This is a genomic window from Thermophagus xiamenensis, assembly GCF_900112795.1.
In the GTDB taxonomy this organism is placed as follows: Bacteria; Bacteroidota; Bacteroidia; order Bacteroidales; family Marinilabiliaceae; genus Thermophagus; species Thermophagus xiamenensis.
The window spans coordinates 57,672-115,342 of sequence record NZ_FONA01000006.1 but is presented as its reverse complement, the minus strand read 5'-3'; the positions used below and the strand labels follow the sequence as shown (position 1 = coordinate 115,342).

Annotated in this window: 40 protein-coding genes (2 of these 40 cut by a window edge); 35 read left to right on the top strand and 5 right to left on the bottom strand. The window is 38.7% G+C overall.

Annotated features, from left to right (window positions below; genetic code table 11):
- The 6 genes from BM130_RS04975 to BM130_RS04950 all read left to right on the top strand — a co-directional run.
- Window positions 1-218: the 3' portion of a 4Fe-4S dicluster domain-containing protein gene (locus BM130_RS04975; RefSeq protein ID WP_010528517.1), read on the top strand. Its footprint begins 16 nt before the window's first position; only the last 218 of its 234 coding nucleotides appear in the window; its start codon lies beyond the left edge, outside the window; the stop codon is at window positions 216-218.
- Between the two features lie 164 nt (window positions 219-382).
- Window positions 383-1,468 carry a 3-methyl-2-oxobutanoate dehydrogenase subunit VorB gene (locus BM130_RS04970; RefSeq protein WP_044138822.1) on the top strand — a complete coding sequence of 362 codons (1,086 nt, stop codon included), beginning with the start codon at window positions 383-385 and terminating at the stop codon, window positions 1,466-1,468.
- A gap of 1 nt (window position 1,469) precedes the next feature.
- Window positions 1,470-2,237 carry a thiamine pyrophosphate-dependent enzyme gene (locus BM130_RS04965; RefSeq protein ID WP_010528515.1) on the top strand — a complete coding sequence of 256 codons (768 nt, stop codon included), beginning with the start codon at window positions 1,470-1,472 and terminating at the stop codon, window positions 2,235-2,237.
- Window positions 2,238-2,252: 15 nt separating this feature from the next.
- Window positions 2,253-2,804, top strand: a complete 552-nt coding sequence (locus BM130_RS04960) for a 2-oxoacid:ferredoxin oxidoreductase subunit gamma family protein (protein WP_010528514.1) — start codon at window positions 2,253-2,255, stop codon at window positions 2,802-2,804.
- A 515-nt stretch (window positions 2,805-3,319) separates the two neighbouring features.
- A complete protein-coding gene (locus tag BM130_RS04955; protein ID WP_010528513.1) occupies window positions 3,320-3,691 on the top strand; it encodes a hypothetical protein in 372 nt (123 codons plus the stop codon).
- 74 nt (window positions 3,692-3,765) lie between these two features.
- Window positions 3,766-5,868, top strand: coding sequence for an amino acid permease (locus BM130_RS04950; protein WP_010528512.1), 2,103 nt, complete (start codon window positions 3,766-3,768; stop codon window positions 5,866-5,868).
- Window positions 5,869-5,874: 6 nt separating this feature from the next.
- On the opposite strand, the gene BM130_RS04945 is transcribed toward BM130_RS04950, so the two are convergent.
- Together BM130_RS04945 and BM130_RS04940 are read right to left on the bottom strand one after the other, a co-directional pair.
- On the bottom strand, window positions 5,875-6,369 hold the full coding sequence (locus BM130_RS04945) for a GNAT family N-acetyltransferase (RefSeq protein WP_010528511.1): 495 nt from the start codon (window positions 6,367-6,369) through the stop codon (window positions 5,875-5,877).
- A 6-nt stretch (window positions 6,370-6,375) separates the two neighbouring features.
- Window positions 6,376-6,606 (bottom strand): hypothetical protein, encoded by a 231-nt coding sequence (locus tag BM130_RS04940; RefSeq protein ID WP_010528510.1) that lies wholly within the window; start codon window positions 6,604-6,606, stop codon window positions 6,376-6,378.
- A gap of 416 nt (window positions 6,607-7,022) precedes the next feature.
- Here BM130_RS04940 and BM130_RS04935 point away from each other — a divergent pair, with 416 nt between their 5' ends.
- The 17 genes from BM130_RS04935 to BM130_RS04855 all read left to right on the top strand — a co-directional run bounded on the left by BM130_RS04935 (window position 7,023) and on the right by BM130_RS04855 (window position 28,336).
- The gene (locus BM130_RS04935; RefSeq protein WP_029626708.1) at window positions 7,023-7,715 is read left to right on the top strand and encodes a potassium channel family protein; all 693 of its coding nucleotides are present in this window, start codon (window positions 7,023-7,025) and stop codon (window positions 7,713-7,715) included.
- A complete protein-coding gene (locus BM130_RS04930; protein ID WP_010528507.1) occupies window positions 7,716-9,518 on the top strand; it encodes a TrkH family potassium uptake protein in 1,803 nt (600 codons plus the stop codon).
- Window positions 9,519-9,647: 129 nt separating this feature from the next.
- Complete coding sequence (gene tsaD, locus BM130_RS04925) at window positions 9,648-10,667, top strand: tRNA (adenosine(37)-N6)-threonylcarbamoyltransferase complex transferase subunit TsaD (protein ID WP_010528506.1); 1,020 nt, start codon at window positions 9,648-9,650, stop codon at window positions 10,665-10,667.
- Window positions 10,668-10,704: 37 nt separating this feature from the next.
- Window positions 10,705-11,001, top strand: coding sequence for a PqqD family protein (locus BM130_RS04920; RefSeq protein WP_010528505.1), 297 nt, complete (start codon window positions 10,705-10,707; stop codon window positions 10,999-11,001).
- Between the two features lie 156 nt (window positions 11,002-11,157).
- Window positions 11,158-12,051: a hypothetical protein gene (locus BM130_RS04915; protein WP_010528504.1), complete on the top strand. Its 894-nt coding sequence runs from the start codon at window positions 11,158-11,160 to the stop codon at window positions 12,049-12,051.
- A gap of 251 nt (window positions 12,052-12,302) precedes the next feature.
- Window positions 12,303-14,003: a carboxylesterase family protein gene (locus BM130_RS04910; RefSeq protein WP_010528503.1), complete on the top strand. Its 1,701-nt coding sequence runs from the start codon at window positions 12,303-12,305 to the stop codon at window positions 14,001-14,003.
- Window positions 14,004-14,397: 394 nt separating this feature from the next.
- Window positions 14,398-15,516, top strand: coding sequence for a formylglycine-generating enzyme family protein (locus tag BM130_RS04905; protein ID WP_010528502.1), 1,119 nt, complete (start codon window positions 14,398-14,400; stop codon window positions 15,514-15,516).
- Between the two features lie 61 nt (window positions 15,517-15,577).
- On the top strand, window positions 15,578-16,144 hold the full coding sequence (locus tag BM130_RS04900) for an RNA polymerase sigma factor (RefSeq protein ID WP_010528501.1): 567 nt from the start codon (window positions 15,578-15,580) through the stop codon (window positions 16,142-16,144).
- Between the two features lie 1,063 nt (window positions 16,145-17,207).
- Window positions 17,208-18,044 carry a FecR family protein gene (locus BM130_RS04895; protein ID WP_254771976.1) on the top strand — a complete coding sequence of 279 codons (837 nt, stop codon included), beginning with the start codon at window positions 17,208-17,210 and terminating at the stop codon, window positions 18,042-18,044.
- Between the two features lie 6 nt (window positions 18,045-18,050).
- Window positions 18,051-18,239, top strand: coding sequence for a DUF4974 domain-containing protein (locus tag BM130_RS15630; protein ID WP_237706165.1), 189 nt, complete (start codon window positions 18,051-18,053; stop codon window positions 18,237-18,239).
- A 140-nt stretch (window positions 18,240-18,379) separates the two neighbouring features.
- On the top strand, window positions 18,380-21,757 hold the full coding sequence (locus tag BM130_RS04890; RefSeq protein ID WP_074964287.1) for a TonB-dependent receptor: 3,378 nt from the start codon (window positions 18,380-18,382) through the stop codon (window positions 21,755-21,757).
- A 21-nt stretch (window positions 21,758-21,778) separates the two neighbouring features.
- Window positions 21,779-23,263: a RagB/SusD family nutrient uptake outer membrane protein gene (locus tag BM130_RS04885; RefSeq protein WP_010528497.1), complete on the top strand. Its 1,485-nt coding sequence runs from the start codon at window positions 21,779-21,781 to the stop codon at window positions 23,261-23,263.
- Window positions 23,264-23,507: 244 nt separating this feature from the next.
- Window positions 23,508-24,656 carry a glycoside hydrolase family 130 protein gene (locus tag BM130_RS04880; RefSeq protein ID WP_010528496.1) on the top strand — a complete coding sequence of 383 codons (1,149 nt, stop codon included), beginning with the start codon at window positions 23,508-23,510 and terminating at the stop codon, window positions 24,654-24,656.
- Window positions 24,657-24,737: 81 nt separating this feature from the next.
- Window positions 24,738-25,895, top strand: coding sequence for an MFS transporter (locus tag BM130_RS04875; RefSeq protein WP_010528495.1), 1,158 nt, complete (start codon window positions 24,738-24,740; stop codon window positions 25,893-25,895).
- A 364-nt stretch (window positions 25,896-26,259) separates the two neighbouring features.
- Complete coding sequence (locus BM130_RS15820) at window positions 26,260-26,541, top strand: LysO family transporter (protein WP_010528493.1); 282 nt, start codon at window positions 26,260-26,262, stop codon at window positions 26,539-26,541.
- A 188-nt stretch (window positions 26,542-26,729) separates the two neighbouring features.
- Window positions 26,730-27,296 carry a LysO family transporter gene (locus tag BM130_RS04860; RefSeq protein ID WP_202796539.1) on the top strand — a complete coding sequence of 189 codons (567 nt, stop codon included), beginning with the start codon at window positions 26,730-26,732 and terminating at the stop codon, window positions 27,294-27,296.
- Between the two features lie 65 nt (window positions 27,297-27,361).
- Window positions 27,362-28,336 (top strand): glycoside hydrolase family 130 protein, encoded by a 975-nt coding sequence (locus BM130_RS04855; RefSeq protein ID WP_010528491.1) that lies wholly within the window; start codon window positions 27,362-27,364, stop codon window positions 28,334-28,336.
- 286 nt (window positions 28,337-28,622) lie between these two features.
- Here the strand turns inward: BM130_RS04855 and BM130_RS04850 are convergent, their stop codons facing one another.
- From BM130_RS04850 to BM130_RS04840, 3 genes are all read right to left on the bottom strand, one after another.
- A complete protein-coding gene (locus tag BM130_RS04850) occupies window positions 28,623-30,197 on the bottom strand; it encodes a glycoside hydrolase family 43 protein (RefSeq protein ID WP_029626706.1) in 1,575 nt (524 codons plus the stop codon).
- Window positions 30,198-30,404: 207 nt separating this feature from the next.
- Window positions 30,405-32,957, bottom strand: coding sequence for a glycosyl hydrolase 115 family protein (locus tag BM130_RS04845; RefSeq protein WP_010528489.1), 2,553 nt, complete (start codon window positions 32,955-32,957; stop codon window positions 30,405-30,407).
- 13 nt (window positions 32,958-32,970) lie between these two features.
- On the bottom strand, window positions 32,971-34,383 hold the full coding sequence (locus BM130_RS04840) for a DUF1593 domain-containing protein (RefSeq protein WP_044138818.1): 1,413 nt from the start codon (window positions 34,381-34,383) through the stop codon (window positions 32,971-32,973).
- Window positions 34,384-34,789: 406 nt separating this feature from the next.
- Between BM130_RS04840 and BM130_RS04835 the strand changes: the two genes are divergently transcribed.
- The 12 genes from BM130_RS04835 to BM130_RS04785 form a co-directional block, all read left to right on the top strand.
- Complete coding sequence (locus tag BM130_RS04835) at window positions 34,790-35,476, top strand: hypothetical protein (RefSeq protein WP_010528487.1); 687 nt, start codon at window positions 34,790-34,792, stop codon at window positions 35,474-35,476.
- 17 nt (window positions 35,477-35,493) lie between these two features.
- Window positions 35,494-39,507 carry a hybrid sensor histidine kinase/response regulator transcription factor gene (locus tag BM130_RS04830; protein ID WP_010528486.1) on the top strand — a complete coding sequence of 1,338 codons (4,014 nt, stop codon included), beginning with the start codon at window positions 35,494-35,496 and terminating at the stop codon, window positions 39,505-39,507.
- Between the two features lie 298 nt (window positions 39,508-39,805).
- The gene (locus tag BM130_RS04825) at window positions 39,806-41,560 is read left to right on the top strand and encodes a glycoside hydrolase family 43 protein (RefSeq protein ID WP_010528485.1); all 1,755 of its coding nucleotides are present in this window, start codon (window positions 39,806-39,808) and stop codon (window positions 41,558-41,560) included.
- A gap of 218 nt (window positions 41,561-41,778) precedes the next feature.
- Window positions 41,779-44,943: a SusC/RagA family TonB-linked outer membrane protein gene (locus BM130_RS04820; protein WP_010528484.1), complete on the top strand. Its 3,165-nt coding sequence runs from the start codon at window positions 41,779-41,781 to the stop codon at window positions 44,941-44,943.
- Window positions 44,944-44,955: 12 nt separating this feature from the next.
- Window positions 44,956-46,899 (top strand): RagB/SusD family nutrient uptake outer membrane protein, encoded by a 1,944-nt coding sequence (locus tag BM130_RS04815; protein ID WP_010528483.1) that lies wholly within the window; start codon window positions 44,956-44,958, stop codon window positions 46,897-46,899.
- Window positions 46,900-47,055: 156 nt separating this feature from the next.
- Window positions 47,056-49,923: a SusC/RagA family TonB-linked outer membrane protein gene (locus BM130_RS04810; protein ID WP_010528482.1), complete on the top strand. Its 2,868-nt coding sequence runs from the start codon at window positions 47,056-47,058 to the stop codon at window positions 49,921-49,923.
- Window positions 49,924-49,990: 67 nt separating this feature from the next.
- On the top strand, window positions 49,991-51,775 hold the full coding sequence (locus tag BM130_RS04805) for a RagB/SusD family nutrient uptake outer membrane protein (RefSeq protein WP_010528481.1): 1,785 nt from the start codon (window positions 49,991-49,993) through the stop codon (window positions 51,773-51,775).
- A gap of 33 nt (window positions 51,776-51,808) precedes the next feature.
- The gene (locus tag BM130_RS04800; RefSeq protein ID WP_029626704.1) at window positions 51,809-52,846 is read left to right on the top strand and encodes a DUF5627 domain-containing protein; all 1,038 of its coding nucleotides are present in this window, start codon (window positions 51,809-51,811) and stop codon (window positions 52,844-52,846) included.
- A 117-nt stretch (window positions 52,847-52,963) separates the two neighbouring features.
- Entirely contained in the window at window positions 52,964-54,955 is a 1,992-nt protein-coding gene (locus BM130_RS04795; protein WP_081474953.1) for an endo-1,4-beta-xylanase, read from the top strand.
- Window positions 54,919-55,131 (top strand): carbohydrate-binding CenC domain protein, encoded by a 213-nt coding sequence (locus BM130_RS15170; RefSeq protein ID WP_010528478.1) that lies wholly within the window; start codon window positions 54,919-54,921, stop codon window positions 55,129-55,131. The genes BM130_RS04795 and BM130_RS15170 overlap by 37 nt, the downstream gene beginning before the upstream one ends.
- A gap of 159 nt (window positions 55,132-55,290) precedes the next feature.
- Window positions 55,291-56,154, top strand: coding sequence for a VIT1/CCC1 transporter family protein (locus tag BM130_RS04790; protein ID WP_010528477.1), 864 nt, complete (start codon window positions 55,291-55,293; stop codon window positions 56,152-56,154).
- Window positions 56,155-56,366: 212 nt separating this feature from the next.
- On the top strand, window positions 56,367-57,671 hold the start of the coding sequence (locus tag BM130_RS04785; protein ID WP_010528476.1) for an SNF2-related protein. The gene runs 1,947 nt beyond the window's last position; 1,305 of the gene's 3,252 nt are visible here — the first part of the coding sequence; it begins with the start codon at window positions 56,367-56,369; the stop codon falls past the right edge of the window.

Below are 57,671 nucleotides of genomic sequence, written 5' to 3'. Positions count from 1 at the left end.
GAAGTATCGAGGTGGATACTGAAAAATGTAAGGGCTGCTCTCTATGTGTGGTGGCCTGTCCTACCGATGTAATTGCCTTATCCGACAAAGTAAATGGGAAAGGTTATAATTATGCGTATATGTCTAATCCGGAAGCGTGTACCGGTTGTACCAATTGTGCATTGGTTTGCCCTGACAGCTGTATAACTGTTTATCGCCAAAAGGTTGAAGTTGTATAACTCTACATGACAATTATTTCCGGCCTAAAAGCGCATAAAGTGACAAATAGCGAGAACCTCGGCGGAGATATTTTTGACGGTTGTGGATTGGATGGTTCCCCTTTTGGGTCAGCAATTCAATAAATTGTGTGGATAAAAATCGAAAATACGAAATTATAAATAAAATGAGTGAACTAAGGTTGATGAAAGGCAATGAAGCAATTGCCGAAGCAGCTATCCGATGTGGAGCCGACGGGTATTTTGGTTACCCGATAACGCCACAGTCGGAAGTGATGGAAACCCTTATGGCCTTAAAGCCATGGGAAACAACCGGAATGGTGGTTTTACAAGCTGAGAGCGAAGTGGCCGCTATAAATATGTTATACGGAGGTGCCGGATGCGGAAAACGCGTGATGACCTCTTCGTCAAGTCCCGGTATCAGTTTGATGCAGGAAGGAATTAGTTATTTGGCGGGTGCCGAGCTGCCCTGTTTGGTGGTAAATGTTGTGAGAGGAGGACCGGGACTGGGGACCATCCAGCCATCACAATCAGACTATTTTCAATCGGTTAAAGGCGGTGGTCATGGCGATTACAAATTGATAGTACTGGCACCATCGTCTGTGCAAGAGATGGCCGACTTTGTTGAATTGGCCTTCGATCTGGCTTTTAAATACCGAAATCCTGCCATGATTTTGGCTGACGGGATGATTGGCCAGATGATGGAAAAAGTGGAACTAAAACCACAGAAAAAACGGTGGACCAACGAAGAGATAGAAAAAATGCATCCCTGGGCCACTACGGGAAAGAAAAATAGCAGAGAGCGCAATATCATTACCTCTGTAGAATTGGATTCGGAAAAACATGAGCAGGCCAATATCAGAATACAGAAAAAGTATAAAGAACTTCAGGAAAAAGAAGTGCGGTATGAGGCAATAGATACCGAAGATGCCGAATATCTGTTGGTGGCTTATGGCAGCAGTGCTCGGATATCTCTGGCTGCAAAAGAGCTGTTAAGGAAAAAGGGGCATAAGGTAGGGCTTCTTCGTCCCATTACACTTTTCCCTTTTCCGACTAAACAAATCAGAGAACTTGCCGAAGGCCTTAAAGGGATTCTTTCGGTTGAGATGAGTGCCGGCCAGATGGTTGAAGATGTGCGACTGGCTGTTGAAGGAAAAATTAAAGTAGAACATTTTGGGCGTATGGGGGGAGTGGTACCAACCCCGGAAGAAGTAGCCGATGCGCTGGAACAAAAACTGATAGGAGGACAATAATATGGCTGAAGTGATTAATGATATTAAAAGATCTGAAAATTTGGTCTATGCCAAGACAAAGGTTTTGACCGATAATGTTATGCACTATTGTCCGGGGTGCAGCCACGGCGTAGTTCATAAAGTTTTGGCCGAGGTAATAGATGAAATGGGCATTCAGGAAGTTACATTGGGTGTAGCCCCCGTTGGATGCGCTGTGTTAATTTACAATTATATCGATATAGATTGGCAGGAAGCCGCCCATGGACGTGCCCCCGCCCTGGCAACAGCCATGAAACGATTGCGTCCCGACCGTTATGTCTTTACTTATCAGGGTGACGGCGATTTGGCGGCTATAGGAACAGCCGAAACCATTCATGCTTGCAACAGAGGGGAAAATATTGTTATTATATTTATCAATAACGGTATATATGGTATGACCGGAGGACAAATGGCACCAACTACGCTTGAAGGAATGAAGACTGCCACATGTCCATACGGACGGGAACCTTCGCACGATGGAAATCCGTTGAAAATTACCGAATTGCTGGCTCAACTTCCGGGAACTGCCTATGTTACCAGACAATCGGTACATACTGCTGCAGCCGTACGTAAAACTAAAAAAGCCATTCGAAAAGCCTTTGAAAAACAGAAGGAAAATAAAGGAACTTCGGTGGTGGAAATCGTTTCTACTTGCAATTCCGGGTGGAAGTTGACCCCTGTTGAAGCTAATAAATGGATGGAGGAAAATATGTTTCCGTTTTATCCTTTGGGGGATATGAAAGATGAATAATTAAAATCTTAGATTATGAAGGAAGAAATTATAATTGCCGGATTTGGTGGCCAGGGGGTTTTGTCTATGGGTAAAATTCTGGCTTATTCCGGTGTCATGCAAAATATGGAGGTGAGTTGGATGCCTTCTTACGGCCCCGAAATGAGGGGCGGTACCGCCAATGTAACGGTAGTACTTAGCGACCAACGAATCAGCTCACCCATGCTTCAGGTGTTCGATACCGCTATTTTGCTGAATCAGCAATCGCTCGACAAATTTGAGCCTAAAGTGAAAGCAGGAGGGGTCCTGTTATATGATTCTAACGGGATTACGCGCCACCCGGAACGGGATGATATCAATATATATCGTATTGATGCAACGGAAGAAGCCTCGCGTTTGAAGAATTCCAAGATAATGAATATGATAGTTTTGGGGGCCTATCTTAAAATAAAACCGTTGGTTGAATTAGAGAATGTTTTAAAAGGCTTGAAGAAATCACTTCCCGAACGTCACCATCATATGCTGCCGATAAATGAAAAGGCTGTTTTGAGAGGAATGGAATTGGTCAGGGAAGTTTCGCCAGTATAATTAAAAGTATTTGTTAAATGCTTTTGTGCCATTACTTTTAAACCAGAGGGGTTAATATTTAACGTCTTGACGAAAACCGCAAAAGCAAGTAGCTTAAGGGAATCAAAAGTTGGTTCCCTTTTTTTGTTCAGTATCACCAATCTAAATTAAGTGTTATTAGGTTTCCTATTCAAGCAATATTAAATCTGATAAAAAGATGATTGATGGCTGGATGTAAGTTGAATATATTTTGCGATGTTGCCCGGGAATATAATTGGCGATAAGTAAGTTATGATTTTGTGGTTTTGAGCATGTTTGCAATTCAAAAAAAAATATTATCTTAACAAGGCATAAAAAGTGATGTTGGCAAAAAGAATTAGACTGACAGACCGTTAGGCTTTTTGATAGCTATATACAACAAGGTTGTCAGAGTAATAATTAACCTTTATCACTGAAGTCTGTGAACTAATCGCCGGGACCTGAAAACTAAAATCCCGGGTGTCATTCGGTTAATAACATAAGTAAATTTTATACGAATGAAGGAAGGAGAAATTACCTTAATGGACCTTGAATTTGAATATAAAATGTGGAAAAACCACATTGATTGGTTTTTGCAAGATTTAAAAATTGTCCGGGAACGGAATGATGAATTGAAAAGAGGCCTTTCCCGGGAGGGATTAAATGAAGTTGAAGAGATGATTCTTGAAGAATATGAGAGTCAATTGGAAAGAATGCAGAAACGAATTCAGACTCAAGAGAGAGAAATGCAGTATTATAATAAAGATTTTCCGGTTACGCCTAATCATCAATATGTTGTCGAACATTTGGATTTAAGGCGTCAGATGGAAAAATTATCCGGGGAAGTGATAGATAAAATATCTGATTTGATAAAGGAGTTGAGTTTTTAGAATTTTTTCTTCCGGTAATTAACATAGCCCGGGGTGATATTGACTTTGTGGAAAAGAAATGCTAAAATTAGCCAATGGAAAAATCGAAATTAAAAAAGGAGCTGGGGTTATTTGATGTTTTTGCTATCAGCACCGGTGCTATGTTTAGTTCCGGTTTTTTTCTTTTACCGGGCCTGGCTTCGCAATATACAGGTCCATCCGTATTTTTAGCCTACCTTGTTTCCGGATTATTTATTTTGCCGGCAATGTTTAGTATTGCTGAGATAGCTACTGCCCTTCCGCGGGCCGGAGGCGCCTATTATTTTTTAGACCGCAGTCTGGGGCCGCTGGTGGGAACCATAGGTGGTTTGGGTACTTATTTTTCTCTGGTATTTAAAACGGCTTTTGCCATAATAGGGATTGGAGCTTATGCTGCACTTTTTTGGGATGTTCCGGTAAAGAGTGTTGCTGTAGCTGCAACAATGGTTTTTATGGGTTTTAACCTGATAGGCGCTAAGAAAACCTCCGGACTTCAAACTTTCTTTATCATTTTTCTTTTGGTGGTAATGGGGCTCTTTATTTTTGATGGCTTATACACGATATTCTTTACTGAAGAGATAGAAGATTCGCATAATTTTACTCCTTTTTTCACTAATGGCGTTGAAGGTTTAATCGTTACTGCTGGTTTTGTTTTTGTGTCTTATCTTGGATTGACCAAAGTTGCCAGCGTGGCTGAGGAGATTAAAAATCCTGAAAAAAATATTCCTTTAGGGATGCTTTTATCACTGGTTGTTACCAGTATTGTTTATTTCCTTGGTGTTTTTGTGATGGTTGTATTAATAGAACCGTCAGCGTTTGCGCAGGAATTGGCCCCTGCTGCTACTGCAGCAAAGCGTTTGTTCAAATGGCTGCCGGGACAAACAGGTGCTTATATTATGGTAGGAGCTGCTATGGCGGCTTTCGCATCAACAGGTAATGCGGGCTTATTGTCCTCTTCAAGATATCCGTTTGCAATGGGAAGAGATAAGTTATTTCCTCCCCAGTTTGCTAAAGTTGGAAAGTCAGGAACGCCTTATTTAGCCATTTTTTTGACAACCGGGTTTGTTTTGTTGTTAATATTAACGCTCTCGGAAGAAGGTATTGCCAAGATTGCCAGTGCTTTTCAGCTCTTTATCTTTATGCTTATCAATTTTTCGGTAATTGTTTTTCGTAAAAGTAATATCGAATCGTATGACCCCGGCTTTAAATCCCCTTTTTATCCATGGATGCAAATTGCAGGTATATTCATTTCTTTGATGCTTATAGTTTACATGGGATGGATGGCTATACTGTTTACGCTGATTATAACCATGGCTTCTGTTTTTTGGTATTATTATTATGCTCGGGAAAAAGTAGTTCGAGAGGGTGCTATATTTCATTGGTTTGCCCTTTTGGGGAAATATCAATATTCCGAATTGGAACATGAATTTATGAGTATATTGAAAGAGAAGGGTTTACGCGAGGGTGATCCGTTTGATGAAACGATTATTCGGGCACGAATAAGTAGAATCAATAAAGATTTGGGCTTTGAGACATTGGTGGAAAACATTTCAGAAACTTTTGCTACGGAAATGCATGTAAGCAAGGAACTGTTGGTAAAAGAATTTCTTACTACATCTGCTATTGAGCCAGCACTTATTATCCCCGAAGTATCTATATTGTACGCCCGTAGTGAGGGTATTGACCATCCATCCCTTCATATCGTTTTATCCAACAGGGGGATTAAAAAACCCATTGAAAAGGGAGGTATATCTTCTGAAGATTATATTCGAATATTTTTCTTTCTGGTCAATCCGCTTTCAGAATCTCGTCAGCAATTACGCATGTTGTCGAGATTGATAGATATAATTGAGCGGGAAGATTTTGTGGAAGAGATTTTAGATCATAAAAGCGATCGAAAAATTAAAGAATATCTGCTTCATAATGAAAGATATTTCACTCTTCGGCTTATTCCTGGCAGCAAACAAGCCGAACTAATTGGTAGTAAACTTAAAGAAATACCTCTTCCTTCAGGCGTTTTGGTGGCACTAATAGAAAGAGATAACGAAACCTTTGCACCCCATGGTGATACCCAACTTAAGGAACATGATGTATTAACCTTAATTGGGGATCCAAAATCGGTCTCCCAACTATACGAAACCTATTTGATGACCGATTAAATGGAGTTATTCAAGGATTTTCTGGTAAACTACTACATCGAGAATTTCATCAAACTTTTGTCCTACTTGCTTAAAATGGGCACATTTTTCAAACCCGCATTTGGCAAATAGACGGATGCTGTTTTCATTCGTCCCGGTAATTGTCCCTAACAAAACTTTAAAACCAATTTTTTTGGCTGTTTCTTCCAAAAAGGTTACGGTTTTAAATCCAATTCCCTTTCCACAAAAGTCCGGTTTTAAATAAACCGTTGCTTCGGCCGAGCGATTATATGCTTGCCGTTTTTTAAAGGGTGCCAGGTAACAATACCCGGCGGTGTACTCATCGGCTTTTACCATAAATGACGGATATTTTTTGTCGTAAAAAGGGATCATTTCCCTTAATTCTTCAAAGCTAATGGGATGAGTATGAAACGTTGCCGTGGTTTTGGTAATGTAGTAGTCGTAGATTTCTTTGATGGCAACAAGATCGTTTAATGTTGCTTTTTCAAATGTTATTTTCATAAGCTATTAACTCTCAGTATTACACATTTTTTGAATGTTTCTTTGTCGAAAACGTATCTTGTTGGATTCGTATCTGGCTGCCACGTAACCCGTGAGAAACAGAATAATCCCAAGACCCATAAGAATGCCAAACCAAAAATAATTGACATCAAAAATATGACTTAATAATAATGATAAGACCACTACCGTCAGGCCTGAAATAATTTTCCAGATTTGCGGTTTAGTTTTAAATCGCATGATAATGATTAATTATTTTTTACTTTCAAAAGCCTAAAGATAATGATTTTGTAATTTTTTGTCCTGTTTTGTGTTGAATTTTTAAGCTGCCAGGTCGCTTCCTAAATTTATTTATCCAAATATTGATTTTTTCTTAAAGGCTAATGAATTTAACCCGTATTATGCATTAGAAAATTTTAGTGCAATATTATTAATTGTTTATCAATGAGTTCCTTATGCTTTCCATTAGAAACTGTCTTACCCTCAGGGTTGTTTACAATCGATGCAATCGGTTAAAAACTTGATATTTTAAGAAAGATTTAATTTCTAATGCATAATTTGGGTTTAATTCAAAGAATTGTTGTAAAAAACTTTTGTCAATTAAAGGCTTTTTTTGTTTTTTCTTTACTTTGCATTGATTTTCTATCTTAAGGACAATGATAAAAAAGATAGCAGTAATAGGACTGGGACAGTTCGGCATGGCCATAGCAAAAACTCTTTCCAAGAAAGGTGCGGAGGTTTTGGCCATCGACAGGGACGAAGCCATCATAGAAGAAGTAGCAGAAAAAGTAGATATGGCAGTGGCCATGGATGCTACTGATAAGAAAACGCTATTATCTCAAGGGATTCTTGATTTTGATGCGGTTGTGGTGGCTATTGGTGAGGATTTTGAACAATTGTTACTTTGTACTACTGTGTTGATGGATATAGGTGTAAAACGTGTTATGGCCAGGGCTCGTGGGAAAAATCAACGGATTATTCTTACCAAACTCGGTGTGAAAGAAATATTGTCGCCCGAAGATGAAGTAGGGATGAATGTTGCTGAAAGATTAATTAATCCCTCTATTTTATCATATCTGGATTTACCTGATGAGTATTGTGTAATGGAAGTTTCTGCGCCGCCGGATATAATTGGTCGTTCGCTGGCAGATATTGATCTTCGACGTCGATACGATTTAAATTTGGTTACCATAAAGCGAGTTAATGAGGTTGTTGGTGAAGAAGGAACGATTCAAGAACGACATATTTATGGTATTCCGAAAGGAGAAAGTATTATTAGAGAAAATGATACTTTGATAATATTTGGTAAACGAAAAAAGGTGGAACGTTTTATAGAAATTAATCAGTAGATGGGGTGGGTGAGAAACAGCCGCGAATGCATTAATGTGCTTCTATTCAATGTTCGCGGTGTACTTTTTAAATATTTAAACCTCACAACATTGCTTTTCGGTTTGGCTGGGGTTGGTATTATAATATATTTTTTTGGTTTTTCTCCTAATTCGGAAACAACATTTTTATTGACCCATTATCTGCAACGGGTACTTGACTTTTTTTTACTGAAATTTTTTATTCGTTTATTTTTTGATTTTAATCCCCGGAATTTTCTAAAAGAAAATTTATGGGAAACCATTTTAATGATTTTTCTTTTAAGTGAAACCCTTCTTTATTTTGCCTTTGGACAAACTTATTGGTTTACATTGCTGCAAAAACTTGGATTTAGTGAGAATGGCTATTTTTTGTTCGTGCAATGTCTTTTTTGGATTGTGGTGCTCAGAGAAGCAGGAAGGGCGTCCGTCAATATAAAAGACTATTATGTGAGTCCGGCAGCAATATTGGCTCTTTCTTTTCTGTTTTTAATCGTAACGGGTACTGTGCTTCTTAAAATGCCTGAAATGACTACACAATCTTTATCATGGACAGATGCCTTATTTACTTCAACGAGTGCGTGTTGTGTGACAGGACTCATTGTGAAGGATACCGCCACTTTTTTTACATTTAAAGGTCAGCTGACCATAATGTTGCTTTTTCAGTTTGGTGGCTTGAATATGCTAACTATCGCTACTTTTATAGGAAGTTTTTACCGTAGGTCAGGGACTCTCCAATCGTTAAATTTGATGCGGGAATTTCTTGATATTGAACAAACAGGAAATTTGAAATCTATATTGCGGAAAGTAATTTATTATAGCCTTGCCTTTGAAATGATAGGGGCTTTGATGTTGTTTTTTCTTTGGGGCGATAAATATCAATTTACCGGGACGATAGATCGAATCTTTTTTTCAGTGTTTCATTCGATTTCTGCTTTTAATAATGCCGGTTTTTCGTTGTTCTCTCAGGGTTTATTCAACAATGCCATAAAACATCAATACCTGGCCCAAATCGTAATAATGGTACTTATTGTTGCCGGGGGCCTTGGGTTTATAGTCTTGCAAGATATTTTTTCTAAAGATAGCCGAAAAAGGAAAAAACGTTCACATTGGCTGCGTTTGCAGGTTAATACTCGATTGGTTTTGACGGTGACTGGCATTTTATTGCTTTCCGGTTCAGGATTATTCTTTGTATTGGAATATGATAATGTGCTAAAAGATTATTCATTGACAGGGAAGGTCGTTGCTTCGTTATTTCAATCAGTCACCACTCGTACGGCTGGGTTTAATACCGTGAATATTTCTATGCTTTCTCACCCTACACTTTTAATATTTATGTTTTTAATGTTTATTGGGGCCAGTCCTGGTTCAACAGGAGGAGGTATAAAAACCACCACTTTTGCTGTTGCTCTTAAAGCGGCGTGGGCTAATATAAGGGGAAAAGAACATGTTGAGATATTTAGGCGCAATATTTGGTGGCCATTGGTAAATAAAACTTATGCCATTATTACTCTTGCGCTTTTATTTATGTTTGTTTTTACTGTACTTTTATTAGCAACTAATCCCCAGTTTTCTTTGACACAGCTATTGTTCGAACAAATATCTGCAATGGGGACAGTGGGCTTGTCATTAGGTATTACTGGAAGTTTAAACATTTGGGGGAAGCTCATTTTAGTTGTTTCTATGTTTGTTGGGCGTATAGGTTCTTTAACTATGGGAATAATTTTTAGTCGTAGAACCGTTTCCAAGAATTACAGGTATCCCAATGCTAGGTTGATGATAGGCTGAAAGATTGGTTGTTTATATACAAAATAATATTGAGGCCATAACTCAGTAGGATATTGTATCTCTACTTGGATGTAAATTGAATTTGTTATCTTTAGGGCTTATTTAGTATTACTTAGTGTATAGAAAAATATGAATCCCGTAATTTTAGGTATAGAATCTTCCTGTGATGATACATCAGCTGCCATTATAAAAGGCGATACTATATTATCCAATGTAGTTGCCGGGCAAAAAGTTCATGAAGAATATGGCGGTGTTGTCCCTGAATTGGCGTCGCGAGCTCATCAGCAAAATATTATTCCGGTAGTACATAAAGCGCTGAAAGACGCCGGTGTAACAGTTTCAGATATATCAGCCATTGCTTTTACACGTGGACCGGGATTATTAGGTTCATTGATGGTAGGGACGAGCTTTGCCAAAGGGTTTGCATTGGCGCGTAATATTCCTCTTATAGAAGTAAATCATTTGCAGGCACATGTTTTGGCTCATTTTATTCAGGAGCCCGGACAACAACATAAAGTGCCCGAATTTCCTTTTCTCTGCCTTTTAGTCTCGGGAGGCAATAGTCAGATTGTTCTGGTGCGGGATTACCTGGATATGGAAATTATTGGTCAAACCATTGATGACGCTGCAGGCGAAGCTTTCGACAAATGTGCCAAAGTGATGGGGTTACCTTATCCCGGCGGGCCACTTATTGACAAATTAGCCAAAGAGGGTAATCCTAATGCTTTTGAATTTGCTAAACCCAGGATTCCTGATTTTGATTATAGTTTTAGTGGGCTAAAAACTTCGTTTCTTTATTTTTTAAGGGACCATATTAAAGAAGACCCCGGTTTTATAGATAATCATAGAGCCGACCTTTGCGCTTCTTTGCAAAAAACAATTGTTGATATTTTAATGGAGAAGTTGGTGGCAGCAGCCCGAAAAACCGGAATTAAAGAAATTGCTTTGGCAGGAGGCGTATCCGCCAATAGCGGGCTTCGGCAGGCATTCCTAGATGGACAAAAAAATTATGGATGGAATATCTATATTCCAAAGTTCGCTTATACCACCGACAATGCAGCTATGATTGCTATCACCGGTTACTTCAAGTATTTGAGGAAACAATTTGTTGGGCAGGATGTTGCACCTTTTGCCAGAATGATTTTATAAAGATCATTTAATTCACCATTGTTTAGCAAATTATCATATGATTGATCCAGACGAGTTTTATCAGGTAAATTCTGAAAATTTTGTTATCCGTCGCATGGGAAATGAAATGGTTTTGGTCCCCCTAGCTAACAGTGTTGCCGACATGACTAGTGTTATCATTCTTAATGAAGTGGGATCAGATATTCTTGAATTACTTGAAGAGCCTGCCAATAAAGATATCCTTTTGGAAAAACTCTTAGAGAAATATGATGTGAATAGAGAAATACTCGACAGTGACATCCAACTATTCTTAAAAAATGCTTATAATAAAAATGTTATAAGGAAAGTAAAATGATTTTTGCTGGATGATAATTTCAGTCCCATTCACCGGTAAAAATTTGATGGTTTTGCTTTATATTTTTTATGTTATTGCAAAAAAGTTAATGTTTATTTGTATAAACTCGTTCCGCAAGAGTGCACCTGCATTACTTTAAAGCCTCAATTTTGATTTATGATTAGGATTTTTTTGCCGGGAATATTGTTAAAGGTTGAATCTGACTCTCCATCTATTTGCCTGAAACCTTTGGGAACTTTTCTTTTTAATAAGGAATTAATTCCTACCGAAATAACATTTCAATTTATATATGATATTACGGACCACATAGAGAAGGCTCCAATGAAAACAGTGTTGAAAGGTGAACCGTTTGAAGGTGTCGATATTCCTTATCGTTGGGAAATATTGAAGAGTTCAGAGGCTGTTGGAATCTATGTGGATTATTTTGAGGATTTTCAAATTCAGGAACTCATTTGCCATGTTGATTTTGGGAAAAAAATTATTTATACCAGGATTGTTCCCCAAAGAGAAAATCTAACAATAGATCCTCTACTTGAGCCGTTAGGCTCTATGCTAATGGTAATTTTAGCTCATTTTCAGAATGATGTTTTGATTCATGCCTCGGGAATTATGGACCAGGGGAAAGGACGTCTCTTCACTGCTGTTTCAGGTACCGGCAAAAGTACAATGGCAGAACTTTGGCAACGTTCCGGAGCTGATATTATTAATGATGATCGGCTTTGGCTGCACCATTGGCAAGGACAATGGTATTTTTTTAATACACCGATGCCTTATTATGCACAGAGACCTGCCATGGCACCTCTTCATGAGATCTTTCTTCTCAGACAGTCAATTCAAAATGAATTAAAAAGAATGAGCGGGATTGAAGCTGCCATGCGGTTTATGGCTAATGCTATTCAACATTATTTTGATAAAAGAATGACAGAACAACATCTTGAAAGAATTTTTGATATAGCGAGGGCAGTCCCAATCTATGATTGCGGTTTCAGGCCCGATAAGAAAATTGTTGAGGAAATTCGAGGATTGAATGAATTGAGTTCGAGTGATTGATAGGTTAGAATTTTTTAGACCCATTAGGGCTTGGCTACTCAAAAGGATTATTGGAAAATAAGTATGGAATTTTTGGATGTAATGCGGTTGTTGTTAGCCAATAATCAAGAAAATAATTTGCTACAATAAAAATGAAGGTATTGCTTTAAAAGTATGTGTGATGTAAATATTGATTTTTAGCCAAATTATTTATATTGTTGAAAATTGTTTTTGTTTTGTTTATCTGGACGCTTAATGCAAAAATAGATAGTATGAGTACGATACGAATTGTTATAGCGGTGATTGTTGGGGGATTTTTGTTTAAAACTTCTGCAATTCCTCAATATTTTCAGGTGGGGCCCCAAGTTGAAACTTTTTATTCTGAAATTGATGATTCAGAGCAACCTTTTGCACTTTATCTTCCTGAAAATTTTGATCCTGAGAAGCCATATCCCCTGGTGGTTATGCTTCATGGAGCTATGTCAAACCATAGGCTGGCTTTAAGAAGGGTTTTTGGGAAAACCAATTTACCTGGAGAAAGTGATGCGGAAGCTTCCAGATATTTTCCTCAGTGGGAAGATGTCGACTATATTGTTGCAGCCCCTTATGCACGGGGAACAATGGGATATGTTGGGATTCCGGAAGAAGATGTTATGGCGGTAATAGAAAAGTGCCGGAAGGATTTTAATATTGATGAGGATCGGATATATCTGACAGGTTTATCGATGGGAGGGGGCGGTACTTTGTATATCGGATTGTCGCGACCGGACGTATTTGCTGCTATTGCCCCGGTATGTCCTGCACTACCGTTTGAAGTTTTTGATTTAATGGAGAATGGACTTAATCTTCCCATTGCCATTTTTCAGGGTGGAGCAGATCCGGTTGTGCGTCCAGAAGGAACACGACAAATTGTTGATGAATTAAGAAGTTTGGGAACTTTGGTTGAATATTATGAATATCCGGGGGTGCATCATGATTCTTGGGCAAATGCCTACGCCAATGGAAATATTTTTAAATGGTTTGATGGAGTGCGTCGAAACCCTTTTCCTGATAGAGTACGTTTTGCCACCAAGTGGTATAAATATTCCGGTGCTTATTGGGTAACAATAGATAAGTTAACACCGGGAACATTGGCTAGAATTGATGCAGAATTTACAGATATGAATCAGGTTAATGTAGAAACCGATAATCTGGAAGCTTTTTCTTTGAACCTGAAAGGGCATCCCCGTTTTAATTCCAGACAATTATTGTCAGTTACTATTGACGGGCAAGAACTTATAAGTTCACCCGGGTTTAATCATGCTTTTCGAAAAGAAGCGGGAAAATGGATTTCGGAACGATTTATTGCAGGTGTAAAGGAAAAAAAGAAAGGGTTAGAAGGTCCTTTATCTCAAGTTGTGACAAGCCGGCACGTTTATGTGTATGGTACACTTAATGCACAAGGACCTGAGGAAATAGAAATACGAAAAAAAATGGCTGAAAAAGCTGCCGATTTTTCGGTTTCTTTTGGTCCTTTTTATCATCAAAGGAGTACCGTTAATCCCAGGGTTATTGCTGACAGGCAAGTTACCCATTTTGATAAGTATCATTCTAATATGATTCTATTCGGCACAAAAGAAACCAATTCGGTTCTTGCTGAAATGGCTGATGAATTGCCTCTGCATTTAGAAAACCTTAACGATAGTTTGGGGCTTGTTTATTGTTATCCCAATAATGGGCATCTGGTGGTTGTTAGTTCCGGCCTGCCATTTTGGATAAGTAATAAAGATGATCAAAGTTCCGGGAAAGAAATCCGTTTTGGAGGTTCTCATGGGGCTTTAGCTTTAAAAGGAATGAAGGATTTTCTGTTATTTCGAAATAGTAATGATAATGTTATTGTTGAAGGATATTTTGAGCATGATTGGACTCTTCCTCAAAATGTTTTGGAGAAATTTACTTCTAATGGGGTTAATGTGAATGAAAATAATGAGTAGTGTATGATGGATTCTTGGTCTAATATGATTGATTTTTTGGCTGATAGCGTTGTATAGTCCATAGTTTTTAGTAATTATGCCATGTTTTTTTGCAAGGCGCATTTAACGAATCAATTATATAACTGTCTAAAGACGAACGTTTTGTTGGCCTAATTCTAATGTCTTCATCACTTTAAATTCATATAATAACCTAAGTTGCTAAACTTGTTACATCGGTATAATTTAGGATTAAAAGTCATAAATTAATTGAATTTAGGATAAAATTATCCGCATTGAACATTTTAACAGATGAGATTGTTGGCATAAAAGCCCGGGAAAACCTCACTTTATTTGGCAATAGTTAAGAGTTTAATTACAAAACAGGTATGATGGAATCTGTTAAAAATCAATGCGGATGAAAAAGTTGGTATATGTATCTTTATTGCTAATATTATGTTTTTCAGGATGTCATACAAATAATCAATCTTCTGAGTCTGAGTCTGATTTATGTTGCATGCCAACGACCAGTCAGGAAAGCCGCTTTTTAGCGAGTCCCCAAACGCTTGGTGAAGCAGAAAATAATTCTTCAAATCAATCATTGGGAGATATGGTTTTGATCCCCGGTGGGGAATTTGAAATGGGTGCCAAAGAAAATCAATTTGCAAAGCCTGACGAGTTTCCCGTTCATAAAGTTTATGTGGATTCATTTTTGATGGACCGACATCCCGTTACTAACGCTCAATTTAGGGAATTTGTAGAGGCTACAGGTTATGTTACCACTGCCGAGCGTAGACCAGACTGGCAAGAAATAAAAAAGCAATTGCCTCCCGGGACCCCTAAACCTCCAGATTCCTTATTAGTTCCTGCTTCACTGGTATTTAAATCACCTGATCATGAAGTTTCATTGAGTGATTATATCGCCTGGTGGGAATGGGTCCCCGGTGCCAACTGGAGGCATCCTTTGGGTCCCGGCAGTTCCATTGAAGGATTAGATGACCATCCGGTGGTTCACGTTTCGTGGTATGATGCAATGGCCTATGCCACCTGGGCCGGTAAAAGATTACCTACCGAAGCCGAGTGGGAGTATGCTGCCAGGGGAGGGAACAATGACTATATTTATCCTTGGGGAAATGAACCTGTAAGTGCCCAAAGAGCAAACTTCTGGCAAGGAAATTTTCCCTACAAGAATGTTGTGGAAGATGGATTTCAGAGAACCGCGCCTGTAGGCTCTTTTCCTGCAAATGGATACGGATTATATGATATGGCAGGAAATGTATGGGAGTGGACAGCCGACTGGTATCATCCTGATTATTATGCTTTCCTTGCTCAACAAGTAATTGCTTTAAATCCTCAAGGACCAGAGACTTCTTTTGATCCTATGGAACCAGGGGTTCCTAAAAAAGTAATTAGAGGGGGTTCATTTTTATGTAATGACTCTTATTGTGCCGGCTATCGTTCTTCGGCCAGAATGAAATCTTCACCTGATTCAGGAGCGTTGCATTTGGGATTCAGATGTGTGAAAGATATCGATTGAGAAATGTGTTTTGCATTTCTTAATTTTAATTTACATTTTTGCATCTTTAAATAAAAGATGCATGCTTCAAGATAAAGAATACGTAAGAGAACTCAAAAATGGAAGCATCTCTGCTTTTAACCAACTCTTTGAATCTTATTCCTCACGACTATATGCATTTGGATTGAAATATCTGAAATCTGAAGCTGATGCCGAAGAACTGGTCCAGGATGTTTTTTTGAAAATATGGAGAAATCGTGCGAAGATTAAGGTTGATGAAAGTTTTCATTCTTATTTATTCACCATAGCTTTTAATCAAGTTAGGGATTATTTTAGATATCGGGGCCTATATCTGGATTTAGAAGTTGACTTCAAAGACCAAAGTGATAATTCAACAGAAACCTCTATTGTTTATCGTTCTGTTTTAGAGCAAATTGCTGCTTTGTTGGAAAAGTTGCCCAAAAAAAAGCAGAATATATTTCGATTAAGTAGATTTGAAGGAAAATCGGCTAAAGAAATAGCTGCCATAGTGGGTGTAAGTCCTAAGACCGTTGACAACCAGATTTCTGAAGTTATTAAGTTTTTACGCCTTCATCTTAAAGAGTCGAAACCTCTTCTTTGGCTTTTTTTCTATTTGTTTATTCAATAGTGTGTTTAAATAGTTTTTGGTAGTTTTTTGAGCAGGAAAGGCAGGTTTTGAAAATTTATTGAGAATCATAATTTTTTAATTCATTTCAATTGAATATTATTTTCCGATAATAAATGGTTTGGTCGAACCAATTTTCCGACTTTTCTTAAGTGGCTGAAAACCTGCAATCATTCAATTAATGAATTATTCTTTTGCCCTGATCCATTAGTTATTTATTGCTTTTATTGCAGTAAGCCTTCTTGTCGTGGTCATTTCATTATATGGGATAATTAGACAGGTTTCATGCTTGTGGGAATTTTAAATTCCGATTGTTTTCAAGATTTATTGAAATTAATGTGAAAAAGTACCGGCTACGGTGCCAAAGTTTAAATTTTGTTATTCTTTAAAAGCAACATAAAATAACAAAAAATGAGATTCCTGATTAAAAAATGTAAAATTTTTCGGGAGATTTTTTTATTGGAAGGGTATTACTATTAGCATGGCAAAATCGATTGGTGAAAGAATTTATGTGCTATTAATGAATTCACGGTTAAAAAATCAATTGTTCATGTCAATAATATTACAGTAGAAAAATGAGGATAAACTTTAATAATTCTGAATTAATAGATGTTAATTTGCAAAAATGTCATTTTGTCTAATAAAACGAGCATAGCGATTTTAGCCACAAAAGAGCATGTATAAAATAGCCCAAGGCAGAAGTGCTCAGGCAGAAGGCAGAAGAAGTCAATAGTCAATAGTCATCAGTCATTAGTGTTAATGGACTAGTGACTAACGACTAATCACTAACGACTAACCACTATTGACTAATTTTAAGCACCAATAGTTCAATTAAATAAGTAAATTTTATGCGGATGAAAAGAGTATGATTAACTTATGGTAATTACAACCAGAACTTATAAAAATTAAATACGTTCAGGCGAGTTCAATCTAACAAATGACTTAAATTAATTTTATAATAATGAAACGATCATGACCAGAAAAGTTTGTCACACCAAGATCATGTATAAACTTTAGGGTATGTGAGTTCCATCAGACCAATGAATTAGATAAATATTTTATACTGATGAATCAGGAGCAGGAACAATTATTTGATGAATATCTTAACGGATGTGGGGGAGATTTACCGACCGAAAAAAATTTTGTAAAGTTGTTTTGCGGTGAGGCTAATGAAATAAGTTTAAAAAAACGCATGAGAAAGGACTGGGATGCCCTTTCCAAAGCGAATATAAAGAAAGATCTTTCTCCTATCCTGCATAAAATACATTACATAATCAATTTGGAGCATGAAAAAAAGTTATTACCAAAAGGTGGAATTAAAAAGGTTTTGTTTTGGTATAGTAAGATTGCAGCAATATTGCTGTTACCCATAATAGGTTTAATGATTGGCTGGCTTTTAATTGGGTATAGTGACCATTTACAACCCTCCGTAGTTGAGGTTGTTGTTCCGCTGGGGGCCCGAATAAAAACCCAATTGCCTGATGGCACTACTGCGTGGTTGAATAGTGGTTCTACTTTAAGTTATACTATCCCTTTTAAACAACGAAAGGTAACGCTGGAAGGTGAAGGTTTTTTCAATGTTAGAAAAGATTCAATACATCCGTTTGTTGTTAAGGGTAAACAAGGAGCTGTTAGAGTTTTGGGAACACGTTTTAATATTGATATGTGGCCCGACGAAGAAGTAATGGAAGTTGTGCTGGAGGAAGGAAAAGTTGAATTTATTCCTTATGGAAGTCAACAAGCGTTTTTAATGACACCTGGAGAAATGTTGGTTTACAATAGTTTTGAAAAAAAACTTACCCGCAGAAATGTTAATCCCCAGCATTATTCCGCCTGGAAAGAAGGGATTTTGATGTTGCGGGGCGAAAATATGCATCAGATGGCGAGGGAACTCTCGCGATAGTTTAATGTGGATGTGGTAATTGATGATAGCGTTTTACTCGACTACTCTTTCAGGGCTACTTTTAAAGATGAAAAACTGGAAGATGTGTTACGACTTTTAAAATTATCATCTCCTATTCAGTATGAGATAATTGATAATCAAAAAGATAAGTCGGGTAATTTTTCTCGGAAAAAAGTAATACTGCGTCATAAATAAATAAATAAAAGCGATGACTAAAAAGTTTGATACTAGCTGATTAGGAATTTTACTCTAGGTGTTGCATATAAAAAAAGGGGGAATTAGGAGCGGCAACTCCCTCATCCCCAAATGTTGGACTTTAAAATCTTTACAAAGCTATGAAAAAAAATCCTAAGTTAGGAGGGTGGGATTATTGTATCCTTTCTAAAACCTTTCGAATCATGCGAATTTTATTCTTCTTCATGTTTGTGGGAATTTCTCACATCTTCGCAGAAAGCTCTTATGCTCAGGTTAAACGATTAACCATTGAGCTTGAAAATGTTAAGGCTGAAAAGGTTCTCGATGAAATTGAGAATCAAAGTAGATTTTACTTCCTTTATAATGAAAAACTTGTCGATGTTGATTTTCTTACTTCTGTAAAATTTAAGGATGAGAATATTTTTGCAGTTCTGGATCATCTCTTTGCCGGAAGGGATATAGTCTATAAGGTTGTTGATAACCAAATTATTCTCTCTAATGGTAAGAATTCCTTAGGAAATGTTCAACAAACGGAAATTAATATCCGGGGACGTGTTACCAATGAAGAGGGAGAGCCTATCCCCGGAGCAACAGTAGCGGTTAAAGGCACTACCATCGGAACCATTACTGATATGGATGGGAATTACAGTTTAACTATTCCTGCCGATGCCGAGGTCTTGGTCTTCTCTTTTGTAGGGATGAAGACGGTAGAAGTCACTATTGGTGACCAAACCCAGATTGATGTTGCTTTATCGGAGGATATGGTTGGCTTGGATGAGGTATTAGTAGTAGGTTATTCGGTTCAAAAGAAATCTACCTTAACAGGTGCTGTATCTCCTGTTAGTGTTGGAGATATGGAAAAAAGAAGGGTCGCCGAACTGGGACAAGCCCTGCAAGGTCAAGTGGCTGGTGTTCAGGTAACTCAAAGTACCGGGGCACCTGGGGATGAAATTAATATTCGTATAAGGGGGGAAGGTACAATTGGTAGTAACGACCCTCTTTATATTGTAGATGGTGTTCCTACCAGAGAGCTGTCTTTTCTTAATCCCGCTGATATAGAGTCAATGACGGTCCTGAAAGATGCCTCGGCTGCTGCCATCTACGGCTCTCGTGCTTCGGCCGGCGTCATTATCATTACCACAAAAAACGGAGCAGCCGGGAAATCAGAATTTGATATCAATTACTACCGAGGGGTGCAATTTGCCGCCAATCTGCCCGATTTATTGAATGCCGAACAATATTTGGATGTTCTTGAAAAAGCATGGGATAACTCTGGCTATTCTGGTACGAATCCTTATTCGGCGGATAAAGGTAGAAGTGATTTTGCCGATACCGATTGGTTAGATGAACTCTTTGAAACCGGTTTCTCTCAAAATGTGCAAATGACAGCAAGTGGCGGAAATGAAAAATTGCAGTATCTTCTTTCGGCCGGTTATTTTGACCAGGATGGTATTGTCGTTTATGACAATGACAAATATCAGCGGTATAATTTTAGGGCTAATATAAATAACAATCTTACCGATAGGATTAAGATTGGGACCAATATGCAATTGTCGTATGCCATTCAAGATAAACTCTCTTCCAGTGGTGATACACCCGGGATTATCCGACATGCTTTATTGCGTCCCCCTATTATTTCAGTATACAAGAGTGAAGATGACCCCACTTACTCTGAAGATGATCCCTTTACCGACTTGCCTTTCTATAAGGAGGATGGAACTTTTGAGAGTGATAAATATGAATGGACACAAAACCCAATTGCCTTAGCTTATTTTACCGATGATAAAAGGTCGCAATTTAAAACTTTTGGTAATCTGTATGGCGAATTTGACTTTCTTGCCGACAAGTCCCTGAAATTTAGAACTAATGTGGGTATTGATTTAAATTTTTACCACAATAAAGCGTTTTATGAAAATTTTGGGGATGATGATGGCAACGGAAGTTCAATTGACGAGGGATTGGGCCGGCAAAATCGTCCGGATGGATTAAGTGAATCCCGAAGCGAAGCATTTACGCTTACCTGGAACAATACTTTAAATTATCAGAAAAATATTGGGCAGCATTCTGTTAATGCGCTAATAGGAAGTGAGTTTATTACTAATTATGAGTCGGATATCAGTGCTTCAAGATGGAGGTACGATTATGATAGTGATGAGTTCCGTTACATTGATTACGGAAGTACTGAACAAGATCTATGGAATAGTGGCACAGCTTCAGAATGGGCTTTAATGTCTTATTTTGCTTCCGGCACATATGTTTATGATATGAAGTATATGGTTACAGCCAATCTAAGGGCTGACGCATCATCAAGATTTTCTGAGGATAATCAATGGGGATTTTTCCCGTCTGTTTCCTTTGGATGGAAATTATCCGAAGAACCTTTTATGGATAAGTTTGATTGGCTTTCTGATCTGAAACTACGAGCCAGTATTGGTCAGCTAGGAAATCAAGAAATAGACAATTATGCCTATCTCACTCTTATTGAAAAGGAAGGTGATAAATATTTGATATCCAGGTATGGAAATTCTGACCTTAAATGGGAAACCACTACCCAATACAATTACGGTTTGGATTTAGGTTTGTTTAAAAACAAAGTGTATTTGATTGTTGATTACTTCAATAAAAATACTAGCGATATTCTCCTGCCAATTAGTCTTCCAAGTATTGTCGGTGATGTGGAACCAACTATCGTTAATGCCGGTGAAGTAAGTAATAAGGGATGGGAGTTTGGCCTTACCTATCGAAACAGAGAGCATGAATTTAAATACAGCATTAACGCCAATTTATCCACCAATAAAAATAAGGTTGAAAAATTACACCCCAATTTACCTAGCATTGTAGATGGCGTAACTCGAACAGAGGCCGGTCATCCATTGAATTCTTATTATGGGTATGTTTTTGAAGGTATTTACCAAAATGAAGAGGAAATAGCAGAACATCTTTTTGGTACCAGTAATCCTACTGTTGTACCCGGTGATATTAGGTTTAAAGATTTAAATGGTGATGGCAAAATTGATGATAATGACCGTGATTTTATTGGCGATCCAAATCCCGGATTACTTTATGGTTTAAGTTTTTCAGGTTCCTATAAAGGTTTCGATTTTTCCCTCTTGTTTCAAGGCGTGGGAGATGTGGATCGCTACAACGAATCCAAAAAAACTGTCGATTATGATACCCGGCCTTTTAACTATACTACAAATGTATTGAATGCCTGGGATGGCGAAGGTTCTACAAATAGCATTCCCCGAGTTAGTTTTACCGACAACGGTGGAAGCAAGGTCTCTAGTATTTATGTGGAAGATGCCTCTTATTTTCGGTTGAAAAATATTGAAATTGGGTATTCTTTCCCGGGAATTAAACAGATAGGGTTGAAAAATATGAGATTCTATATTTCTGCGCAAAATGTATTTACCATCACCGATTATACCGGACTTGACCCGGAATCAACCGACCTGATGGATATGGGTACTTATCCTCAGGCCAGGTTATTTATAGGTGGTGTTAATCTTGTATTTTAATCGTTTTTAAATCTGAGAATCATGAAAATATTTCGAAATATATTTTTGATAGCTTCAGGGCTTCTGGTTTTCGCCGGTTGCGAAGATTATTTGACTAAAGATCCTATTGGATTGTTGACCCCTGAGCAAGTGGATATGGATCCTACAAAAACTACCGTTGAGTATTCGGTTAGTTCTTCATACCAATTATTGTCTTCAACCCTTAATATTATTGGGGAATGGGAATGGGATAAAGGAACTGTTACCAGAAATGATTTTATACTTCAGGACATTGCTTCGGATGATATGCAGAAAAAATGGAATCCTGATGGTGACCAGGCATGGATGGATGAGTTTAATAACTTTAGTTTTGTGGCTTCCAATCAAGGTTTTAATGGACAATGGACCTACGATTATGAAGGTATTTCCAGAACCAATACTGCCATTGATTATTTGACCAACCAATCGATGATGGAAACATTGGGATTCGATGCTGATTTGCAAGATCGGCTATTAGGTGAGGCCTATTTCTTAAGAGCGTTTTATTATTTTGATTTGGTGACCAATTTTGGAGATGTACCTCTGGTATTGAACCCGTTAACCTCTTTTGAAGAGGCTTATGAGGTAGCTGTTCGTACCAAAAACCAGCAGGTATGGGACCAAATACGCTCTGACCTTGCCAAAGCTAAAGAGTTACTTCCCCAATCTAAATATTCCAGTGAAGAAGAGCCTTGGCGTGTTTCTTTGGGTGCTGTAATAGCGCTTCAGGCAAAAGTAGAATTGTTTAATGAAAACTGGAATGAAGTAATTGAACTTGTCAATGAATTGGAATCATATGGTTTTTATGATCTAAATGAAAATTATTTTGATAGTTTCGATGTAGAAAAAGAGTTTCAGGAAGATGAGGTTATTTTCTGTTATGATCACGAACCTTTGCAAACCCCTGATAATGGAAATGGTTTATGTGCTCTTTTAGGTTGGGGATTTGTAGCTCCCGAAACCAATTTTTTGGAAGAATTTGAAGACAATGACCCCAGATTATTGTATACGGTTGATGTTGAATCACAAAATGTAAATAAGATTTTAGGTTCATTAGACGGTTCCTATAAAGGCGATGACGATTCTCCTAGCAATAAAATCTTTATTCGTTGGGCTGATGTAATCCTTTGGAAAGCAGAAGCATTGTTGAATAATGGCGATACTGAAGATGCCATTGCCTTAATTAATGTCATCCGTCAAAGAGCAAGAAATTCAGTTACAGCAGAAGGTACTTATCCTCCTGATGGAACTTTGCCTGATCGGGATGTCAATGAAACAGATGTTGCTGTCATCAAAGACTGGTTAATTCATGAACGACGGGTTGAACTAGGCATTGAATCTCATCGCTTCCGTGACCTTAAACGATGGGGTATTGCTGAAGAAGTTTTGGGTGATCGTGGTTTCACCAGTAAGAATTATTTGTATCCAATACCTCAGGATGAAGTTGACAAATCCGGGGGAACCATCATTCAAAATGATGGGTATTAATACCTTCTCTATTTTATGAATGTTATTTTATAAATCCCTTTTGAACATTTTTTAAAATTAGTTATTTGAAGAGGATGTCTAAATGTTGATTTTAAACTCTCCGGGATATTGGGGAGTAACCAATATACTGGATTCCGGCCAAGTGACATAGAATTTTTAGACATCCTCTTCAATTTAAATGGAATTGTTCTGTGTTCTTTAAAACAATACTACAAACAGTTAACTGAAATAAATCGTAATCGCAATGAAGAATGTTTTTTTAACTTTAGTAGCTGGCGTATTTTTATGGGTTGCGGCCTGTAATCCTTCAGGGAAGCAGGAAGATGCAAAGTTTTTAATTCCTTTTACTAAGAAGGTAGAGGTAAATCCATGCTTGACACCATCAGATAGTTTGGAGTTTTTTTGTCCGGTACGTAGTGCCGTGGTACAATGGGAGGAAAAGGATGTTTTTAATCCTGCCAGTGCAGTCAGAGGTGATACCGTATTTTTGTTATATAGGGCCGAAGATAGTATAGGAAAATATAACGGGACGTCTCGTCTTGGTTTGGCTTATAGCTTAGATGGGTATAAATTCCAAAAACTTCCGGAACCAGTGCTATACCCCGATAACGATCAATTTCAAAAATATGAATGGGAAGGCGGCTGTGAAGACCCTCGCTTGGTAGAAGATGAAAATGGCACCTATTATTTAACTTATACTGCTTACGATGGGGATAAAGCTCGTCTGTTTATAGCTACATCAAAAGATTTAAGAACCTGGGAAAAACATGGATCTGTCTTTAAAAATGCCCGCGGAGGTGATTTTGTTAATATGTGGTCGAAAGCAGGATCTATTGTTTGCCGGGTAGAAAATGGCCGTATGGTTGCGCAAAAAATTAACGGAAAATATTGGATGTATTGGGGCGAGTCCAATATTTATGTGGCGACCTCAGATAATTTAATAGACTGGCAGCCAATAATTGAAACCAATCCTGAAAAGATGAAACTCGATACCATGCGCAATTATACGGTTCCTTTTAAAATTGTTTTTTCAACACGAAAAGGAATGTTTGATAGTGAATTGGTAGAGCCGGGACCGCCTGCTATTATTGCCGGGCAAGGTATACTACTGATTTATAATAGTAAAAATAGTCCCACATTTGGTGATAAGAAATTGGCTGATGGCACCTATGCGGCCGGGCAGATCATTATGGATAAAAATGATCCCACAAAAGTCTTGCATCGCACCGATCACTGGTTTATTTCTCCGGATCAGCCATACGAAATTACCGGGCAGGTTAATAATGTTTGTTTCGTTGAGGGGTTGGCTCATTTTAAAGGTAAGTTGTTACTTTATTACGGGACTGCCGATTCTAAAATTGCTGTGGCAGAATCTACAACTTCTCTTAATTAATTATGTTGTTAGCTATCCACTTGAAATAAATTATTTTATAAATTTAGCTTTTTAAAGAATTGTAAGATTAATTTGTTTGTTATGAATAGCAATACATCATTATCAAAATTCCTGCCTGTCCTTTTTGGTTTTTTCGTTATGGGCTTTGTTGACGTGGTTGGTATTTCTACCAGCTATGTTCAGCAAGATTTCAATCTTAGCGATTCTGTAGCCAACCTGTTGCCAATGATGGTTTTTCTTTGGTTTTTTGTTTTTTCGGTTCCTACGGGGTTATTAATGAATAAGCTGGGAAGGAAAAATACTGTCTTGTTAAGTATGGCCATTACAGTTGTTGCCATGCTTGTTCCGTGGATCGCTTACAGCTATGGAATAGCCTTGCTGGCATTTGCGCTTCTCGGTATTGGCAATACGATTTTACAAGTTTCGTTAAATCCTTTGGTAACTAATGTTGTTAGTGAAGAACAATTGACCAGTCGGCTTACGCTTGGACAATTTGTAAAAGCCATTTCTTCCTTTTTGGGCCCCATTATTGCCGGGTTTGCCGCAACATCTTTAGGAAATTGGAAAATATTATTCCCTTTATTTGCCGCCATAACGCTTCTTTCCGGTCTTTGGCTTTGGTTAGTCCCTATTCCCAGAGAAGAGAGTAACGAAAAGAGTACTTCATTTAGCGATGCTTTCGGCCTGTTGAAAGACAAAACCATTTTGTTACTTTTTTTAGGTATTTTGTTCGTTGTGGGTGTTGATGTTGGAATGAATACAGCAACACCGAAGTTTTTGATGGAACGAGCAGGTTTGCCTTTAGAAAAGGCCGGACTGGGTACAAGTCTTTATTTTGCCGCTCGTACCATTGGGGCTCTTACAGGGGCTATCCTTTTAGCTAAATTATCCTCTATGGGATTTTTTAGAGTTAGTATGATTGTAGCTGTCGCTTCTACTGTTTTGATGGTATTTAGTCATAGCACAGTTGTAATATTGATTTTAGTTGCTTTAATTGGTTTTTCCATTGCCAATATTTTTTCCATTATTTTTTCTATGGCATTGCAAAAACGACCTGATAGGGGAAATGAAATATCCGGATTGATGATAATGGGTGTATCGGGAGGTGCCGTTTTACCACCTATAATGGGTATTGCCTCTGATGCTATTGGACAAACCGGTAGTATATTAGTTATTTTGGTGGGCATGCTTTATCTTTTGTTTGCAGCCTATGGTGTAAAAGTTGAATCGAAAAAATAAATGTAAGACTTGAATATTGTAACCTTTTTATAAGATTTATAGTGGGAAGTCCTCTTTTATCCCCATCCGAAATTAATTAAATTGTTTTCTGAAAGGTGTTTGTGTGACTTTTGTGAACTTTTTAGTCATACGTTTTTATCCTTTCTGATAATTTCAATATGGGGTTTTAGAGGACTTCCCATATTTTTTTTATTATGCCCGAATATGTTAAATCTTTTGAGATTCGGACATTCCTTTATCTTTGTGACTAATTTTATTGTTTTTTTCGAGTAGCTTGAAATTAAAATGTAGTATAGTTTGTTAATTGGCTTTTTTAAGGGTTGTGTGGGGTCAATTAATTCACCGATTTGTTTAAGGGAAACGTATGATTTCACTTCTGGTTGTAATTCTTTTTTTTATCGGACTTTTGTTTGGTTATCTTTTTAGAAACAATAAAAAGAATCGACGAATTATTGATTTCGGAGTTAATTGGGCAATATACTTGTTGTTATTTTTCCTTGGAATCTCTGTTGGGTCAAAAAAAGAAATTCTAGAAAGTTTTTCTAAGATTGGGCTCGAAGCTTTTGTTATTGCTTTAGGAACTATTTTGGGAAGTGTTATTATGGCCTTTATCCTTTACAAATGGATGTTTAAGAAGAATGAATGAGCCCTCTCTTATATGTTCGGTATTTGGGTGAAATATTGTCTTATTTGTTGAAATGGCAGACGCATCTTTTTTTACCTGTAGTTAATCCGGATAATTTTTTTTGAGCAGACACAAATAGAATAAAACTAATGATTCTTTAACTCATGAAGAGTAGCCTAACAATAGTATTATTTTTTATTCTTGGCTTATTGGCTGGAATTTATGATCTGGTTCCTTCTTTTTTGGCCAATGAAAATTTGCCGACTGTTTTATTGTGTGTATTGATGGTTTTAGCCGGGATGAATACAGGTAGTGACAAAGAAGCATTTTATATACTAAAAAGAATAAATTTTAGGATTTTATTGGTTCCTATTTTCATTATCGCAGGATCTTTGCTGGGTGCAGCTTTTGTTTCCTTTTTAATGAATGATTTATCTTTAAAGGAGACTATAGCTGTCGGTGCAGGAATGGGTTATTATTCTTTATCTTCCGTAATTATAAGCCGATTAAGTGGGCCACAGTTAGGGGTTGTAGCTTTACTTTCCAATATTTTTAGAGAGATATTAACATTAGTGTATGTTCCTATTTTAGTGCGTTATTTTGGTAAATTAGCAGGAATTGCCTCGGGCGGTGCTACTGCCATGGACACTACACTTCCGGTCATAGTTAAATATTCAGGAAGTGAGTATGGTATAATTGCAGTATTTAGTGGAATTGTTCTAACATTATTGGTTCCATTACTCATCCCATTAATTCTGGATTTTTTTATTTTCTAGCTTGTATTTTCAAGGTATGGTCATATTATTAAAAATATTAATTTATTGTCGTTATTGCTTTGACTATGGAAATAAATAATATTTCTTTTTTCCCATGGGAAGAACGTCCGAAGGGATGTAATGATGTAATGTGGAGATATTCAAAAAACCCCATTATTGGCAGGTATGATATTCCTAATTCCAATAGTATTTTCAATAGTGCAGTTGTTCCTTTTAAGGCTGGCTATGCAGGGGTTTTTCGCTCCGATAACAAAGCCGTACAGATGAATCTTTATGTTGGTTTCAGTAAAAATGGAACCGATTGGGAAATCAATCCCGAACCCATAAAAATGAAACCGGGAAATACCAATATGTTGGATTCTGAATATAAATACGATCCGCGTGTTACATTTATTGAAGACCGCTACTGGCTTACCTGGTGTAATGGTTACCATGGCCCTACTATTGGTATTGCTTATACATTTGATTTTGTTGATTTTTATCAATGTGAAAATGCTTTCTTACCATTTAATAGGAACGGTGTTCTTTTCCCCGAAAAAATCAACAACAAATATGCAATGTTAAGCCGTCCTAGTGATAATGGACATACACCTTTCGGAGATGTTTTTATCAGTTTTAGCCCTGACATGAAATATTGGGGCGAACATCGTTGTGTTATGAAAGTTGCACCATTTGAGAAAAGTGCCTGGCAGTGCACCAAAATTGGGGCTGGAACCGTTCCTTTTCGCACTGAACAAGGGTGGTTGATGTTTTATCATGGTGTGATTAATACCTGTCGCGGTTACCGTTATTCTATGGGAGCAGCAATCCTTGATTTGGAAAATCCTGAAAAAGTATTGTATCGTACTCAACCTTATTTATTGGCCCCAAATGAAATTTATGAATTGACAGGAGACGTGCCTAATGTGGTATTTCCTTGTGCTGCCATTGTTAAAAATAATAAAGTAACTGTATATTACGGTGCTGCTGATACCGTTGTGGCATTGGCATTCGGTTATCTAAACGAGATTATTGAATTTGTAATGAATAATTCCCTCTAAGGTTGCAATTCCCGTCGAATTTTCATTATTTCCGCGAATTTCTGACCATCCCCGTCCAATTTTCATTATCCCCGAAAAATTTTCATTGTCACCAGGCTGTATCTGCTATTTCAAAGGATTTCTTAAATAAAATTCGCGGGAAATACCTGTATCTCCAAAGAGTGGCCCTGATTTTTCGGGTAACTGCGTTTAATAGGCGCAGGCATAAAGGTTTTGAGATACCGCTGCGTTCAAAAGGGGAAGGGAAGGGTAAGGTATGGATTCTTTAGCAGAATCGGTGTTTTTGTTATTGTTGGTCTTCCGAAATTCGATTGGTTATATGAAAATAGTCGAAATCTACAAAACCACCAGGGGTTATGGTGGAGTAATTGAATAGTCCGAAACGGTAACCCATGAAGTGGGGAAGAGTATAAACCATTTTTAATGGTGATCCTATTTTTATCCAGTTGTTCCCATCCAGACTATAATAAAACCGTGCAGTATCGGCTAGATTTCTAAAGTTACATTCAGCTTTCAGATAAACAGTGTTTTGATTGAGGTTCACTTTTTCCTTTTCAACAGGGATGCCGGATTGAGCACTAACCATTGTGATCGATTTTTTACCGTTCTCCATTTTAACTCCGACCAAACCAAATTCTTTTTGCAACAGAGCTAATCCGGCAAAGTCGCCCTCTTTCATATGGGAAACGTCGATGGATGTGGATCCAGAGCATTGGGGGCCAATAGTACGTTGGGTTAAGGTATTTCTGGCCATTAGAAAGGAAGTGTCGACCCTTCCGGTTTTGAGGCGAAGATATCCCGGTCGCTCGCGTACCGACCACAGATGATTGTCAGGGTTGTGGTTCCATTGCCAGACCAGGGGAAGATCGGCCTGGTCGGGATGACGACTAAAATCATCGGAGGCCACGATTCCGGGTATCAACCCATTGCTTGGGGGCAGATCAAGGGTTTCGGGTACTTTGCCATCGATGCCCAGTACCGGCCAGCCATCTTTCCATTCTACGGGCACCAGGTAGGGGATACGACCCACAGCTCCGTAATCGCGAAACAGATAGGAATACCAACGCCCTTCAGGGGTGTCAATGAGACCGCCCTGGGCAATGCCCCGATCCTGAAGAGCTACCATGCCTTCGTAGGGTCCCGTGATCTTATCTGCCCGGTGGATCACTACGGTACGCATGCCTCCTTTGGGCCATGTGATGTTAAAAAGGTAATATTTGCCATTAACTTTAAAGAGCTGCGAGCCTTCGGCCTGTAATCCGATATTGGAGCCGGCAGGGGCGCTGGCATTTTCGATAAGTACCCGTTCGGTATGTTCTTTGATGCCGGAAAGATCTTCCTTGAGTTCAACCATGTGAAGTTCTCCGGCGCCCCATATCATGTAAATGCGGCCGTCGTCATCGAAAAAGAGGGTGTGGTCATGATAAGCTGGAGAAAAGGAAGTGACCTTCCATGGTCCCTTTTCAATATCTTTGGTTGAATAGATATAGGTTTTGTTGGTGGTTCCTGCAAAGGTGCTCACATAAAAAGTATGGTTATGGTAACGAAGGCAACTGGCCCAGGAACCACTGCCATAGGCATTTTTCCCATTTTTCAGGTTTAGGGCATCCACATCATCCAGAATGGCATAGGCATAATTTACTATTTCCCAATTGATGAGGTCTTTGGATTTCATGATGGGTACCCCCGGACACATGTGCATAGTGGTGCTGCTCATATAATAGGTGTCCTTTACCCGGATCATGGACATGTCGGGAACATCTGCAAAAATAACAGGGTTGACAGCCTTATTCTGCGCAGTGGCGATAGGATACCCTATCAGCACCAGGAAAAAAAATAGAATCAGTTGCTTTGCTTTCATAAATGATTTTATTTTACTGTTTATCAATGTTTCATTTTTTTTGTTTCGCAACGCTACCATAGATTTTCACAAATTAAAATCGGTTTTTTTAGCAAACTTCTTCCCAAAAATATATTTTATTCTCCTTTCGGAAATAATTATTATCAACTTTATTGAGTTTAGTGACCAAACGGCCCTATGGATTTTTTATGTTGGCGTTGGCTAGCGTTAATCTACCACCCTTTTGTTGGGCGATTCATCCATGAACAAATAGGATTCTTTATAACCCCCGAAGTCCACCACTATTTTTTCGAACACAATACCCGGATCAAGAGGGGTAAGGGTCAGGGTTTGCATGCCGTCATCGGAAGAGGGTATATTCAGATTGACTTTTTTTTCTATCACCCTGCGGGCCACCGTGGGATAAAATTTGGAATAAATATTTTCGGGTTTTTCATTTAAATCACCATTGAAGTTAATTATTTTCTCTTCAGCTCCTTTAAAGCCAACTTTATATCTGTGCCCCTCCAGGTTTTTGAATGCCAGGGTCGATTTCACAATGATGTGTACGGTTACATTCTTTACCTCTTCAGGAATCTTCATTTTATAGGATATCCAGGCGCCTTCAACCGATTTGGAATAAGGCATGAGAGCCACTCCACTTAATGTTCGTCCCAGGTATGGAATAACGGTCCAGGTTGCCTCCTTACTGTTTTGCAACTGGTAATAGTGTTCTGCTTCTATGGCGATGTAGCCATCGTTGGGTGAAAAGATATACTTTCCTGTGGCTTTTTCAGGGTTTTCAATGCGATAAATTTCCGGTAGTTGATCTTCAGGAAAGTTGTCGTTCCAGGAGGTATAGCCTATTTTTTTCTGGATCATCATGTTTTTCCACTTACCGCCTGACATGACGTTGTTGTAATCGTAGCTTAATGCCTTATCTCTTTTAAACGCTTTTTCCACTTTGTCGGCCCAGTAATTGGCCCGGGGATTGTTTTCTGCATATAGCTTATGATTCATGGCCTGTGCATAATACATCTCATAAAGGTTGGCCATGGCCTGAACAGGGTAAAGTATCAGCTGTTTATAGGTATCTCTGTATTCCGGTTTTAGGGATAAATACTGGCGTAATGCTTCGGCTTCCAGTTTTATGTATTCATCAGATACTTTTTTCCATTCACCTGTTTCCAAGTTATAAGTGTATCGATCGAGCATTTCGGGTGTTACCCTTCCGTTGTATTTGCAGTAGAGATTAAGAATACGAGCCGCTTCATCGGCCTGGTCTTCGCCAAATTGCTGCGCACAGAAATCCCGGGCATGGTCCAGCAGATTGGTCGCATTGTATTTGAGCGGTTCCCAGGCCATGTCCAGAAACAGGGTAATGGGGTATTCCATGGGTTTTATATCGCCAACATTGAGGATCCATAGTTTGTCTACCCCGTAGTCGTAGGTTAGTTGCAGTTGTTCCCACATATGTTGGATGGGTGTAACGTTGAGCCATTTGTAATTTCTTGGTGCGCCTACATAATCAACATGATAGTATAGGCCCCATCCTCCCGGATGCTGCCTTTCCTTTTCGTTGGGTAGGCGTCTTACGTTGCCCCAGTTGTCATCGGTAAGAAGTATGATTACATCGTCCGGAACTCGGAGTCCTTGATCATAATAATCCAAGACTTCTTTGTATAATGCCCAAACTTGAGTTGTTTCTTTGGCAGGCCGACCTGTTACTTCTTCAATGATTTTACGTTGATTGCGGATTATTTTTTTCAATAGTTTGACATTGGTTTCCTGTGACATGGCTTCATCACCATCTCCCCTCATCCCAATAGTTATTATGTCTTCGGTTCCTTTTACGCGTTCTATTCCTTCGCGGAAAAACTGGTCAATGACTGTGGCATTGGTTTCGTAATTCCATGCACCGTATTTATGTCTGTTACGAGCCCATTCCTGGTGATTGCGGGCCATAGGTTCATGGTGCGATGTTCCAATTATTACGCCCATTTCGTGGGCCGTTTTACTATTTAGAGAATCGTCTGCATAAAAGGCCCAGCTCCACATGGCTGGCCATAAAAAATTACCCTTCAGACGAAGGATTAACTCGAACACTTTTGTATAAAAACGGTGATCTCCATAATCGGTTCCGTAGGTGTGTTTTACCCAACTGGTTAAGCAGGGAGCCTCATCATTAATGAAAATGCCTCTGTATTTTACAGCAGGTTCACCATCCGTATAAGTTCCCGGAATTACAAAGAGATTTTCTTTTTCCTTAACCGGCACATCTGCCCACCAGTACCATGGCGAAACACCTATCTGTTCCGAAAGATCATATATGCCATAAATCGTTCCTCGTTTATCGCTACCGGCAATAATGAGTGCGTTTTCTACGCCTGGATAAGGATTTTTTACGGTTTTAATAATAAATTTCTCCCATTTATCAATAAGCAAGTTAGGATTAATGATGTTTCGGTTTGCCAGGTCGTTTATTAAAGCACTTTTACCCAGGGTTCCGGCAATAATCAGATGTTTTGTTTGTGGTATTTTATTGTAATTCAAATCGGGTTTCGTCCCTGTGACCTTATATATATCGTTTTGTAAATCACAAAAGGCTCTTTTTACACCTGTATAATCAGTTGAATCAATCAATAATTGCGCTACAACATTGCCATTACATATGGTGAAATAGTTTCGGTTGTAGCTTTCTGACACATATTGCGGTGTGGCTATTAAATTATTTATTGAAAATACAGTAAAAAGGACTAATAGTGAGATAATCTTATTCATAATTTTTGAGGTTTTATGATTTACTTTTGATAATGATTCTTTTGTAACTTGTAAGGTTTGGTTCTCCGTTATCTGTAACTTCACAAATTATGTGGATGGTCTTCCCTTTAGCTTCGGGGGGAATAATCACATATGTCTTTGTGCTGTGGGGATTAGGAATAGTGATCTTTTGATTGAAAGTACCCGCTTCAGGTAGTACCCACCAATTAAAACTGAGATTGTTATTTTCTGGATCAATTGATTGTGATGCATCCAGAACTATTCTTTGATTGCATTGGGCTTCTATTTCTAAGGGTTTAAAGCCACGATCTCCATTAACAATGACTATAGGGTTTCTGTTCCCTTTTCCATTTTCAGCCCAATCCATACGGGCGGCAAAATTGTTGAATGTTGCAGGATAAAAATAGGCTTCATATTTTGAGCAGATTTCATGGCTTGTGCCTTTATGATTAACATAGGCATAGGTTTCATTGTCAGGACCTATTCCCCAAGTAAAAAAACCACCCCAGCTTACTTGATTAGGAACCATAGGATCGTTTAGCCCATTGGGCAATACATGTAAAAAAGAAGGAGTATCACCTTCAACTCCATACTTATATTTTGGATAAACTATTCCCAGATGACCGTGGCCTTGTATATGTCTGGCATACTCTTCCCAGTTTCCCCGGCCTGTGCCGTTTTGGTACTTCCAGGCACATTCGTCCCATAAAAATATCAAATCCTTTTCAAAATCGCGACGCAACCATTGATGGGAGCTTATATCATAAGGAGTCCCTTTTTTGTAAGATCTGTCCTGATCGGTAATGGCATAGGTGGGTATTTTATGCAAAAAGGCTTTCAATTCATCTTCGTTTCGTTCCTGCTGTACCTGCCATACGGCTTGCGCTAAGGTATTTCCTCCGCCCCAGACTAATATCCACAATGGGCGTTCATCTTCTTCATCAGCCTGTTTTATGATCCAATTACTGCCATCAGAGGTGTTTTCTTTCCCTATTTGGTCGATCCCCCGTTTTCGACTGCCAAACATAGTTCGTTGACGCAGATAATCTGCACTTGGCCAGTAGCCAACAGTTTGGCGGGATTCATCTTTTAGAAAAGTTTCCTGGCCTGAACGTTTCATCAGGTTGGGCAAGTCCTTTTCATAAGCATCAATAGCATCATGTATGAGTTGAAAGAATTCATCACGAACTTCGTCCAGGCTCCATCCGGTGGTGTATATTATTCCTTCTATCTCAAGTAAATCAGCATGAACTAATAGTCTGACCAGGGATTCGCTGTCATCGGTTTCCCAGGTGGAAACATCGGTTAGAATTATTACCCGAGGTTTAAAAATGTCCGGGTTTAACCTTTTATGAATCTCTTGTTGTGCAAGATTTGCAGTATTATTTATTAGAAAAAAAAAATAGGACAATAAAAAAAACTTCAAAACGCATATCGACTGATTTTTATAATTTCCCAACTATTTTATGAAGTAGAATGACAAAAAATAGCGCTTTTTAGAGTTTAAAAATAATTAGAAAGAGGTGTATTGTTTTTATATTTGAGATACTCTTATTCTAAAATCAGATAAAAAACGGAGGAATGGTAAAATTTTTTGAGTCCTAAAATTTTGAAATTCCCAAATTTTTGAATAGAATCACTACAAAATAGAAAAATTTTTAAAATGGCGTAACTTTTTTAGGGCAGTGAAACCAAATTGAATAGATGTTTTAAGAAATTAAAAATATCTATATTTAAAAATTCAATACCTATTATTGGAATGATTTCTTCTGTTAGTTAGGTAAGTTTGATATATTAAAACATGACTTAACCTTTTTTTTATATTTCAAATTATGAGATTGAATTTATATTTATTGTTTTTCTATTCTTTTGGCCAATTAGGGTTTTCTCAAGCCTATCAGATTAATGATTTAACTTCTTTATACGATCAGTTTATGTTTGAGAAAACCAATATGAATGATATTGACTCCAGGTATATGCAAATTGAAGGAACACCTTATCTCTACGATGAATTTATTAAAGGCGAAGTAATATTGAATGACACAGTCCAATTAAAGGATATTCCTTTGAGATACGATATTTACAGGGATCGGATACAATTCATTAGTAAAAAGAATCTTATTTTGGAAGTTAATCCTTCTACTGTTTTATCGGCTAAAATAGATGAACATAAATTTATTATCAGCAATTATTTGGATGACAGTGAAGAAAAAAGAGGTGTGTTGGAATTATTGGTTGATGGGAAGGTTCGCCTATATAGAAAATATCAGGTGGCATTTATGAAAGCTACCAAGGTAATTGGTTACAAGGATCCTGCACCTGACCGTTTTGAAAGAAAGGATGATATTTTTTTAATAGCAATTGGTCCGGGTTATCCTGAAGTTATAATCGGTAAAAAAGAATTTTTTGAAAAATTAAAAACTATTAAGCCGGATATAGAGCAGTATGCAAAGAGGCATAAACTTAAAGCCAGATATGGCAAAGGAATGGTTAAGCTTGTAGAGGTTTGTAATGAATAAAGTGTTTTTAAATATTTGTGAAACAATTAAATAAAGGGTTGAGTCTTGGATTTTATCGCAGTGTGTGGGGGTCTATGGAGGAAAAGTTTAGTTTAGAAAATTCTTTTTGGAGAATGAGGTCTAAAAATAAAACAATTCGATTATTTTTATCAGCCATCCTTTTTTTATGTTTTTTATTCTCCAATTCTAATATAATTTCCGGGAATAGAATTTTCTACAATGTAAATAATATTTACGGAACGACGCTTCACCAAGCCAATTCAATAGCTAAAGATCAAAAAGGTTTTATTTGGATTTCATCGAAAACCGGAATCATAAGGCTCACCAAAGATGATTTCAGAAAATATCAGTTGCCCTATGTCTCTGCCAACGTTCGGACCGTAAAGCTGATTTATGAAAATTTAAATTTGTTTGCCTATACCAATAATGGGCAGTTTTTTCAATATGATCAAGTATACGATCAGTTTGATTTAGTGTTTGATATTCGACAAATATTGAATAATTATCATATTGAAGTTCTCAATGTTTTAATCAGTGAAAGTGGAGCCTTTTATATAGCCTCTTCTTACGGTGTCTATCAGTTTAAAGAGGGCACCTTAAAGTTGATCAGTGAAAAGGGGAAAGGGGACAAAATTTATATTGAGTGGTTCGATCGATCGGAGGAGGTTATTTTTATAGGGCAAGATGAAGGTATCTGGAAAATGGATATCAAAAACAACAGTTCAGACCCGTTGTATCTCAACGAAAAAATTGAAGGTTTTCATATTTCAGTTCTCTATTATGATAAAGAATGGCGAAAATTATGGGTTGGTACCAGTTCAGGTATGTTGTTTATCTATAGTCTGGAACAAGGTATATTGAAAAAAGCGGAAATTGAGAGTTTTCCTGATCAGCCACTCCTGGCTATAGAGGCAATTTCAGACAGCACAGTATTGGTCGGTTATGATGGACAGGGTCTGTGGGAAATGAATCGCAAAGGTAACAAGGTTTTAAATATTTACCGGGAAGATGTGGATGATCCTTCGTCACTTCCCGGAAATGGGATATATGATATTTTTAATGAAGGAAACAAGCGCGTTTGGGTTTGTACTTACAGCGGTGGGGCATCTTTTTTTGAGCAATCCAGGCCTATGGTGAGGCTGGTTGAACATCAAATTAATAAGGATAACTCATTGGTTAATAATACTATTAACGATATTTTTGAAGATAGCAAGGGAAATATTTGGTTTGCAACCAACAATGGTATTAGTCGATGGGATATAGAAACGGACCAATGGACTAGCTTTTTTGCAGGTACAACAGGTGGTGCCAGAGTGTTTCATTCTGTTATTGAAGACAATAATGGAAATATTTGGGCAGGGACCTGGTCGGAAGGTGTTTTTGTTTTTAATCCTGAGACAGGGAAGGAAATTAGACCACTTAGCAGAAACAAGGAGTTTGGGAATTTTATTTTTGATATCAAAAAAGATTTGAATGGTGATATATGGATAGTAGGAGTGGTTGAAAAGATTTTGCGATACGATGTTAATACCGGAACTTTTCATGAGTATGGAAATGAACCCGTTTATGTTATCAAAGAGTATAATTCGAATGAGATGTTGCTGGGTTGTTCCTATGGTCTATTATTGCTGGACAAGAAAAGTGGTAAGATGGACCGATTGCTGGACGGGTATATTATTCATGATTTATTGGTGCTGAATGATGAAATATGGTGTGCCACCAGTGGGGATGGATTAATTCGATACAGTAAGAGTCAGGAAACATATAAAAAATATTCTACAAATTCCGGATTGCCTTCCAATTTTGTCAATAGTATCTCTTACTCTAAAGGCTTTTTATGGCTGGGAACTGAAAATGGCATCTGTCGATTTAGTCCTGTTTATGAGGAAGTTACAACCTATCCTTCTATTATACCTTTGGCTAAAGCCTCGGTAAACCAGGATGCCAGTTGTTTGTTATGGGATGGTAACCTGATTTGGGGGACCAATACAGGTGCTATCTTGTTTGATCCCAATAATCTGGATATTCATGAAAACCATGGGAAGATATTTCTTCAGGATGTGGTGGTTTCAGGAAAGTCTATCAGAGATAGTACAATTTTTGATCTGAGGATGCCTTTGGACAATTTAAGAGATTTAACATTGGCCTATCATCAAAACACTCTGACCTTTGAAGTGCTCCCCATTGGAGTTTCGACAGCTGAATCAAAATTTGCATGGAAACTTAGCGGGAAAGGTATTAAGGAAGTATGGAGCGCTCCCACCTCTCATCGATTGCTGACATTTGCAAATCTGCCGGGAGGAAATTATGATCTGAAAATCAGATTGTATAATAATTCTTTGTCGAGAGTTATTGATCAAAGAACCATTAGCATCAGAATTAAACCCCCTTTCTGGAATACCTGGTGGTTTTATTTTTTAGCTATTTCTTTTATTGTTGGTATATTATACTTCTTTTTCAGGTATCATATTAATTTAATTCAACAATTACATTCTGAAGAAAAAATCAGGTTTTTTACCAATACCGCACACGAATTACGAACTTCTCTTACTTTAATTCGAGGACCGGTGGAAGAGATTCACAAAGAAACAGCCCTTTCAGATAAAGGCAAATACTATTTAAATCTGGCCATTGAACAAATTAACAATTTGTTGAAAGTAGCTACCCAACTATTGGACTTTCAGAAACTAGATGCCGGGAAAGAAGACTTTAAGCCTCAGGTGATAAATATTTGTCAGTTGGTTGAACAACGCATATTGATGTTTGAGGCGTTGGCAAAAAAGAAGAATATTCAGATTCAATTTTATTCAGAAATAGATGACTGTGAATCCGCTGTTGATGTGGGAATGATGGAAAAAGTGATCGATAATTTGTTGTCTAATGCAATTAAATATTCGTTCAATGGCGGGAAAGTGTTCGTTTATTTGGATTGTAATAAAAAGTACTGGATGCTGAAAGTTAAAGACCAGGGAATCGGAATCAGTCAAAAAGGACAAAAGCAATTATTTAAAGAGTTTTATCGAAGCGACAATGCTATCAATTCTGAAATTGTTGGTTCCGGTATCGGTTTGTTAATGGTCAAAAACTATGTGGAAAAACATGGAGGTTCCGTCTCGTGCGAAAGCCAGGAAAATGTTGGTTCGCTTTTTAAAATAGAAATACCATTGCAAAAAAATATCTCATTTGAAAATTCAAAGATTAAAAGCAGTGAAAATAGTTATTTGGAGGATTTGCCTACGGAAAAAAGTTTTTTTGATAATTGGGTGAAGAATCATGAGAAGGAAGATCGTTTAAGCGTGCTAATTGTAGAAGATAACGATAGGTTGAGACAATTCATGAAGGTGGCCCTGGAAGATGAATTTCAGGTTACTACCGCTTCAAATGGGACAGAGGCATGGGACATTATCAGGAGATGTTTACCCGATATGGTGGTGTCGGATATTATGATGCCTCAAATCGATGGGTTTGAATTGTGCCGATTAGTTAAATCCACTTATGAAACCTCTCACATTCCACTGATTCTCTTAACGGCCTTAACCGGTAAGGCAGAACAATTAAAGGGGCTGGGACTGGGAGCAGATGCTTATTTAACCAAACCTTTTGATATTAACTTATTGATAGGCCGAATAAAATCCATTGTAATCAACCGAAAGGTCATTAGGGAAAAAGCTTTGAAGCTGAACGAAGCGGGTAACAACACCCGGTTGATGGAAAATAAATTGAATGATGAGTTTGTGAAAAAGGCCCTGGAAGTGGTCAAATCCTATATCTCCAATCCGAAATTTGGGAAAGAGGAATTTGCTTTTGAGATGAATGTCAGCTCCTCATTGTTATATAAAAAAATGAAAGCCCTTACCGGTCAGTCGCCCTCCGATTTTGTTAAATCGGTGCGACTTAACTACGCCCTTGAATTGCTAAAAACCGGTGAATTTACTGTTACTGAAGTAAGTGAGAAGGCAGGATTTTCAAGTGTGGGCTACTTTAGTACGGTTTTTAAAAAATTTTATGGAAAATCTCCTACAGAAATTTAGAAAGAAGAAGGGTTTCTAACGCAATATTATACTGTAGTGCTCTGCTGTTTGTATCTCTAAAATTAGAAATTACTATCTGAAATTGAAACTTTTTCATTGAAATAGCTTCTTAAGAAGGAGGTGTGTATTTGCATTGATTAACAGTTGGTTTGTAAAAATATCTAAATTTAAAAATAGAATATCTAAATTTAAAAACGTATCAGGCTTGGCTATTTTAGTTTTGTTGTGAAATGTATTGGGATGTTAACATTTAAAAATTGGTTTTCCCACATTTTTTAGACAACAAACAAAATGTCTTATGATACAAAAACTATTTAAAAGAAGTTTTAATTTTAGTATTAGTGGTGTAACAGCCTTGTTGATTGTTATTTCCTTCTCATGTAATTCATCCGAAAAAAAGCGCCCATCAGAAAAGATTACTGAATTTAAACAGCCGGGCGCAATTTTCGATTACTTTTATTATAAAGGTGAAGATAGTTTTTATGAAAATTATCCCCTTCCGGGTGATGATTATTTTTATAATCCCATTCTTCCCGGATGGTATTCTGATCCAAGCATATGTACCAATGGGGAAGATTATTTTTTAGTTACTTCTACTTTTTCCTATTTTCCAGGTGTTCCTATTTTTCATAGTAAAGACTTGGTCAACTGGCAACAAATTGGCCACGTATTAGATCGTCCTTCTCAACTGGACCTTGCCGACCAGCGTGTAAGTGAAGGAATTTTTGCCCCTGCAATTAGTTACAATCCACATAATAAGACATATTACTTGATTACCACAAATATCAGGAAAGGTAATTTTTTTGTTAAAACCAAAGACCCTTTTGGGCACTGGTCTGATCCTATATGGTTACCTGATGTTCATGGTATTGACCCCTCATTCTTTTTTGATGATGATGGGAAGGCCTATATCGTCAATAATGATGCCCCTGATGGAGAACCATTGTATGACGGGCATAGGGTAATCAGAATTCATGAATTCGATGTTGAAAAAGAAATGACGACCGGAAAAAGCAAAATTCTGGTCAATGGGGGGGTTAATATCGAAGACAAACCGGTTTGGATCGAGGGTCCGCATCTTTATAAAATCAACGGTGAGTATTTCCTCATGTGTGCTGAGGGAGGAACTTCTGTTAATCATAGTGAGGTCATTTTTAAAAGTCAATCTCCTATGGGAGATTACATACCCTGGGATAAAAATCCCATTTTAACACAACGTCACCTCGATCCCGAACGAGAACTTCCCATTACCTGTGCCGGTCATGCCGATTTAATTGAGGATAAGGATGGTCGTTGGTGGGCTGTTTTCTTGGCTTGCCGCCCAATTGATGGTCAATTTGAAAATTTGGGCAGAGAAACATTTTTAATGCCGGTAAAATGGAGTGATGACGGTTTTCCATATATGACTAAAGGTAATGAATTAATACCAAGGGTGTTAAAAAAAGAGGGTGTTACAAGGGCAGATAATGTTACATTCGGAAATTTTGAAATATATGACGATTTCGATACCACTAAACTTGATTATCAATGGATGACCTTGAGAGGCCCCGCCGATAATCTAATATCCCTGAAGGAAAATCCTGGTTTTTTGACTTTACGGTTTTCTAAAATTAGCGCTTCACAAAAAAATACTCCCGCGTTTGTGTGTCGAAGAATTCAGCATCACAAATTTAGATGTTCTACTAAACTTTATTTTAATTCCAAAGATAGTAATGATGCTTCGGGGCTGTTATTATTTAAAGATGAATCTCATCAGTATTTTCTCTCGGTAAGAAAAAAGGGGAAAAAATTAAGAATTGCCCTTGAAAAAATAACATCAGATGTACCCGAAACATTGGCAGCTTCATTACTGGATGTTAAAAACAAACCCATTGTTCTGGAAGTTGTTTCTCACGGAAAACTTTGGGATTTCTATTATACTATTGAGGGGATGGAACGGGAGCTGCTCATTTCCGGAGTTGATGCCTATTATTTATCCACAGCAAATTCATTTGGCTTTACAGGTACTACCATTGGTATGTATGCGGTAAAAAATATTGGACAACCTATGTAATTACTTTGCTTGAGATATAAGAAATGATGATCGTATAAATAAGATGGGAATGCATAGTTGTAGTCCAGGGATTTGTGGCTATTGATGATATTTTTTTGTCTGATAAATCTATGGAAGTTTCTGGAATATTCGGAATCTTAAGAGGCCTAATCCGATCCTATATAATGATGGTAATCAATAAATAAATTATATAATAATGACAATAAACCAAAACTGCAATGAAAAAAAATGAAAGAAATGTGTATCAGACAATTCTTCCTTTGCTAAACAGATTAGAGTTTTGTCTGAAAAGCAGTTTGTTGCTGATAATGATTTGTTTAAGTTCAGTACTTTACGCTCAGAATATGAAAACCATATCGGGAGTTGTACTGGACGAGAATCGTCAACCTATTCCCGGTGCTACAGTGGTGGTAAAGGGAAACTCCTCTTATGGAAATATTACGGATATGAATGGACGGTTTGCCATTAATATCCCTGAAAATGAAAATGTCATTGTGGTTTCTTTTATAGGGATGACCACCCGGGAAGTTGATGTGAGCAACCAAAACAATGTTACGGTAATCCTAGAGGCTGAAACTTTTGAGTTGGAAGATGTGGTGGTGGTAGGGTATGGGCAACAGAAAAAAGCCAGTGTCGTTGGTGCTATTACCCAAACCACAGGTGAAGTATTGCAAAGGGCGGCCGGTATTTCCAATATCGGAGCTGCACTCACAGGAAATCTTCCGGGAGTTATTACTCTTTCCAGCTCAGGTATGCCTGGTGAGGAAGACCCACAAATTCTTATTCGTTCTGCCTCTTCGTGGAACAGTAGCGAACCGTTGGTTTTGGTCGATGGAATTGAGCGGCCGTTGAGTAGCGTGGATATTAATTCGGTAGAGACTATTTCTGTTTTAAAGGATGCATCGGCGACTGCTGTTTACGGAGTTAAAGGGGCTAACGGTGTAATTCTTGTTACCACTAAACGAGGAAAAACAGGAACCGCAAAAATTGAAGTGTCGGGTGATGCTACATTAAAGGTTCCTTCTAAATTGCCCAATAAGTATGATTCATACGATGCTCTTATGGCCCGCAACGTGGCCATTGAACATGAGCTGAGTCTCTCGCCCGATTCATGGGATTATATTACACCTCAAGCCATAATCGAAAAATATCGTTATCCAGCCAATCTCGAAGAGGCTGAGCGTTATCCCAATGTAGATTGGCAGGACGAAATTTTTAAAGATTATGCAATGGCTTATAATGCCAATATTAATGTTAGTGGAGGTACAAAATTGGTTAAATACTATGCCTCTGCTGACTTTGTACATGAAGGAGATCTCTTTAGGGTCTGGGACAATGGACGAAATTATGAGTCGGGATACGGGTATAACCGTCTAAACGTGAGAAGTAACCTGGATTTTCAGTTGACTAATTCTACCTTATTTAAAGTTAATCTTGCCGGATCCAATGGGGCCAAAAAGTCACCGTGGGGGCAGACCAATTCTTCCGATTGGGCAGTGGCTCAACAATGGGCCGGAGCTTATAATATTGCTCCCGACGTTTTCCTTCCTAAGTATTCAGATGGAACATGGGGGTATTATCCAAATATTTCCAATGTTACCAATTCGGCAGCCAATTTAGCCCTGGCAGGACTTATGACTACTACTACCACCCGGATTAATACCGATTTTATTCTAGAACAAAAACTTGATTTCATTACGAAAGGATTAAATGTCAGAGGGTCTGTTGCCTGGGACAATGTTTTCGTTGAATATAATCGCGGAATCAATGATTTATATAATGATGCACAGTACAAATGGATTGACCCGGATACAGGTATCGCTTACTATAAGCAGGATTTCGAAAATAACAACAAATTTGATTTTATGCAGGGTGTCCTTTGGTCCACTGTCGGGGGTGAGGTGCGAAATGAGTTAACACAACGAAATTTAAACTACCAATTGCAGCTAAACTGGGGACGTAGTTTCGCAAATCACAATTTCACTGCAATGGGGGTCTTTAGCCGAGATGAGCGAGCAACAGGTAGTGAAATCCCACATTATAGAGAAGACTGGGCCTTCCGTGCCACTTATGATTTTGCAACCAAATATTTTCTGGAATATAACGGTGCCTACAATGGCTCTGAAAAATTTAGCGAAGATAATCGATTTGCTTTCTTTAATTCAGGGGCCATAGGTTGGATGATTTCCGAAGAAACATTTATGCAGTCGCTCTCTTTTCTCGATATGCTGAAATTAAGAGCTTCATACGGTGAAATTGGTGATGATAATGTTTCCAAAAGGTGGCTTTATATGACTCAATGGGCATACGGTGGAAATACCATCATTGACTTAAATCAGGGTGAAAGTCCATATACCTGGTATCGGGAAGCTCAGGTGGGAAATCCCGATGTAAAATGGGAAACCGCAATTAAGTTCAATGTTGGGGCAGACTACGCTTTTCTGGATGGATTGTTTGCCGGTAGTGTGGAATATTTCCGTGATAAACGGGTTGATATTCTTATTGATGGAGCCGATCGGTCGGTGCCTTCTTATTTTGGTGCTACTCCCGTTACTGCAAATCTCGGGAAAGTAAGGGTTAAAGGATATGAAGCAGAGCTGCGTATAAATAAAGTTTTCCCTGCCGGTTTTCGACTTTGGGCCAATTTAAGTATGACCCATGCCGAAAATAAAATTCTGGAAAAAGAAGACCCAGAGTTATTGCCCGATTATCAGAAAGAAGCAGGATACAGCATTGGGCAGCACAGGGCTTATGTGGATGCCGGTTTTATGAATAGTTATGACGAACTTTTCGGAAGCCCAGCTCATGATACCAATGACAATCAAAAACTTCCGGGCGACTATTACATTATCGACTTTAATGCCGACGGGGTTGTCGACAGCAAGGACCAAATACCCTACGGCTATTCCGATTCGCCACAAAACACCTATAATGCTACTGTAGGATTCGAGTGGAGAGGTTTTAGTGGTTTTGTCCAGCTTTATGGGGTGAATAATGTGACTCGATACGTTCCTCTTAACAGTTTTGGAAGCAATCTGAATACTGTGTATGATTTGGGTACCTGGTGGTCTAAGGAGAACACCGATGCGGATGTGGTCGTTCCTCGATGGCTCTCTACACCCAGCTATCACTCCGGCACCCAGTATTTGTTCGATGGTTCCTATATTCGATTAAAGAATGCTGAATTGTCTTATACATTCAATAATCTGGGATGGATAAAAAATATCGGATTAAGTTCTCTCAGGATTTTTATTAACGGTAATAATCTTTGGGTTTGGTCCGACATGCCCGATGACCGCGAATCAAATTTTGCAGGTGGTGGTGGGCAGGGAGCTTATCCTACCATGAAACGTTACAACTTGGGTATCAAAATCACTTTATAAATTATGAATACGATGAAACTATATAATAAATTTTTATGGGGAAGTATATTAACCCTTCTGATTTTAGGGTTGAGTTCTTGTGAAGATTATCTGGATAAAGAAGCCGAATCTATCATTTCGGAAGATGAGGCGTTTAAAAATTTTACTAATTTTCAAGGCTTTATCGAAGAAATTTACAATTGCATCCCTGACAAACAGAAATCCTATTGGACAACTTCCTGGAACTGGGGTGATGACGAAATTATGAACCCTGAAGGTGACTGGCACATGGTCCATCAGATTGATATCGGAAATTTCTGGGCCTGGCAGGCCGGTAGAATGGCTCAAAACGGAAGCTGGCTCGATAAAGATGATGCCGATCCTACTTCTGATGACGCGTTTGATCATGCCATGTGGCCTCATGCCTGGTATTGCATCCGAAAGGCTAACATTGGACTCGCAAATCTTGACAAGTTAACCGAGGCGACCCAGGAAGAAAAAGATATGATAGCCGGACAATTATATTTCTTTAGAGCCTGGTGGCATTTCCAATTAATGCAATATCTGGGAGGGCTTCCTTATGTGGATGAGGTGTTGCCATCCGGCGAAAAACTGACACTTCCTCGATTAAGCTATCAGGAATGTGCCGATAAAGCCGGAGCCGATTTCGAAAAAGCCGCCCAACTGTTGCCTATCGACTGGGATAATACCAAAGTAGGAAGAAACACTTTGGGAAAAAATCAATTGCGAATCAATAAGATTATGGCTTTAGGTTATTTAGGTAAGAATTATCTGTGGGCCGGAAGTCCTCTCATGAAAAATGGGCCTCAAACCGGTGGTGGAAATACCTATAACTATGATGAAACCTACTGCGATAAAGCTGCTGAGGCTTTTGGTGAGTTACTCAGTCTGGTGGAAAGTGGTCAAACTCAGTATGCTTTGGTCGAATTCAACTACAAAGATATTTATAACCATGTACCAGCCGATGATGCCACCACTTCATACAGTGATATTTTTTATACTACCGGACAAAACTGGCTGATGCCTGGTTCTACAGAAGCCATTTTTCGTGGTCCTTCATACGATGGTAACAGCAGTAACTGGAATACCACCAAAACTTTTGGGCCCAAAGTGCAGGGGCTTGTTGAACATGACAACATCATTCATCAACCAACAGCCAATTATGTCAATTTGTATGGTATGGCAAATGGCCTGCCTTTGGATGACCCCGATTCAGGATTCGATCCTACTTATCCTTTCAAAGATCGTGATCCCAGATTTTACCACGACATTGTCTTCGATGGTTTCAAATATGTTAATGCTTCAATGCCTTCTGATATGGAATATTTGAGGTATTGTAGTCTTTATACGGGAGGTGCCATGAGAAAAGTTGAAAATGCAAGCCGTACCGGCTACTTTACACAAAAACTTGTGCCTCATACCGCGAATAAATATGACGGTGCCTATAACTGGTCGGCAAATCTTCATGTCTATCTTCCTTATATGAGATTGGCAGACATCTATTTGATGTATGCCGAGGCATGTGGAGCAATAGGCGGAGCTAACCATAAATCATCCAATTTTTCCAAGACTGCCGTCGAAGCCATTAACACGCTGCGCGATCGTGTTGGTGCAGGTCATGTTCATTCCAAATACACTGGTAGTCGTGAGCTGTTCCTGGATGAAGTGCGGCGTGAACGTGCTGTTGAACTGGCTTTTGAAGGTTTTAGGTTCAATGACTTACGGCGTTGGCTTTTGCTGACTGAATATCCCTACAACATCAAAACATCCCAGGAATTTGATCGGGTTGAGGATGAAGATTTTTACATGGAAAATGACCCCAAAGATGCCAGAGTTTCCAATTTTAGGGAAGAAGTTATTTTAACTCGGCAGTTTGGAACAAAACACTACTGGTTCCCCCTCAAGATTAACGATACTTCCATGTATCCAGAATTTGGTCAGAATCCGGGTTGGTAATTTCCTTGGTTATTTTAACAGTGTTTTAATTCAAATAGTATATATATAACAATGAAACGCGCATAACCAAGAAAACCTGTCACAACAAAAAAATATGTATGTGTTTTTGGTCATGCGAGTTACATCAGCCCAATAACTAAATTAAAATTTTTACTGATGAAACAAATAATTATAAGAATCATTTTGTTGGCGATGTTGGTTGACCTTACCCCGGGAGTTAAGGCACAATCAACGACCGAAAATGAAACTGATTCAACTTATATGGTAAATGATACATCACGGGTTCAAATTGCCTTTCGCAAGGTTACAAAATCGGACCTTTGGGGTAGTGTGGCCGTGGTCGACGTGCAAAATCTGATTAAGAAAAACTATCATACTTATAGCTTGGATAATATGCAGGGATATATCGGTGGTTGGACGGGTAACTCTTTATGGGGGATGGATGATTATTTGGTTCTGGTTGACGGTGTGCCGCGAGATGCCAATAATGTTATTCCCGCAGAAATAGATCATATCACTTTTTTGAAAGGGGCTTCGGCTGTTGTGCTTTATGGTAGTAGGGCTGCCAAAGGAGTTATTTTTATTACTACCAAAAGAGGGCAAGCTCACCCCCTAAAAATTAATGTCCGTGCAAATTCTGGTTTTCATGTTTCAAAAAGTTATCCCAAATATCTTGGCTCGGCCGAGTATATGACGCTTTATAATGAAGCGTTGGAAAATGATGGATTGCAACCTGCTTATAGCGATGAGGAGATTTATCGTTTTGCTTCCGGACAAAATCCATACAGGTATCCCAATGTTGATTTTTATTCTTCAGATTATCTGAAAAAAGCCTATAATCGGTCTGATGTTGTTACCGAAATCTCGGGTGGAAATGAACGAGCACGATATTATACCAATATTGGCTATTATAGGCAAGGAGATCTGTTTAAAATTGGGGAAGCCAAGAATAATTATACCGATCGCTTAAATGTCAGAGGAAATATTGATTTAAAGTTGAATGATTATATCAGTGCCTTTGTAAACGCTAATGCTACTTTCTATAATGCACGAAGTGCTAATGTCACTGATAGTGATCCGGATGATGATACCTCCGATACCTATTGGACCTATGCAGCCACCATGCGACCTAATCGCATTTCGCCTTTAATCCCCATTAGTTTCCTGGATCAAAATGCACTTAACGCATGGACTCTTGTGAATAACAGTAGTAATATTGTTGACGGCAAGTATTTTTTAGCCGGAACACAGGTCGATATGACCAATGTTTTTGCCGATTTCTATGCTGGGGGGTACAGTAAATGGACCAGTCGGCAGTTCCAGTTCGATACGGGGATTGACTTTAATTTGGATAATTTTTTGAAAGGTCTTTCATTTCATACCCAGTTTGCTGTTGATTACGCCACTTCTTACACCACTTCTTACAATAATTCCTATGCAGTTTATGAACCTTCATGGTATTCCTACAATGGGGTCGATGTGATTGCTGACTTAACCAAATACAATAATGATGAGCGTTCGGGCGAGCAAAATATAAGTGGCAGCACAAATCGACAAACACTTGCCTTTTCCGGGTGGTTCGAATACAATACCTCCCTGAATAATGCCCACAATCTGTCTGCTATGTTGATAGCAAACGGTTTTCAGCAGACTGAATCGGAAGTTTATCACAGAACCAGTAATGCCAATCTGGGACTCCAATTGGGATACAACTTCAAAAACAAGTATTATTCAGATTTCGGTGCCGCAATTGTTCATTCGGCCAAATTAGCCCCCGGCCATCGAAATGCTTTTTCACCTTCCATAACGCTGGGTTGGAGATTAAGTAATGAGAGTTTCATGGCTAGTTCATCCGTGATAGACGATATGGTTCTTAGCGTTTCAGCAAGTATCCTGAATACCGATCTGGATATTGACGATTATTATATGTATGAAGCCAATTATACTCAGGCCGATGGTGCATGGTGGGGATGGTATGATGGTGCTTCAGAACAATCTACCAATTCGATTAGAGGAGAAAACAAGGATTTGACCTTCATTAAAAGAAAAGAATTATCTGCCAATTTGCGTGCTTCCATGTGGGATAATCTGTTTTCCATAAATACCTCTTTCTTTATTAATAAAATGGAGGGATTGATTATTGAGCCTTCCACCATTTTCCCAAACTATTTCTTTACCTATTATCCTGATGCATCTTTCATCCCATATGTCAATTTTAATGACGATCAACGCATGGGATTCGATTTCGATGTCAATTTTAATAAGCGTCTGGGTAACGTACACTGGACCCTCGGCCTGGCAGGAACCTATTATACTACCGAGGCCACTCGGCGTGATGAAAACTATGAGTATGATTATCAGAAACGTGAGGGTCGTCCTGTTGATGGTATCTGGGGCCTCGAAAGCGATGGTTTTTTCCAAAGCCAAGAAGAGATAGATAACTCTCCAGAACAGGTCTTCGGTGGTGTTGTGAAACCGGGTGATATCAAGTATGTGGATCAAAACAACGACAACATTATTAATGAGCAAGATGTGGTTTACTTGGGGAAAGGAGGATGGTATGGCGCTCCTTTTACATTAGGTGTGAATCTTACCGCTAGATGGAAAAATCTTACCTTTTTTGCTATGGGAACAGGTGGCTTCGGCGCCTACGCCATGAAAAACAATTCCTATTTCTGGGTATATGGCAACCGGAAATATTCTGAAGTGGTCCGTAACCGATGGACTGAAGAAACCAAAGAAACAGCCACCTATCCCCGGCTGACAACCACAAGCGGAACCAATAACTTCCGGAATTCCGACTTTTGGCTATATAAAACCGACCGATTTAATTTGGCTAAGGTGCAAATAACCTATGATTTGCCGAAAAACATTCTGCAAAACTCATTCTTTAAAGAAGTTTCGGCATACATCAGTGGTTCCAATTTGCTGACAATAGCTAAAGAAAAAGAAATTTTGGAGATGAATATTACCGATGCACCACAAACCCGTTTTTACAATATTGGTTTGAAGGCTGCATTCTGATGCAAACGGAAATCTGTGTTTTTTCATGTGAATTCCTTAGGATAATAACTTTGAAACTTTTACACTGATGAGAAATACTATTAAACTATTAGTGCTATTGTTCCTGGTAACAGGCTGTGAAGATTTTTTCTCTCCTGCCAACGAAAATATTAGGAATATTGATGCCATGTATCAGGAACCAACATATGCTCAGGGAATTTTAGCCAATGCTTATATCCTGTTGCCTTATTCCGCTTTTCCTAATAGCGATGTGGCTACCGATGATGCCGTATCCAATGATAACGAAAACAACTATTTGCAGATGGCTACCGGCTCCTGGGCAGCTAATGATAATCCTATGTCGCGATGGCAGGGATCTAGAAATGCCATTCAGTACATTAATCTTTTTCTGCAAAATGCCGATGAGGTGATGTGGAGTAAAGATGAGGTAATTCGTACCATGTACAATGATCGTCTAAAAGGTGAAGCCTATGCCTTACGCGCTGTTCATATGTATTTTCTCCTGCAGGCTCATGGCGGATGGACTGAGGACGGACAATTGTTGGGAGTTCCCATTTTAACAGAACCTGAAACCACAGAATCTGATTTCAATGTGCCGCGAAACACTTTTCAGGAGTGCGTTGACCAAATCATGAGTGATGTGGAGAAGGCTCTGGAATTGTTGCCGCTGGATTATGGAGATATTTCCGATGCTGAAATTCCCGAAAAGTATAAAGAGATGGGAGTTACCAATGCCGGTGATTATAACCGCGTGAATGGCAACCATATGAGAGGACGTATAACCGGTCGAATTGTGGAAGCGGTTCGCGCTCAGGTGGCATTGCTAGCGGCAAGTCCTGCCTATAGTTCCGGCACCAATGTAACGTGGGAAGATGCAGCTAACTATGCCGGCATTGTCCTCGATCGTATTAATGGTGTCAGTGGGTTGGACCCTAACGGGGGTACTTGGTATGCAAATATCGATGAAATTGAATCTCTGGGCTCCGGAGTTACACCCCCTGAAATTATTTGGAGAAGTGATATAAGCCAAAGTAATGACCTCGAAACTGATAATTTCCCGCCCTCGCTCTATGGTAATGGTAGGGTGAACCCCACGCAAAATCTTGTGGATGCATTTCCTATGGTAAATGGGTATCCCATTTCGCATCCTGATGCCAACTATGACCCCAATGATCCTTATGCCAATCGCGACCCTCGGCTCAATAGATATATCGTTATCAATGAAAGCACGCAGGGACCTAACGACGATATTATTATTACCGGAACCTATGGAACAAATAATGATGTTATCAATAAGGAAAATGGTTTGTCTACTCGGACCGGTTACTATTTGAGAAAACTATTGCGTCCTGACTGTAATCCCAACCCCGAGTTCAATACGGAGCAAAAACATTATACAGCACGTATTCGCTATACGGAAATTTTCCTGGCTTATGCCGAGGCTGCCAACGAAGCCTGGGGACCTACAGGTACCGGAACATATCCCTGGTCAGCATATGATGTGATTAAAGCCATACGTAACAGGGCCGGAGTAGGGACAGATAATGATGATCCTTATCTGGAAGAGTGCAAAAATGACAAAGATAAAATGCGTTCATTGATTCGTAATGAGCGTCGTTTGGAACTATGTTTTGAAAACCACCGTTTCTGGGATTTGCGTCGTTGGAAGGTTAGTCTTGACAAATTGAATGAAACGGCTCGTGGTATGCAAATTGACAAGCCCAATGTTGATCCGGTTTATACAACTATAGAGGTGGAACCCAGAGTTTACAAAGATTATATGTATCACGGGCCAATCCCGTATCAAGAAGTGCTCAAATGGACCAACCTAAAACAAAATGCTGGATGGTAATTCGTTGAATAATAAATGATAAAATTTAATGATATGAAATTGTATAAATTTTTAGGGGTGATTTTGACCGGGTTGTTTTCTGTAGTCTTTTTCTCTTGCGAAAATCAGGATGTAGAATTCCCGGACTTTGATTACACCACAGTATATTTTGCCTATCAGTACCCGGTGAGAACCATTGTGCTAGGCGAAGATATTTATGACAATTCCCTGGATAATGAGTATAAGTGCATGATTTATGCAACAATGGGCGGTGTTTATTCTAATGACAAATTAATCAATATTGATATTGCCATTGATAATTCTTTATGCAATAATCTCTTTTTTGAAAACGATTCGGCGGTGGTCCCTATGCCGGATAACTATTATTCTCTGGCATCCAATAAAATTACCCTGGATAAAAGTCTGAATGGAGGAGTGGAGGTGCAGCTTTCCAATGCCTTCTTTGAAGACCCGAAATCATTGGTTAAAACCTATGTAATTCCGTTGGTTATGACCAATGTTTCCAATGCTGATTCAATTCTTTCCGGTGTACCTATGGTGGATAATCCTGTTCGGACTAAATCTGCAGATTGGGATGTGCAACCAAAGGATTTTGTCCTTTATTGTGTTAAGTTCATTAATCCATGGCATGGGAACTATTTGCGCCGAGGAACCGATCTCATTACTGAAGGAGGTGAAACCACTACGGTAGTTAGACACGAGGAGTATGTAGAATATGATGAGGTGGTCTCTCTTTATACCGCTTCTTTAAATTCCGCAATATTCCCGGTCCAAACTACGGTAGAAGAGAATGGTGTACCCGTAACACTTACCTGTGAACTGGTGCTAACGTTCGATGATGATAATAAATGTACCATAACTTCAGGAACCGAAGGTATTTCGGCCAATGGTTCCGGAGAATTTGTTAAGGATGGTGATAAAAACAGTTGGGGAAATCAAGATAGGGATGTCCTTTATCTTGATTACCAGATTGATTTTGGAGTTAAACAGTACGATACAAAAGATACGCTTGTTGTTCGGGACCGTGGAGTAACAATGGAGACCTTCAATCCCGTGTATATAGAAAACTAATTGTTTTAAATCATGATGAAACGAACATAAAAATGAAGGCTCGACACAAAAAAGAGGGTGTATTGCTTTTGTTCTGTGAGTTTCATTTGAACAGTGATTTAATTAAAACTTACACTAATGACGATGAAATGTTTGAATAAATTCTGGACTATTGCTATAGGTTTTTCTTTGCTAACCTCTTGTGCTGACAACAGCATGTTGGATTTTAGTGTAGAAAAACCCGAAAGCATTGCTGCGCTTGAGTATCTGAATCAATATGATGTCCTAAAAGCCTATGTCGACAGAGAGGTCAATCCCGACTTTAAACTGGGTGCCGGGGTTTCGTTAAGTGGATTTTCTCAATCCGGCGTTGAATACACCATGATCTGTTCCAATTTTGATGAAGTTACGGCTGGCTACGGAATGAAACATGGTGCGGTGGTGGAAGACGACGGGACCCTCAATCTGAGCGCCGTCGAGGAATTCCTTGCAAAAGCAGCGCAGGGAGGCCTTTCAGTATATGGTCATACACTAGTTTGGCATGCCAATCAAAATGCAGAATTCCTTAACAGCACCATTGCGCCACTCGTCATACCCGGTGACGGTGAACCAACCTGGGACGAAGTGGAAGCGGCTGATTTCGAAAACGATGAGGCCGATAATTACACCTATAGTGAAAATGCCATCGTATCTTTTACTGCAGAAGGTGAAGGTGCCAATGGAGAAGGAAGAGCTATTAAAGTCGTCAATGAAGAAGTGCGGGAAAATGACTGGAATTGTCAGTTCTTCTTATCATTCTCGCCGCCCATGGAAGTAGGGGAAAAATACAAGCTTACAATGGATGTTAGGGCTGATGACAATGTCTCTTTTTCAACACAGGCCCATGTGGTTCCTTTTCAGTATAAACATTGGGATTTCTTTGGATCAATCTCTGCCGGACCAGATTGGACTACCTTTGTGAAAGAAATTACTGTTTCCGAAGATGTCGCCGGTACAGGGGCCATTGCCTTTAACCTGGGAAATGCTGCAACAGCCTATTATTTTGATAATATTAAACTGGAAAAATATAACGAATCCGGTGGACCTACACTCGAACCTTCTATTATTAGTAATTCCGATTTTGAAAATGGTATCGACGGATGGATAGGATGGGGCAATAATTCGACTCAAGAGTGGTCGGCAGAAGGTGAAGGCTATGATGGACAAGGATATGCCTTTAAATTTACCAATCCTTCGGCAACGGACTTTTGGTCGGCCCAGGTGGCTTATGATTTGCCTAACCTTGTGAATGGATCTACTTATGTACTTAATTTTAAGGTCAGAGCTTCTGCTGAAGGCACCATCCGAGCCGAAGTACAATCAACTGCCGATTATTCCAGTGACTCTTTCGGTACCTTTAATATTTCTAACGACTGGCAGGAATATACCTTGGAAACAACAGTCACGGCCGACGATCGAAATAGATTCATTATCAGCTATGGCGACTTCGTTGGTACGGTCTTTATCGATGATGTCACGCTTCGACGGCTTAATCCAGATGGAGGTGGCGAGCAAATCATTGAAAAGACTCCCGAGGAAAAAAGGGATACCCTCGCCGCCGAAATGGAAAGATGGATAGCAGGCATTATGACTATTTCAAAAGACTATGTGAAAGCGTGGGATGTGGTCAACGAACCCATGGACGATGGAAATCCTTATGAATTGAAATCCGGAATCAATCGAGATTTGCCGGACGACCATTTCTACTGGCAGGATTATCTCGGGAAAGATTACGCTGTGATGGCATTCAATCTTGCACGTCAGTACGGTAACCCCGATGATTTGCTGTTTATTAACGACTACAACCTTGAATACAATATCGATAAATGTAAAGGACTGATTCAATATGTCCAATATATCGAGGAGCAAGGTGCTACCATCGACGGAATCGGTACGCAAATGCACATCAGCATCGATACCGATAAAGATAAAATTGTAGAAATGTTCCAATTGCTGGCTGAAACAGGCAAACTCATTAAAATATCCGAACTCGATATCGGTATTGGTAAAACAACCAGTGAGGCAACAGAAGAAGATTATAATGCCAGGCTGAAATGTACCAATTTGTTGTCGAAAAATATTTTGAAATAATTCCTCCTCAACAGCGATATGGGATTACTGTATGGAGTCCTACCGATAGTCCTGAAGGTTCTTCCTGGCGAGAAAACCAGCCCATTGGCCTCTGGACAATCGATTATGTTCGAAAACCGGCATATGCCGGTTTCGCGGAAGGCCTCGCAGGAAGTTCTGATGCGGATGGAGAATAAAAATGTTTTCGCGGGCTGCCTCAAAAATGGCAGCCCATTTTATTTTTCCACACATTAAAATGGTAGGGCTATGCGTTGGTTTATTGGTACGATTCCTTTTTTGTTTTTAAGGAAATAAAATGCAACTTTGAAAGTCAATTTTCAAAAACAAGAATTATAATGAATGCCCAGGCAAAAAAGTATGCACTGTCTGCTCAGAAAACAGAAATAACCGAATATCATATTTATAAAAAGCTTGCACGGCGTACCCGAAGTGAAAAAAATGCTCAGGTGCTTAATAAAATTGCAGAGCAGGAAAAACAACACGCCGCCTTTTGGGAATCGAAAACAGGGGTCAAAGTGAAACCCGATAAATGGCGTCTCTATCGCACTTACTTTATGGCCCGCTTCTTAGGGTTGGCATTTGCTTTAAAACTGATGGAATCAAGAGAAGGTACCGGCGCCGAAAATTATTCCCGTCAGGCCAAATACTTCCCTGAAGCTGCCGAGTTTGCCAAAGAAGAAGGTGAACATGAACGTGCCATCCTGAAAATGCTCGAAGGTGGAAACCTCACTTTCGTCGGGTCTGTAGTGCTGGGACTTAACGACGCGCTGGTTGAGCTGACCGGAGCCCTGGCAGGGTTTACACTGGCTCTGGGCGAGACTAAAGTTATTTCTTTGGCCGGACTGGTGACCGGAATTTCGGCAGCGCTATCTATGGCTGCATCCGAATATCTTTCAACCAAAGCCGAAGGAGATGCCAGGGCAAAAGAATCTGCTCTATATACAGGCGTTGCATATTTGGGAACAGTTATTCTGTTAATCCTTCCATTCTTCCTGGTAAACAATAAATTCCTGGCCTTAGGCATTGTGTTGGTAACCGCACTTCTCATTATTTATGGGTTTAATTTCTACGTTGCTGTGGTAAAAGAGCTAAACTTTAAAAAAAGGTTCTTCGAAATGGCAGCTATCAGCATGGGGGTAGCTGCGTTCTCATTTTTGGTGGGATTTGCCCTTAAATCCTTACTGGGAGTTGATGTTTAGTAACTTTGGGCCCGTTGAGCTGTTCTGTCTGAAATAACGATTCACATGTAATGAATCCAGCATGACCAGGATTGGTCGGCAATAAATGAAGTTGAAGGCAGTGCACTAATGAAAGACGGTTAGTCCATTATAGTGGAATTGCCAGGATTATGAAGATTGAAGTTGAAGAACTATTATTAGGGCGTGACAAACTTTAAGCACTTTTAAGTCAAATGGACAATAACATAAACATTAATCAGACAGATTTAACTTTTTTTACCAACGAAACAGGGAGCAGTCTTCTGGACAGATTTAAAAGGACTTTAAAAGATACCCAGTATTTTGATATACTCGTTGGCTATTTCCGAGCAAGTGGTTTTTATCAGCTATATGAAGCACTCGAGCCTGTTGAGAAAATTAGAATACTGGTTGGTTTGAATGTTGATAGAAACACCTTTGACATTCTACAGTATAATAAGCAGCTTGGAATTATTGACTTCGAATCACACCAGAGGACAAAAAAATTATATAGGCAAAACCTAAAAACGGAAATTGAAACGAGTTCCGAAAATGATAGTCAGCTTGAAATTGGGATTCGCAAATTCATTGAGTTTTTACAGACAAATTGTCCAAATGTCGAAGCTGACAAAGCCAATGGCGGTAATGGGAAAAAACTGGAAATCAGAGCTTATCCTTCTAAGAATATTCATGCTAAAGTGTATATTGGCAGATACAGGCCAGAAGACAGGGATTATGGCTTTGTAATTACCGGTTCCAGTAATTTCTCTGAATCAGGGTTAGTGGCCAACCGAGAATTTAATGTTGAGCTAAAGCAACCTGCCGACGTTCGCTTTGCTGAAAATCAATTTAATCAACTTTGGGCTGAATCAGTGGATATTTCTGAAGACTTTGTTGATACCATCATAAATAAAACCTGGCTTAACGACCAAATAACACCTTACGAGCTCTATCTCAAATTAATTTATGAATACCTCGAAGAAGATATAAATCTTGAAGACCAATTTGAGCCATTTCTGCCAGATGGGTTCATGAAATTAAAATACCAAAGTCAAGCAGTAATTCAAGCTAAAAAAATTCTAAACGCTTACAATGGAGTATTTCTTGCAGATGTTGTAGGTTTAGGTAAAACTTTTATCACTGCCCTTTTGCTTCAACAGCTTCAGGGTAGAACTTTGGTGGTTTGTCCACCGGTACTACAAGAATACTGGAAAGAATCCCTTTTTGATTTTGGCGTTCGAAGTTTTACGGTTGAATCTCTTGGAAAATTAGAACATATCATTAACCGAGGTACCGAACGTTACGATTACATTGTGGTTGACGAAGCTCACCGATTCAGAAACGAAAATACACAGTCCTATGCAAACTTACTGGACATTTGTCGTGGCAAAAAAGTAATTCTGGTTACGGCTACACCGCTCAATAATTCCGTTGACGATATTTTTGCTCAACTTAAATTATTCCAGGCACCCAAAAATTCTACTATTCCTGGCGTGCCTAATTTGGAAAAGTATTTTTCA

Excerpts from the sequence above, each read along its gene's own strand:
- BM130_RS04890 (WP_074964287.1), top strand. The coding sequence starts at position 18,380 with ATGAAAAAAAATCCTAAGTTAGGAGGGTGGGATTATTGTATCCTTTCT.
- BM130_RS04935 (WP_029626708.1), top strand. The coding sequence starts at position 7,023 with ATGATAAAAAAGATAGCAGTAATAGGACTGGGACAGTTCGGCATGGCC.
- BM130_RS04960 (WP_010528514.1), top strand. The coding sequence starts at position 2,253 with ATGAAGGAAGAAATTATAATTGCCGGATTTGGTGGCCAGGGGGTTTTG.
- BM130_RS04955 (WP_010528513.1), top strand. The coding sequence starts at position 3,320 with ATGAAGGAAGGAGAAATTACCTTAATGGACCTTGAATTTGAATATAAA.
- BM130_RS04885 (WP_010528497.1), top strand. The coding sequence starts at position 21,779 with ATGAAAATATTTCGAAATATATTTTTGATAGCTTCAGGGCTTCTGGTT.
- tsaD (WP_010528506.1), top strand. The coding sequence starts at position 9,648 with ATGAATCCCGTAATTTTAGGTATAGAATCTTCCTGTGATGATACATCA.
- BM130_RS04905 (WP_010528502.1), top strand. The coding sequence starts at position 14,398 with ATGAAAAAGTTGGTATATGTATCTTTATTGCTAATATTATGTTTTTCA.
- BM130_RS04820 (WP_010528484.1), top strand. The coding sequence starts at position 41,779 with ATGAAAAAAAATGAAAGAAATGTGTATCAGACAATTCTTCCTTTGCTA.
- BM130_RS15170 (WP_010528478.1), top strand. The coding sequence starts at position 54,919 with ATGTACCAATTTGTTGTCGAAAAATATTTTGAAATAATTCCTCCTCAA.
- BM130_RS04930 (WP_010528507.1), top strand. The coding sequence starts at position 7,716 with ATGGGGTGGGTGAGAAACAGCCGCGAATGCATTAATGTGCTTCTATTC.
- BM130_RS04940 (WP_010528510.1), bottom strand. The coding sequence starts at position 6,606 with ATGCGATTTAAAACTAAACCGCAAATCTGGAAAATTATTTCAGGCCTG.
- BM130_RS04900 (WP_010528501.1), top strand. The coding sequence starts at position 15,578 with ATGCTTCAAGATAAAGAATACGTAAGAGAACTCAAAAATGGAAGCATC.
- BM130_RS04895 (WP_254771976.1), top strand. The coding sequence starts at position 17,208 with ATGAATCAGGAGCAGGAACAATTATTTGATGAATATCTTAACGGATGT.
- BM130_RS04880 (WP_010528496.1), top strand. The coding sequence starts at position 23,508 with ATGAAGAATGTTTTTTTAACTTTAGTAGCTGGCGTATTTTTATGGGTT.
- BM130_RS04920 (WP_010528505.1), top strand. The coding sequence starts at position 10,705 with ATGATTGATCCAGACGAGTTTTATCAGGTAAATTCTGAAAATTTTGTT.
- BM130_RS04875 (WP_010528495.1), top strand. The coding sequence starts at position 24,738 with ATGAATAGCAATACATCATTATCAAAATTCCTGCCTGTCCTTTTTGGT.
- BM130_RS04805 (WP_010528481.1), top strand. The coding sequence starts at position 49,991 with ATGAGAAATACTATTAAACTATTAGTGCTATTGTTCCTGGTAACAGGC.
- BM130_RS04825 (WP_010528485.1), top strand. The coding sequence starts at position 39,806 with ATGATACAAAAACTATTTAAAAGAAGTTTTAATTTTAGTATTAGTGGT.
- BM130_RS04795 (WP_081474953.1), top strand. The coding sequence starts at position 52,964 with ATGACGATGAAATGTTTGAATAAATTCTGGACTATTGCTATAGGTTTT.
- BM130_RS04855 (WP_010528491.1), top strand. The coding sequence starts at position 27,362 with ATGGAAATAAATAATATTTCTTTTTTCCCATGGGAAGAACGTCCGAAG.
- BM130_RS04970 (WP_044138822.1), top strand. The coding sequence starts at position 383 with ATGAGTGAACTAAGGTTGATGAAAGGCAATGAAGCAATTGCCGAAGCA.
- BM130_RS04790 (WP_010528477.1), top strand. The coding sequence starts at position 55,291 with ATGAATGCCCAGGCAAAAAAGTATGCACTGTCTGCTCAGAAAACAGAA.
- BM130_RS04950 (WP_010528512.1), top strand. The coding sequence starts at position 3,766 with ATGGAAAAATCGAAATTAAAAAAGGAGCTGGGGTTATTTGATGTTTTT.
- BM130_RS15820 (WP_010528493.1), top strand. The coding sequence starts at position 26,260 with ATGATTTCACTTCTGGTTGTAATTCTTTTTTTTATCGGACTTTTGTTT.
- BM130_RS04965 (WP_010528515.1), top strand. The coding sequence starts at position 1,470 with ATGGCTGAAGTGATTAATGATATTAAAAGATCTGAAAATTTGGTCTAT.
- BM130_RS04815 (WP_010528483.1), top strand. The coding sequence starts at position 44,956 with ATGAAACTATATAATAAATTTTTATGGGGAAGTATATTAACCCTTCTG.
- BM130_RS04945 (WP_010528511.1), bottom strand. The coding sequence starts at position 6,369 with ATGAAAATAACATTTGAAAAAGCAACATTAAACGATCTTGTTGCCATC.
- BM130_RS04800 (WP_029626704.1), top strand. The coding sequence starts at position 51,809 with ATGAAATTGTATAAATTTTTAGGGGTGATTTTGACCGGGTTGTTTTCT.
- BM130_RS04915 (WP_010528504.1), top strand. The coding sequence starts at position 11,158 with ATGATTAGGATTTTTTTGCCGGGAATATTGTTAAAGGTTGAATCTGAC.
- BM130_RS04810 (WP_010528482.1), top strand. The coding sequence starts at position 47,056 with ATGAAACAAATAATTATAAGAATCATTTTGTTGGCGATGTTGGTTGAC.
- BM130_RS04835 (WP_010528487.1), top strand. The coding sequence starts at position 34,790 with ATGAGATTGAATTTATATTTATTGTTTTTCTATTCTTTTGGCCAATTA.
- BM130_RS04850 (WP_029626706.1), bottom strand. The coding sequence starts at position 30,197 with ATGAAAGCAAAGCAACTGATTCTATTTTTTTTCCTGGTGCTGATAGGG.
- BM130_RS04845 (WP_010528489.1), bottom strand. The coding sequence starts at position 32,957 with ATGAATAAGATTATCTCACTATTAGTCCTTTTTACTGTATTTTCAATA.
- BM130_RS04910 (WP_010528503.1), top strand. The coding sequence starts at position 12,303 with ATGAGTACGATACGAATTGTTATAGCGGTGATTGTTGGGGGATTTTTG.